At 56.2% G+C, this 57,671-nt stretch carries 51 protein-coding genes, 4 tRNA genes and 1 riboswitch (1 of these 56 running past the window's edge); of the genes, 52 read left to right on the top strand and 3 right to left on the bottom strand.

Going from position 1 to position 57,671, the window contains the following annotated elements; all coding sequences use genetic code 11:
- From polA to ACTQY1_RS03790, 7 genes are all read left to right on the top strand, one after another.
- Nucleotides 1-956, top strand: the 3' end of a protein-coding gene (polA, locus tag ACTQY1_RS03820) for a DNA polymerase I (RefSeq protein WP_441373797.1). Its footprint begins 1,663 nt before the window's first position; the window shows 956 of its 2,619 coding nt (coding positions 1,664-2,619); its start codon lies off the left edge, out of view; it ends in the stop codon at nucleotides 954-956.
- Nucleotides 957-965: 9 nt separating this feature from the next.
- The gene (gene mutM, locus ACTQY1_RS03815) at nucleotides 966-1,787 is read left to right on the top strand and encodes a bifunctional DNA-formamidopyrimidine glycosylase/DNA-(apurinic or apyrimidinic site) lyase (protein ID WP_022486913.1); all 822 of its coding nucleotides are present in this window, start codon (nucleotides 966-968) and stop codon (nucleotides 1,785-1,787) included.
- Between the two features lie 9 nt (nucleotides 1,788-1,796).
- Nucleotides 1,797-2,384 carry a dephospho-CoA kinase gene (gene coaE, locus ACTQY1_RS03810; RefSeq protein ID WP_022486912.1) on the top strand — a complete coding sequence of 196 codons (588 nt, stop codon included), beginning with the start codon at nucleotides 1,797-1,799 and terminating at the stop codon, nucleotides 2,382-2,384.
- A 143-nt stretch (nucleotides 2,385-2,527) separates the two neighbouring features.
- The gene (locus ACTQY1_RS03805) at nucleotides 2,528-3,127 is read left to right on the top strand and encodes a lytic transglycosylase domain-containing protein (protein WP_022486911.1); all 600 of its coding nucleotides are present in this window, start codon (nucleotides 2,528-2,530) and stop codon (nucleotides 3,125-3,127) included.
- Nucleotides 3,128-3,181: 54 nt separating this feature from the next.
- A tRNA-Leu gene (locus ACTQY1_RS03800) sits at nucleotides 3,182-3,268 on the top strand.
- 30 nt (nucleotides 3,269-3,298) lie between these two features.
- Nucleotides 3,299-3,384, top strand: a tRNA-Leu gene (locus ACTQY1_RS03795).
- Nucleotides 3,385-3,435: 51 nt separating this feature from the next.
- Nucleotides 3,436-3,522 (top strand) — tRNA-Leu (locus ACTQY1_RS03790).
- 163 nt (nucleotides 3,523-3,685) lie between these two features.
- Here the strand turns inward: ACTQY1_RS03790 and ACTQY1_RS03785 are convergent.
- The gene (locus tag ACTQY1_RS03785; RefSeq protein ID WP_022486607.1) at nucleotides 3,686-4,678 is read right to left on the bottom strand and encodes a helix-turn-helix transcriptional regulator; all 993 of its coding nucleotides are present in this window, start codon (nucleotides 4,676-4,678) and stop codon (nucleotides 3,686-3,688) included.
- A gap of 179 nt (nucleotides 4,679-4,857) precedes the next feature.
- Here ACTQY1_RS03785 and ACTQY1_RS03780 point away from each other — a divergent pair, with 179 nt between their 5' ends.
- From ACTQY1_RS03780 to ACTQY1_RS03740, 9 genes are all read left to right on the top strand, one after another.
- Nucleotides 4,858-6,258 (top strand): GntP family permease, encoded by a 1,401-nt coding sequence (locus ACTQY1_RS03780; RefSeq protein WP_154487738.1) that lies wholly within the window; start codon nucleotides 4,858-4,860, stop codon nucleotides 6,256-6,258.
- Between the two features lie 625 nt (nucleotides 6,259-6,883).
- The gene (sufC, locus tag ACTQY1_RS03775) at nucleotides 6,884-7,621 is read left to right on the top strand and encodes a Fe-S cluster assembly ATPase SufC (RefSeq protein WP_012937842.1); all 738 of its coding nucleotides are present in this window, start codon (nucleotides 6,884-6,886) and stop codon (nucleotides 7,619-7,621) included.
- A gap of 121 nt (nucleotides 7,622-7,742) precedes the next feature.
- Nucleotides 7,743-9,104 (top strand): Fe-S cluster assembly protein SufB, encoded by a 1,362-nt coding sequence (gene sufB, locus ACTQY1_RS03770; RefSeq protein WP_195839602.1) that lies wholly within the window; start codon nucleotides 7,743-7,745, stop codon nucleotides 9,102-9,104.
- A gap of 16 nt (nucleotides 9,105-9,120) precedes the next feature.
- A complete protein-coding gene (locus tag ACTQY1_RS03765; RefSeq protein ID WP_022488094.1) occupies nucleotides 9,121-10,245 on the top strand; it encodes a SufD family Fe-S cluster assembly protein in 1,125 nt (374 codons plus the stop codon).
- The gene (locus ACTQY1_RS03760) at nucleotides 10,208-11,428 is read left to right on the top strand and encodes an aminotransferase class V-fold PLP-dependent enzyme (protein ID WP_022488095.1); all 1,221 of its coding nucleotides are present in this window, start codon (nucleotides 10,208-10,210) and stop codon (nucleotides 11,426-11,428) included. The genes ACTQY1_RS03765 and ACTQY1_RS03760 overlap by 38 nt, the downstream gene beginning before the upstream one ends.
- Nucleotides 11,429-11,447: 19 nt before the next feature.
- Complete coding sequence (sufU, locus tag ACTQY1_RS03755; RefSeq protein ID WP_022488096.1) at nucleotides 11,448-11,888, top strand: Fe-S cluster assembly sulfur transfer protein SufU; 441 nt, start codon at nucleotides 11,448-11,450, stop codon at nucleotides 11,886-11,888.
- A 309-nt stretch (nucleotides 11,889-12,197) separates the two neighbouring features.
- A complete protein-coding gene (locus ACTQY1_RS03750) occupies nucleotides 12,198-14,270 on the top strand; it encodes a polyribonucleotide nucleotidyltransferase (protein WP_022488097.1) in 2,073 nt (690 codons plus the stop codon).
- 81 nt (nucleotides 14,271-14,351) lie between these two features.
- The gene (locus ACTQY1_RS03745) at nucleotides 14,352-14,834 is read left to right on the top strand and encodes a PTS sugar transporter subunit IIA (protein ID WP_022488098.1); all 483 of its coding nucleotides are present in this window, start codon (nucleotides 14,352-14,354) and stop codon (nucleotides 14,832-14,834) included.
- 13 nt (nucleotides 14,835-14,847) lie between these two features.
- Nucleotides 14,848-15,279 (top strand): zinc-ribbon domain-containing protein, encoded by a 432-nt coding sequence (locus ACTQY1_RS03740; RefSeq protein WP_154487740.1) that lies wholly within the window; start codon nucleotides 14,848-14,850, stop codon nucleotides 15,277-15,279.
- A 59-nt stretch (nucleotides 15,280-15,338) separates the two neighbouring features.
- Here the strand turns inward: ACTQY1_RS03740 and rpmB are convergent, their stop codons facing one another.
- Nucleotides 15,339-15,530, bottom strand: coding sequence for a 50S ribosomal protein L28 (rpmB, locus tag ACTQY1_RS03735; RefSeq protein ID WP_012937850.1), 192 nt, complete (start codon nucleotides 15,528-15,530; stop codon nucleotides 15,339-15,341).
- 119 nt (nucleotides 15,531-15,649) lie between these two features.
- On the opposite strand from rpmB, the gene recG reads away from it, so the two are divergent.
- The 32 genes from recG to rpsI all read left to right on the top strand — a co-directional run bounded on the left by recG (nucleotide 15,650) and on the right by rpsI (nucleotide 49,382).
- Nucleotides 15,650-17,713, top strand: coding sequence for an ATP-dependent DNA helicase RecG (gene recG / locus ACTQY1_RS03730; RefSeq protein WP_022488100.1), 2,064 nt, complete (start codon nucleotides 15,650-15,652; stop codon nucleotides 17,711-17,713).
- A gap of 157 nt (nucleotides 17,714-17,870) precedes the next feature.
- On the top strand, nucleotides 17,871-18,599 hold the full coding sequence (locus ACTQY1_RS03725) for a TVP38/TMEM64 family protein (protein WP_022488101.1): 729 nt from the start codon (nucleotides 17,871-17,873) through the stop codon (nucleotides 18,597-18,599).
- 190 nt (nucleotides 18,600-18,789) lie between these two features.
- Nucleotides 18,790-20,868 (top strand): elongation factor G, encoded by a 2,079-nt coding sequence (gene fusA / locus ACTQY1_RS03720; RefSeq protein ID WP_308664570.1) that lies wholly within the window; start codon nucleotides 18,790-18,792, stop codon nucleotides 20,866-20,868.
- A 90-nt stretch (nucleotides 20,869-20,958) separates the two neighbouring features.
- A complete protein-coding gene (locus tag ACTQY1_RS03715; RefSeq protein WP_441373796.1) occupies nucleotides 20,959-21,810 on the top strand; it encodes a DMT family transporter in 852 nt (283 codons plus the stop codon).
- A gap of 169 nt (nucleotides 21,811-21,979) precedes the next feature.
- Complete coding sequence (locus ACTQY1_RS03710) at nucleotides 21,980-23,374, top strand: ISLre2 family transposase (RefSeq protein WP_308664668.1); 1,395 nt, start codon at nucleotides 21,980-21,982, stop codon at nucleotides 23,372-23,374.
- A gap of 776 nt (nucleotides 23,375-24,150) precedes the next feature.
- Nucleotides 24,151-26,139 carry a transketolase gene (gene tkt / locus ACTQY1_RS03705; RefSeq protein WP_441373795.1) on the top strand — a complete coding sequence of 663 codons (1,989 nt, stop codon included), beginning with the start codon at nucleotides 24,151-24,153 and terminating at the stop codon, nucleotides 26,137-26,139.
- A gap of 57 nt (nucleotides 26,140-26,196) precedes the next feature.
- Complete coding sequence (gene thiD / locus ACTQY1_RS03700) at nucleotides 26,197-27,012, top strand: bifunctional hydroxymethylpyrimidine kinase/phosphomethylpyrimidine kinase (protein ID WP_154487743.1); 816 nt, start codon at nucleotides 26,197-26,199, stop codon at nucleotides 27,010-27,012.
- 6 nt (nucleotides 27,013-27,018) lie between these two features.
- A complete protein-coding gene (thiE, locus tag ACTQY1_RS03695; RefSeq protein WP_022487041.1) occupies nucleotides 27,019-27,651 on the top strand; it encodes a thiamine phosphate synthase in 633 nt (210 codons plus the stop codon).
- A gap of 12 nt (nucleotides 27,652-27,663) precedes the next feature.
- Nucleotides 27,664-28,068, top strand: coding sequence for a hypothetical protein (locus ACTQY1_RS03690; RefSeq protein ID WP_022487040.1), 405 nt, complete (start codon nucleotides 27,664-27,666; stop codon nucleotides 28,066-28,068).
- A 77-nt stretch (nucleotides 28,069-28,145) separates the two neighbouring features.
- Nucleotides 28,146-28,511 (top strand): YlxM family DNA-binding protein, encoded by a 366-nt coding sequence (ylxM, locus tag ACTQY1_RS03685; RefSeq protein WP_022487039.1) that lies wholly within the window; start codon nucleotides 28,146-28,148, stop codon nucleotides 28,509-28,511.
- Nucleotides 28,512-28,513: 2 nt separating this feature from the next.
- A complete protein-coding gene (gene ffh, locus ACTQY1_RS03680; protein WP_441373794.1) occupies nucleotides 28,514-29,860 on the top strand; it encodes a signal recognition particle protein in 1,347 nt (448 codons plus the stop codon).
- 27 nt (nucleotides 29,861-29,887) lie between these two features.
- Nucleotides 29,888-30,160: a 30S ribosomal protein S16 gene (gene rpsP / locus ACTQY1_RS03675; RefSeq protein WP_012937860.1), complete on the top strand. Its 273-nt coding sequence runs from the start codon at nucleotides 29,888-29,890 to the stop codon at nucleotides 30,158-30,160.
- Between the two features lie 11 nt (nucleotides 30,161-30,171).
- Complete coding sequence (locus ACTQY1_RS03670) at nucleotides 30,172-30,399, top strand: KH domain-containing protein (RefSeq protein ID WP_012937861.1); 228 nt, start codon at nucleotides 30,172-30,174, stop codon at nucleotides 30,397-30,399.
- Nucleotides 30,400-30,410: 11 nt separating this feature from the next.
- On the top strand, nucleotides 30,411-30,818 hold the full coding sequence (locus ACTQY1_RS03665; protein WP_441373793.1) for a YlqD family protein: 408 nt from the start codon (nucleotides 30,411-30,413) through the stop codon (nucleotides 30,816-30,818).
- Between the two features lie 4 nt (nucleotides 30,819-30,822).
- Nucleotides 30,823-31,317 carry a ribosome maturation factor RimM gene (gene rimM / locus ACTQY1_RS03660; protein WP_022487036.1) on the top strand — a complete coding sequence of 165 codons (495 nt, stop codon included), beginning with the start codon at nucleotides 30,823-30,825 and terminating at the stop codon, nucleotides 31,315-31,317.
- Nucleotide 31,318: 1 nt separating this feature from the next.
- Nucleotides 31,319-32,089, top strand: a complete 771-nt coding sequence (gene trmD / locus ACTQY1_RS03655) for a tRNA (guanosine(37)-N1)-methyltransferase TrmD (RefSeq protein ID WP_279126921.1) — start codon at nucleotides 31,319-31,321, stop codon at nucleotides 32,087-32,089.
- Between the two features lie 120 nt (nucleotides 32,090-32,209).
- The gene (gene rplS / locus ACTQY1_RS03650) at nucleotides 32,210-32,551 is read left to right on the top strand and encodes a 50S ribosomal protein L19 (protein WP_012937865.1); all 342 of its coding nucleotides are present in this window, start codon (nucleotides 32,210-32,212) and stop codon (nucleotides 32,549-32,551) included.
- Nucleotides 32,552-32,608: 57 nt separating this feature from the next.
- Complete coding sequence (gene lepB / locus ACTQY1_RS03645) at nucleotides 32,609-33,148, top strand: signal peptidase I (RefSeq protein WP_022487034.1); 540 nt, start codon at nucleotides 32,609-32,611, stop codon at nucleotides 33,146-33,148.
- A 173-nt stretch (nucleotides 33,149-33,321) separates the two neighbouring features.
- Nucleotides 33,322-34,209, top strand: coding sequence for a ribosome biogenesis GTPase YlqF (ylqF, locus tag ACTQY1_RS03640; RefSeq protein ID WP_288311099.1), 888 nt, complete (start codon nucleotides 33,322-33,324; stop codon nucleotides 34,207-34,209).
- Between the two features lies 1 nt (nucleotide 34,210).
- Nucleotides 34,211-35,023, top strand: coding sequence for a ribonuclease HII (locus ACTQY1_RS03635; RefSeq protein ID WP_022487032.1), 813 nt, complete (start codon nucleotides 34,211-34,213; stop codon nucleotides 35,021-35,023).
- 98 nt (nucleotides 35,024-35,121) lie between these two features.
- Complete coding sequence (locus tag ACTQY1_RS03630) at nucleotides 35,122-35,478, top strand: YraN family protein (RefSeq protein ID WP_288311100.1); 357 nt, start codon at nucleotides 35,122-35,124, stop codon at nucleotides 35,476-35,478.
- Between the two features lie 137 nt (nucleotides 35,479-35,615).
- Complete coding sequence (locus tag ACTQY1_RS03625; RefSeq protein WP_441373792.1) at nucleotides 35,616-37,139, top strand: YifB family Mg chelatase-like AAA ATPase; 1,524 nt, start codon at nucleotides 35,616-35,618, stop codon at nucleotides 37,137-37,139.
- A gap of 12 nt (nucleotides 37,140-37,151) precedes the next feature.
- Entirely contained in the window at nucleotides 37,152-39,470 is a 2,319-nt protein-coding gene (locus ACTQY1_RS03620; RefSeq protein ID WP_441373791.1) for a prepilin peptidase, read from the top strand.
- Nucleotides 39,463-40,026, top strand: a complete 564-nt coding sequence (locus ACTQY1_RS03615) for a hypothetical protein (protein WP_022487028.1) — start codon at nucleotides 39,463-39,465, stop codon at nucleotides 40,024-40,026. Before ACTQY1_RS03620 ends, ACTQY1_RS03615 begins: the two co-directional genes overlap by 8 nt.
- A gap of 91 nt (nucleotides 40,027-40,117) precedes the next feature.
- Nucleotides 40,118-41,374, top strand: a complete 1,257-nt coding sequence (locus ACTQY1_RS03610) for a pyridoxal phosphate-dependent aminotransferase (protein ID WP_022487027.1) — start codon at nucleotides 40,118-40,120, stop codon at nucleotides 41,372-41,374.
- Between the two features lie 79 nt (nucleotides 41,375-41,453).
- Complete coding sequence (locus ACTQY1_RS03605) at nucleotides 41,454-43,112, top strand: nucleoside kinase (protein WP_022487026.1); 1,659 nt, start codon at nucleotides 41,454-41,456, stop codon at nucleotides 43,110-43,112.
- Between the two features lie 15 nt (nucleotides 43,113-43,127).
- Nucleotides 43,128-44,318: a pyridoxal phosphate-dependent aminotransferase gene (locus ACTQY1_RS03600; RefSeq protein WP_441373790.1), complete on the top strand. Its 1,191-nt coding sequence runs from the start codon at nucleotides 43,128-43,130 to the stop codon at nucleotides 44,316-44,318.
- A 432-nt stretch (nucleotides 44,319-44,750) separates the two neighbouring features.
- Nucleotides 44,751-46,004 carry a DEAD/DEAH box helicase gene (locus ACTQY1_RS03595; RefSeq protein ID WP_022487024.1) on the top strand — a complete coding sequence of 418 codons (1,254 nt, stop codon included), beginning with the start codon at nucleotides 44,751-44,753 and terminating at the stop codon, nucleotides 46,002-46,004.
- 29 nt (nucleotides 46,005-46,033) lie between these two features.
- Entirely contained in the window at nucleotides 46,034-47,500 is a 1,467-nt protein-coding gene (gltX, locus tag ACTQY1_RS03590; protein WP_441373789.1) for a glutamate--tRNA ligase, read from the top strand.
- A gap of 4 nt (nucleotides 47,501-47,504) precedes the next feature.
- Nucleotides 47,505-48,404 carry an ROK family protein gene (locus ACTQY1_RS03585; RefSeq protein ID WP_022487022.1) on the top strand — a complete coding sequence of 300 codons (900 nt, stop codon included), beginning with the start codon at nucleotides 47,505-47,507 and terminating at the stop codon, nucleotides 48,402-48,404.
- Between the two features lie 127 nt (nucleotides 48,405-48,531).
- Nucleotides 48,532-48,969 (top strand): 50S ribosomal protein L13, encoded by a 438-nt coding sequence (rplM, locus tag ACTQY1_RS03580; protein ID WP_022487021.1) that lies wholly within the window; start codon nucleotides 48,532-48,534, stop codon nucleotides 48,967-48,969.
- Between the two features lie 20 nt (nucleotides 48,970-48,989).
- Nucleotides 48,990-49,382, top strand: a complete 393-nt coding sequence (gene rpsI / locus ACTQY1_RS03575) for a 30S ribosomal protein S9 (RefSeq protein ID WP_012937880.1) — start codon at nucleotides 48,990-48,992, stop codon at nucleotides 49,380-49,382.
- Nucleotides 49,383-49,534: 152 nt separating this feature from the next.
- Here the strand turns inward: rpsI and thiC are convergent, their stop codons facing one another.
- The gene (gene thiC / locus ACTQY1_RS03570; protein WP_441373788.1) at nucleotides 49,535-50,842 is read right to left on the bottom strand and encodes a phosphomethylpyrimidine synthase ThiC; all 1,308 of its coding nucleotides are present in this window, start codon (nucleotides 50,840-50,842) and stop codon (nucleotides 49,535-49,537) included.
- 67 nt (nucleotides 50,843-50,909) lie between these two features.
- Nucleotides 50,910-51,006: riboswitch (TPP riboswitch) on the bottom strand.
- Between the two features lie 210 nt (nucleotides 51,007-51,216).
- Here thiC and nifJ point away from each other — a divergent pair.
- The 4 genes from nifJ to ACTQY1_RS03550 all read left to right on the top strand — a co-directional run bounded on the left by nifJ (nucleotide 51,217) and on the right by ACTQY1_RS03550 (nucleotide 57,422).
- Entirely contained in the window at nucleotides 51,217-54,732 is a 3,516-nt protein-coding gene (gene nifJ, locus ACTQY1_RS03565; RefSeq protein ID WP_022488152.1) for a pyruvate:ferredoxin (flavodoxin) oxidoreductase, read from the top strand.
- A 184-nt stretch (nucleotides 54,733-54,916) separates the two neighbouring features.
- Nucleotides 54,917-56,521 (top strand): Na/Pi cotransporter family protein, encoded by a 1,605-nt coding sequence (locus tag ACTQY1_RS03560; RefSeq protein WP_154487753.1) that lies wholly within the window; start codon nucleotides 54,917-54,919, stop codon nucleotides 56,519-56,521.
- Between the two features lie 91 nt (nucleotides 56,522-56,612).
- The gene (locus tag ACTQY1_RS03555; RefSeq protein ID WP_288311111.1) at nucleotides 56,613-57,155 is read left to right on the top strand and encodes a TIGR00730 family Rossman fold protein; all 543 of its coding nucleotides are present in this window, start codon (nucleotides 56,613-56,615) and stop codon (nucleotides 57,153-57,155) included.
- 192 nt (nucleotides 57,156-57,347) lie between these two features.
- Nucleotides 57,348-57,422, top strand: a tRNA-Gly gene (locus ACTQY1_RS03550).
- Nucleotides 57,423-57,671 lie beyond the last annotated feature (249 nt).

The raw sequence follows: 57,671 nt of genomic DNA, 5'->3' as shown, positions 1-57,671 counted from the left end.
CGGTACTGGAAGCTCTCCAGGGGGAACATCCCATCATCGAGACTCTGATCAGATATCGGCAGCTGTCCAAACTCCTGTCTACTTATCTCCTGGGTCTCCATCCCCTGATCAACCCGGCCACCGGCCGGATCCACACCCATTTCAACCAGATGGCCACAGTGACCGGCCGGCTGTCCAGCACGGAACCCAACCTTCAGAACATCCCTACCCGGACAGAAGTGGGGAAACGGATGCGGGAAATGTTCGTGCCCGGGAAAGATTACGATCTGCTCATGAGCTGCGATTATTCCCAGGTGGAACTCCGGGTGATGGCCAGCATTGCCCAGGATGAACTGCTGCTGGATTCCTTCCGTCACGGCCAGGATGTCCATGCCCGGACCGCTTCGGAAATCTTCGGGGTGCCTCTGGACCAGGTGACACCCTACATGCGGAGCAAGGCCAAGACTGTGAATTTCGGGATCATCTACGGGATCAGCGATTTCGGCCTGGCCCGGCAGCTGGGGGTGCCCCGGGGAGAGGCGGCCCAGTATATTGAAAGCTATTTTGCCCGGTACACCGGGGTGAAGGATTATATGGAACGGGAAAAACAGAAGGCTCGGGAAATGGGCCATGTGGAGACCCTGTTCGGACGCCGCCGGTACCTGCCGGACATCAACGCCAAGAATTTCAACCGTCGGAGCTTTGCGGAACGGACTGCCATCAACACTCCCATCCAGGGAACGGCGGCGGACATCATCAAGGTGGCCATGCTGAAAGTAGCGGAAAACCTGAAGAAAGCCCAGGTGAAAAGCCGGGTGCTGCTCCAGGTCCACGACGAACTGGTGTTGGAAGTCACGGAAGAAGAAAAGGACCAGGTGGCCCAAATCGTCAAGGACACCATGGAACACGCGGTGGAACTGGCGGTACCCCTGGTGGCGGATGTAGCCACCGGGAAAAACTGGGCTCAGGCCAAGTAAGGAGGAACCATGCCGGAACTGCCGGAAGTGGAACAGGTACGGATCAGCCTGCTTCCTCATATAACAGGAAAAACCATCGAAAAGGTCCGGGTGGATCTGCCCAAAATGATCCTCCATCCGGATCCGGGAACTTTTGTCCAAAAGCTCCAGGGAGCCCGGTTCACCGGAGTGGAGCGCCGGGGAAAATACCTGCGGCTGGACCTGGAAAAAGGGGACTGGCTGCTGATCCATCTCCGGATGACCGGAGCTTTGCTGGCCCTGCCCAAAACCGCTCCGGAACCGCCCCATACCCGGATGGCTTTTTATCTGTCCGGAGACGAAAACCTGTACTTCAGTGACATCCGTACCTTCGGAGTGGCAGCCCTGGTGGGGGAAGATGAATGGAAGGACAAAGGGTACGAAAGCCTGGGACCGGAGCCTCTGGATCCGGTTCTGACTCCGGAGTATCTCCGGGAAAAGGCACGGGGAAAGACCGCCGTAGTGAAAGCCTTCATCCTGGACCAGACCATTATTGCCGGCCTGGGAAACATCTATGCCGATGAGGCCCTGTTTGCTGCCGGGATCCGCCCCACCCGCCGGGTGAACCGGATGACCCGGAAGGACTGGGAAGCTCTGGCTATGGCCATCAAAGGGGTGATCCGCCAGGGGCTGGAACACCATGGTACCACCTTCCGGAACTACCAGGATGCGGACGGGCACATGGGGGACAACAGCCTGTATCTCCAGGTGTACCATCGGAAGGGCCTGCCCTGCAAACACTGCGGTACCCTGCTGAAGCAGATCAAAGTGGCCGGCCGGGGCAGTGTTTACTGTCCCCGGTGCCAGAAATAAGGAGGAACCATGAAGGTAATCGGACTCACCGGAGGCATTGCTTCCGGGAAGAGCACGGTCAGTGCCTATCTGAAAGAAAAGGGAATCCCGGTGTTCGACGCGGATGCGGCCGCCTGGGAAGTGGAAAAGGCCGGATCCCCCTGTCTCCGGCAACTGGTGGAGGTTTTCGGGCCGGCCATCCTGACGGAGAAAGGGGAATTGGACCGGAAGGAAATGGCCCGGCTGGCCTTCCATGACCCGGCGGTGCTCCGGCAGCTGAATGCCATTGTCCACCGGGCCGTGGAGGAAAAACGGGATGCTTTTCTGGCTGCCCACCGGCAGGACCCCGTGGTGATTTTGGATGCCCCTCTCCTCCTGGAATGCGGCTGGGAAAAGGTGACGGATACCGTATGGCTGGTGTATATTCCGGAAGAGGAGCAGATCCGCCGGGCCATGGCCCGGTCCGGCATGACCCGGGAAGAGGTAAAAGACCGGATCCGGAAGCAGCTGTCCCTGGAAGAAAAACGGAAACAGGCCCAGGTGGTGCTGGACAATCGGGGTACCCTGGAAGATTTGTACCGGCAGGTGGACCGGGAACTGGACCGGCTCTCTCTCTGAGTTTGCCGTAATGTTGCAAAGAACAGTTGAAACACCGCCGGCAGATTTGATATGATAGTAGGAAAAAAGAAATGGACGCCTTCCGGAAGAGCAGGGACTTTTCCGGAAGAGCGCGGAAGATAGATTTATTGTGAGGGATTGTTTTGGAACGGAAGAGAAAGACAAAGCGGCCCGGGTGTCTGCCGGTGGTGCTGGTGTTCCTGCTGCTGATGGTGGCTGGGTATTTTGGCTGGAAGACGGATACTGCCCAGCGGAAGTTCGTCTACAACTGGCCTTATGCCCGGGAAATCCATCTGTACAGCGCCCAGTACCGGGTGGATCCCTTCCTGGCGGTGGCTGTGATCAAAAACGAAAGCAACTTCAAACCGGAGGCACAGTCCAAAGCCGGAGCCATGGGACTTATGCAGATCACCCCGGAAACCGGGGCCTGGATCGCCAAATGCACGGATTTTCCCAATTTCCGGGATTCCATGCTGCTGAAGCCGGAGCTGAACATCAAATTCGGCTGCTGGTACCTGGCGGAACTGGAAAGCGAATTCCACGGCAATGAGGTGCTGATGCTGGCCGCCTACAACGCCGGCCGGGGCACGGTGAAGGAATGGATGAAGGATTATGGATGGGATTATGATTTCAACAATCCTGCCCAGATCCCCTTCAGTGATACCAGGGCCTATGTGCAGAAGGTTTTGAACGACAGGGACAACTACCAAAATTTATATAAAAAAACATTAAAAAACTATTGACGAAGATTCCTGATTGTGGTATTATTTCTTTGTTGCCGATTGAGAAACAGACAAGCGGGCATGGCGGAACTGGCAGACGCGCTAGCTTCAGGAGCTAGTGGGGGCAACCCCGTGGAGGTTCAATTCCTCTTGCCCGCACCAAACTTTTCACCTCAGCAATCACACAACTTTGCGGTTGTGGCGGAAAGGCAGACGCGTCAGCTTGAGGGGCTGGTGAGGGAAACCTCATGCGGGTTCAAGTCCCGCCAACCGCACCAACTTTCCAATACCGGGGGAAAAGCGAGAGGGCTCGACAACAAATTTCATATGCGGGCATGGCGGAACTGGCAGACGCGCTAGCTTCAGGAGCTAGTGGGGGCAACCCCGTGGAGGTTCAATTCCTCTTGCCCGCACCATTCAAAGAATGAGCACACTGTGGAAACAGCGTGCTTTTTTTGTTGTTGCATAACGGGACGGGCGTACCCCGGCCCGCTCTTTCTGTTCAAAGGCAAATGGGGCGCATTTGCCTTCCTTCGGCCGCTGACTGTTGACAAAGAGGGGGCGCCTGGCGCCCCCCCTCTACTTATACACTCCCAAAATCCGCTCCGCTTCCTGGGCCATCTTTTCCCTGACCCATTCCGGCCGGGTGATTTCCACCCCCGGGCCCAGGGCCATGATCCACCCCAGGAACTGGGCACTTACGTCCACCTTTACCGTAAGCCGTACCTGATCTGGTCCATCCGGGACCAGCATGATGTTCTGACCGAACCGGTCGATGAAGATCCCCACTTTCTCATTGTGAATCTTCAGCTCCACTTCCGTTTGTTCTCCGTTGAACATGCCGAAATGCACATCGGTGTATTTGGGGATATCCAGCTGGTCATAGGCTTCCTGTCCTTCCCGGGGCTGGCCTTCCAGCAGTTCCAGGTCCGTGATCTTGTCCACCCGGTAGTGGCGGATTTCCCCGGTTTCCGCATAGTAGGCGGCCAGGTAGTAGTTTTCTTCCGACAGGATCAGCAGCCAGGGGCTGACCTGGAACCAGTTCCCGTTGTTCCGGGGCACCAGCTGCTTTTTGGCATTCCACCGGTTGTAGTGGAACCGGACCTGGACATTGGCATTGATGGCCTGGTTGAGCCGGTCCACAGTCAGGTAAACAGTCTCGTTGGGGGTCTTGACCCGTCCGGCGATCACCACTTGGCACTGGAGACTTTTCCCCTGTTCCCGGCTGGCCAGCCCTTCCAGCTTGCCGATGAGCTTGTGGGACTTTTCGTCGGACAGGAACCGGGCCGCCTGGACGGAATCCACCAGCAGCTTCAGCTCGGGGATCTGGAACCGCCGGTTCCCCAGATGATAGGCGCAGTTCCGTCCGTCGTTGGAACAGATGATGTCCAGGCCGTAATTCCGCAGTTCTTCAAAATCCGTATACAGGGTTTTCCGGTCTGCGTTGACGCCTTTTTCATGGAGCTTTTCCGTGATTTCCTGGAGGGTGAGACTGTGGTCGTCGTCAGTTTCCTTTTCGAAGATTTCCTCCAGATAGAGCATTTTCAGTTTCTGGTTGATCCCTTTGGTCATGGCACATCCTCCCTGGGCTTTTTCTTTTATCATACCCTTTCTGGGCAGAAAAGGGAACAGATAAAAGAAGAAAAGAGAGTGGCCATTAGAAAAAATACCGTTTACATTTTTAGCGAACAGCGTATACTATAAGGCGAGAGGCCGAAATATTCAAAATACTTTGAGGGGATGTGAGGAAATTGACAGGCTTACCGTTGATTTTTGCTTTTGTCATTGCCATTATCGTTATGATCATAGCCATTTCCAAATTCCGCATCCATCCTTTCCTGGCAATCCTGGGAGTTTCCGTGATCTTCGGCCTGATCGGCGGGATTCCTCTGGTGAAGCATGGGAAAGTGCTGGGGATTGCTGATGTGGTCAGTGCCGGATTCGCCGGTACCTTTACCAGCATCGGCATTGTGATCATTATGGGGGCCCTGATCGGCACCATTCTGGAAAAAACAGGGGCGGCCCTGAAAATGGCCGACTGTGTGGTCCGTCTGGTAGGGAAGAACAATACCAGTCTGGCCGTACTGATCATGGGGTGGATCGTATCCATTCCCGTGTTCTGTGACAGCGGGTTCGTCATCCTGAACCCCATCCGGAAGGCGCTGGTCCGCCGGACCCACTGCTCTGCCGTAGCCACCGCCGTGGCCATGTCCATGGGGCTGTATATTTCCCACTGCTTCATTCCGCCCACACCGGGGCCCATTGCAGCCGCCAACACCATTTATGAAGGGATGGGCCTGGAACCCAACCTGATCCTGATTATCGGGCTGGGCACCGCGTCCTCCATCCTGCCCATGATCGCCGCGTACTTCTATGCCAACTACATCGGCACCAAAGTGAAATCCAAGGAAGAACGGGCGGAAAGTGCCGACCCGGCTGAAACCCAGCAGACCTATGAAGACCTGATTAAAAGCTATGGCCAGCTGCCCAGTGCGTTCATGAGCTTTGCTCCCATTGTGGTCCCCATCATCCTCATGGGACTGTCCAGTGCCATGGCCATGGCCGGCACCAAAACGGACGTAATCACCTTCCTGGGGACTCCCATCATCGCCATCAGCGTGGGTGTGCTCCTGGGGATCCTGGTGCTGATGCAGAGCACCATTCCGGACAAAATGAAGGCTTTCTACGATATTACCAATGATACCCTGAAAGTGGTGGGACCCATCCTGTTCATCACCGCCGCCGGCGGGGTGTTGGGCAAGGTCATTGCCTCCACCAGCATGGTGGCCTTCATCAAAGCCAATTCCAACACTCTGGCCAACCTGGGGATTTTCTTCCCCTTCCTGCTGTCCGCCATCCTGAAGACGGCCCAGGGCTCTTCCACTGTGGCCATTACCACCACCGCCGGGATCATGGCGCCCTTGATGGGGACCCTGGGACTGGGTACACCCATGATGGCCGCCATGACGGTTATCGCCATCGGCGCCGGTGCCATGACCGTGTCCCATGCCAATGACTCCTATTTCTGGGTGGTCACCAACTTCGGGGACATGGAGGTCCAGGACGGCTACCGGGCCCAGACCATGGGAACCCTGGTAACCGGTATTGCCGCTATGATCAATGTGTATATTTTGTATCTGATTCTGGGGTAAGCAAAAGGGGCTGTTGCATATGCAACAGCCCCTTTTTGAGGTCTCGGGTCTCCAGTTGTGAGTCTCGGGCCATTGGATAGAACCTGTCCTTCAGCCAGGTTCTTTTGAAGGTACAGAACCAGGGTCGTACTGGATATAGAAACGGATATCTCATCGAGAACGGGTCAGATTTAATACGTTCAAAAATTTGCCTGCAAATTTTTCATTCGGCTCGAGACTAGAGACTCGAGACCGAGCCGCTATGCGGCTCATGAGACCTGGGGTGTTGCACAGAACATGCAACATCCCCTTTTGGTCGCGGGTCGCGACCTGCGACCGGGGGTGTGGATTTTTTCTCACACCCCCTTTTTCTGTTTCACCCGTAACAAAAACCTTTTCAAAAATCACAAAAAAATTCCCCTGTTTGCACTATGATATATTGTGGAACTGGAGAAAATCATTTATAATAGGGAAAGGATTTCAGGTGAATATTTTTTGATTACAGTAGAACCGGAAATCCGATCCCTATTCTTATTTCCCCCGGACCCGTTCCCATGCGCAGGGCAGGGATCCGGAGCGGTAAGATACAGCAAGATACAAATTCAGTACACAGGCGTTGAAGGGCCTGTGGGTAGGAGAGGTTAGTATGAGTGAATTATTACGCGTGGAAGGATTGAAAGTTGCCGTTGAAGGTAAGGAAATCCTGAAAGGCCTGGATCTGGTCATCAACAAAGGCGAAACTCATGTGATCATGGGCTCCAACGGTGCCGGCAAATCCACCCTGTTCAACACCATTATGGGCAACCCCAAATACGTTGTGACCGAAGGCCACATTTATTTTGAAGGCAAGGAAATCACCCACGAACCGGTGAATGAAAGAGCCAAGGCCGGGATCTTCATGGCCTTCCAGGCTCCCATCTCCGTCCAGGGGATCACTGTGGAAAACTTCATCCGCAATGCCAAGGGCACCATTTCCGGGGAAAAACAGCGGATCATGCCCTTCCGGAAAAAACTCCATCAGGAAATGGACGCTCTGTCCATGGACCGGAGCTATGCGGAACGGTATGTGAATGACGGCTTTTCCGGCGGGGAACGGAAGAAAAATGAAATTCTCCAGATGTGCATGCTGGAACCGAAACTGACCCTGCTGGATGAAATCGACTCCGGTCTGGACGTGGATGCGGTACGGATCGTTTCCCAGGCTGTAAACAAGTATCATGACGAAAACAACTCCCTGTTGATCATCACCCACCACAGCGAAATCCTCCAGAAGCTCCATCCGGATGTGGTCCATGTGCTGATCAACGGCCGGATCGTCAAGACCGGCGATGCTTCCCTGATCGGGGAAATCGAAGCCAACGGCTACGACGCTTACAAGAAATAACAGGCGGGTGAGCAGAATGACGGAAGAGAAAAAAGATACGCTGGCCCGGGAAACCGCGGCTGACGAACAGAAACTCCAGAAGGAACGGAAGACCATTGACGCCCTGACGGATTTCAGCAATATGTATGATTTCAAGAAGGACTCCAACCACGAATACAAGACGGAAGCCGGCCTGACTCCTGATGTGGTCCGGGAGATTTCTTCCAAGAAGAATGAACCCAAGTGGATGCTGGATGCCCGTCTGAAATCCCTGGATCTGTACTATCAGATCCCCTACCCGGAATGGGGTCCGGACATCAGCGGCCTGGATATGGCCAACATCGTCACTTACGTACGCCCCAATGCCCGGATGAGTGCCAACTGGAACGATCTGCCGGAAGACATCAAGGACACCTTTGACCGTCTGGGAATCCCGGAAGCGGAAAAGACCTCCCTGGCCGGGGTGGGAGCCCAGTATGACTCCGAAGTGGTGTACCACAGCATCCAGGACGAACTGGTAAAGCAGGGTGTCATCTACACCGACTTCGATACGGCTGTGAAAAAATATGAAGACATTGTCCGGAAGCATTTCATGAAGCTGATTCCTCCCACGGACCACAAGTTCGCCGCCCTCCATGGGGCAGTATGGTCCGGCGGATCCTTTGTGTACGTGCCGGAAGGGGTGGACGTGTCCATTCCCCTCCAGAGCTATTTCCGGCTGAACGCACCGGGAGCCGGTCAGTTCGAACATACCATGATCATTGTGGAAAAGGGCGCCAAGGTCCATTTCATCGAAGGCTGCTCCGCCCCCAAGTACAACGTGGCCAACCTCCACGCCGGGGCGGTGGAACTGTTCATCGGGGATGACGCCACCCTGACCTATTCCACCATTGAAAACTGGTCCAAGAACATGTACAACATGAACACCAAACGGGCCATTGTAGGGAAAAACGGTACCATCAACTGGGTCACCGGGTCCTTCGGGTCCCACACCTCCTGCCTGTACCCCATGAGCATCCTCAACGGGGAAGGGGCCCACTGTGAATTCACCGGGGTCACCTTTGCCGGCAAGGGTCAGTACCTGGACACCGGGTCCAAGGTGGTCCACAATGCTCCCCACACCACCAGCAACATTAACTCCAAGTCCATTTCCAAGGACGGCGGGGTGTGCATCTACCGGGGCAGCGTGGTGATCAACGAATGTGCCGAAGGGTCCAAATCCAACGTAAGCTGCGAATCCCTGATGCTGGATGAACAGTCCCAGTCCGATACCATTCCGGCCATTGTGATCAAGAACGACAATGTGGACCTGGGCCATGAAGCCAAGATCGGCCGGATCTCTGACGAAGCCATCTTCTACCTGATGAGCCGGGGCCTTAGTGAGGACGAAGCCCGGGCCATGCTGGTACGGGGCTTTGTGGACCCTGTTTCCAAGGCCCTGCCTCTGGAATATGCTGTAGAAATGAACAATCTGATCAATCTGGAACTGAAAGGTTCCATGTAAAAGGGAGGCGGAGATTATGACCAAAGAACAATTCAATGAACTTCCGCGTCCCACCTTCCGGTGGATGAAAGTGAACCATCTGGAACTGGATCCCCTGGCGGCCCAGGACCTGAAACCGGTGGAACTGGCGGTGCGCCAGGAAGGGAACGTCCAGGTGGAAACCTATGAGGGAAACCGGCTGCCGGATCTGGGAGATTTCCAGGGAGCCAGCCGGGAAGCCCTGGCAGAAGCCCAAAAAGGCGGCAATGTGAACTGCAGCGTTACGGTGGCCGATGGGGAAGAAGCCTCTGTATGGGTCACCTACACAGTCACCGAGGATGTGCCCCGCCTGGTGGGCCAGCTGAAGATCCAGGCCGGGAAGAACAGCCGTCTCCATGTGTATGAACTGTTTGACGGTGACGGAGAAAACGGGCTGGTGAACCTGCTCCAGTTTGTGGAAGCCGGAGACGGCGCCCAGGTTACCATCAGCAAGGTCCAAATCCATGGGGAGAAGGTCCGGCACATCGACCAGCGGCTGACCCGGGAAGGGAAAGAATCCCAGGTGAAGTTCGTCAGCGCCGAAGTGGGGGGCCATCAGAACCTGGTGTATGTCCGCACGGACCTGGATCATGATGAAGCCCGGTTCAAGAGCGCTTCCATGTATCTGGGCAGCGATGATCAGCTGTTCGACTACTCCTACTGGGTGCCCAACAAGGGCTGCAAGACCGATACGGATATCCTGACCACCGGGGCCCTTATGGGCACCAGCAGGAAATATTTCCGGGGGACCATCGACTTCCTCCGGGGCGGCAAGAAGGCGGTGGGCAACGAATCTGACGTGTGCCTGCTGCTGAACAAAGGCGTCCACTCCATTTCCGTGCCTCTGCTGTTGTGCAAGGAGGACGATGTGGTGGGCAACCATGCTTCCAGTTCCGGCCAGATCGACCAGGACATGCTGTTCTATCTCATGAGCCGGGGCTTCAATGAAGCCGGGGCCCAGCTGATCATCGTGGAAAGCAACATCCGTCCTGTCATCGACCAGCTGGGAGATGAAACACTGGAAAACAAGGCGCTCCAGGCTGTACGGACGAAGATGCAGTTCTGCCACCAGAAAGGAAATTGCCATGATAAATGTACGCAGAGATTTCCCCATCTTGACTAAAGTCCACAATGGACATCCTCTGGTGTACCTGGACAATGCAGCCACCACCCAGAAGCCCTATCAGGTGATCCACGCCATGGTGGATCTGCTGGAACATCACAACGGGAACCCTCACCGGGGGGCCCATGTGCTGTCCATCGAAGCCGGGGAACTGTATGATCAGGCCCGGGAAGCAGTCCGGAAGTTCATCAACGCCAAGCACTTCGAAGAAGTGATCTTTGTGCGGAACTCCACCGAAGGGCTGAACCTGATTGCCCGGAGCTACGGGGAAACCCATCTGAAACCGGGGGATAAAGTGGTGATCCCCATTTCCGAACACCATTCCAACCTGGTGCCCTGGCAGAGAGCCTGCCGGAAGACCGGAGCGGAACTGGTTTACATGTACCTGGATGAAACCGGGCACTTTACGGAAGAGGATCTGGCCAAGATCGATGAACGGACCAAGATTGTTTCCTTTGCTGCGGTGAGCAACGTGCTGGGCATGGTGCGGCCGGTGAAGGAAGTGGTGGAACGGGCCCACAAAGTGGGGGCCATTGCCATTGTGGACGGGGCTCAGTCCACTCCTCACATGAAGACCGATGTCCAGGATCTGGACTGCGACTTTTATGTATTCTCCGGCCACAAGATGCTGGGTTCCACCGGCACCGGTGTGGTGTACGGGAAAAAGGCTCTGCTGGAAGAAATGGAACCTTTCCTGCTGGGTGGGGACATGATCGAATACGTCCAGGAACAGACCACCAGCTTCAATGAACTGCCCTACAAGTTCGAAGCCGGGTCCCAGAACGTGGAAGGAGCCGTGGCCCTCCATGCGGCCATCGACTACCTGGATGACATCGGCATGGATAAGGTGGAAGAACACGAACGGGAGCTGACCGACCGGTGCCTGGCAGGGATGCTGAAAATGCCCCACATCCACATTATCGGCAGCACCGATCCCAAGGAAAAGACAGGGGTGATCTCCTTCACCATCGACGGGGTCCATCCCCACGATGCGGCTACCATCCTGGACAGCTTCGGCATTGCCATCCGCAGCGGCCACCACTGTGCCCAGCCTCTGGGAGCTCATCTCCATGTGGAAGCTTCCAACCGGGTCAGCTTCTATATCTACAATACCCTGGAAGAAGTGGATTACTTCCTGTCCAAACTGCCGGAAGTCCGGAAAGTCATGGGCTTCAAAGATTGATGGAAACAGGTGAATGATAATGGAAGACATGAACCAACTGTACTCTGACATTATTCTGGAGCACAACCAGGACCAGGCCAACAAACATGAGCTGGATCCCCACAATCTCCAGGAACACGGCCACAACCCCAGCTGCGGGGATGACATTACCCTCCAGGCGGATATCCAGGACGGGATCATCAAAGATGCCGCCTACACCGGCCACGGCTGCGCCATCAGCCAGGCCTCCACGGATATCATGATCGACCTGATCCGGGGGAAATCCGTCAAGGAAGCCCTCCGTCTGGTGGATCTGTTCCTGGCCATGATCAAGCGGGAAGAAACCGATGACGGGAAACTGGAAGAACTGGACGACGCCATCGCCCTGAAAAATATCTCCAACATGCCCGCCCGGGTAAAATGCGCCGTCCTGGCCTGGCATACCCTGAAGGATGCTTTGGAGAAGGAAGAGAATAAATAAGGTGCTGTTTCGCAGCACAATGGCCCTGTCAATGGTCAATTGCCAGAGAAAAGAACCCGCCTTGTTGGACGGGTTCTTTTTTATTTGGCAATCCATAGGATATTTGATGAGGAAACAAGTATTCTTTGAAAAGGTTGGTATACCATATTCAAAAATTTGCTTTGGCAAATTTTATCATTTAGCCATTGACAATTGACTGTTGACAATTGACAAAAGAGGGCAAAGCCCTCTTTTTTATAGCTTTTTCCCCGCTGGTGTAGTATAATCTACCCATAATGTCAAGAGTGAAACATAAGGAGGATGCAGAGGATGCATAGTTTTAGCACGGATTTTGGAGGTCGGACCCTTACCATTGAAACGGGGAAGATTGCCAAACAGGCCAATGGCGCTGTTCTGGTCCGCTACGGCGAAACGGCTGTAGTGGTGGCTGTGACGGGTACCGATACCCCCAGGGAAGGGGTGGATTTCTTCCCGCTGACAGTGGATTTCGAAGAAAAGATGTACGCAGTGGGCAAGATCCCCGGCGGGTTCCTGCGGAGAGAAGGGCGGCCGGCAGAAACGGCCATCCTCACGTCCCGGCTCATCGACCGGCCCATTCGGCCTATGTTCCCGGACGGCTACCACAACGATGTACAGATCGTGTGCACGGCAGTTTCCGTGGATCCGGACAATGCCCCGGACATTCCGGCCATGATCGGCGCTTCCTGTGCCCTGTCCATTTCTGATATCCCCTTTGAAGGCCCCATCGCCGGGGTCCGGGTAGGCCTCATCGATGGCCAGTTCATTGTGGAACCCACTGTGGAACAGGCCAAGGTCAGCGAACTGAACCTGGCAGTGGCCGGTACCAAAGACGCCATCCTGATGGTGGAAGCCGGCGCCAAGGAAGTTTCTGAAGAAGTGATGCTGGATGCCATCTGGTTTGCGCACGGCGAAATCAAGAAACTGGTGGAATTCCAGGAAAAGATCCAGGCCGAAGTGGGCAAGCCCAAAATGGACTTCGAAGTCTACACTCCCCCCGCAGAACTGGCCCAGGAAATCGAAGCCTATGGGGAACCCAAGATCCACGATGCCCTGATGGATCCGGACAAGCTGCACCGGGACAAAATGGTCAGCGAAGCCAAGGAGGAAATCCTGGCCCACTTTACGGAACTGTATCCGGACAATGAAATCGATATTGCCCATGTGGTGGCCAAACTGGTGAAACGGGTGTTCCGGCACATCATCACCGTGGACAAGATCCGTCCGGACGGCCGTGCCCTGGATGAAGTCCGTCCCATCAGCTGTGAAGTGGGGCTCCTGGCCCGTCCTCACGGCTGCAGCCTGTTCACCCGGGGACAGACCCAGGTGCTCAACTGCCTGGCCCTGGCTCCGCTCCGGGAAGCCCAGAACCTGGAAACCCTGGCCGGGGACATCCAGAAACGGTACATCCACCATTACAACTTCCCGCCTTACAGTGTGGGCGAAACCAAACCTCTGCGCAGCCCGGGCCGTCGGGAAATCGGTCACGGGGCGCTGGCGGAACGGGCTCTCCTGCCGGTGATTCCTTCGGAAGAGGAATTCCCCTATACCATCCGGCTGGTTTCTGAAGTGCTGGAATCCAACGGTTCTTCCTCCATGGCCAGCACCTGTGCCAGCACCCTGTCCCTGATGGATGCCGGCGTGCCCATTAAAGCTCCGGTATCCGGGGTGGCCATGGGCCTGGTGAAGGAAGGAGAAAACTTCACCATCCTTACCGATATCCAGGGCCTGGAAGACGCCAACGGGGATATGGACTTCAAGGTAGCTGGTACCTCCAAGGGTATCACCGCCATCCAGATGGACATCAAGGTGGACGGCCTGACCAAAGACATCCTCCAGGCGGCCCTGGCCCAGGCCAAGAAAGGCCGTGCCTTCATCCTGGGCAAGATGCTGGAATGCATCTCCGAACCCCGGAAGCAGCTGAAGAAATACGCACCCAAGATCACCACCATTAAGGTGAACCCGGAGAAGATCAAAGACATCATCGGACCTGGGGGCAAGGTGATCAAGAAGATCGTGGAAGATACCGGTGCCCAGATCGACATCAACGATGACGGTACCGTGTACATTGCCGCCGCCGACAGCGCATCCGCCGATGCGGCCATCAAGACCATCCAGGACATCACGGCAGAACCGGAAGTGGGCAAGGTGTACACCGGCAAAGTCACCCGGATCATGAACTTCGGGGCCTTTGTGGAATTCATGCCCGGCCGGGAAGGGCTGGTGCACATTTCCCAGCTGGCCAAGGAACGGGTGGAAAAAGTGGAAGATGTAGTCAGCGTAGGCGACGAAATCGTCGTGAAGCTGGTGGAAATCGACTCCAAAGGACGGCTGAACCTGTCCCGGAAAGCCTGCTTGAAATAAGAAAAAAGGGTGCTGCTGTGCAGCACCCCTTTTTTCATGTTACAATAATATGGTACACACAGGAAACAAGGAGATCATACTATGGGATTGTTTTTCAGAAAGACGAAAGTGACCTTGCTGGCTCCTTTGACCGGGGAACTGGTGTCCCTGGATCAGGTGCCGGACAAGGCTTTTGCCCAGAAAATGCTGGGAGACGGGGTGGCGGTACGGCCGGAAGAAGGACGGCTGGCAGCCCCCTGTGACGGAACCATTTCCTATGTGCCGGATACGGCCCATGCCATTGCCCTCACGGAAGGCCACGGACTGGAAATCCTGCTCCATGTGGGACTCAATACGGTGGCCCAGAATGGGGCGGGCTTCAAGGCCCTGGTTAAAACCGGGGACAAGGTAAAGGCCGGCCAGCCTCTGATCGAATTCGACCGGGAGAAACTGGGAAGCTGCGGCTGCAATCTGACTACCCCCATGGTGATCACCAATGGGGATAAGGTGGGGAAGATGGAAAAGGCACAGTCAGGACCGGTGGCGGCCGGTAAGGACATTGTCCTGACCATTACCCTGAACTGAGGGGGAAGGAACCATGAAAGTAAACGGCAGCGGCGGAAGTTTTGTGGAACAGGTCTACAACCTGGCACCGGCAGTGGCCTGGGAACTGGGGCTTCAGGTATGCCGGGAAATGGAAGTGGAAATCGAAAAACAGGATGATGCCGGGATGCTGCTGAACGGCTCCCTGGTGTCGGAAGAAAAATCCTTCCTGTTCGGGAAACCCAAACGGAAGGAAATCGTTTTTGCCGTACAGCCTTTGGAACAGGGCTGCAATGTAATCGTGGACATCCACAAAAAACGCATGGAAGTGTACAGCCTGAAGCCCCAGAACCGGGAAACGGATAAATTTGTGGCCCTGTTCGAGGAAAAGGCCCAGGCTTACCTGGATCAGCGGATTTGTCCCCAGTGTCATGCAGCGCTGCCCAAAAACGTGGCCTTTTGCCCCTTCTGCGGGGCGAAGCTGTAGAGAGAAACAAAAAAGCTGGCTGCCGAAGCAGTCAGCTTTTTTATGTTGTAACCTATAGCTTAGATGGCGCGGGTTACCTTGCCGGAACGTAAGCAGCGAGTGCACACGTTGATGCTCTTCACTTCACCGTCTACCACCGCTTTAACCTTTTGAACGTTAGGTTTCCAAGAACGTTTTACATGTCTATTGGAATGGCTGACGTTGTTGCCGGACAGCTCACCTTTGTTGCAGATTTCACAGATGCATGCCATGGTCCCACCTCCTTCAAGTTATAAGGCAATGCTTTATTTTTAAAACTCAATGTAGCTATTTTAACACAAATTGGATTATAATTGCAAGTAGAAAACCATGAGAAAAGGAGAAAATGACCATGTGGTGGCAGGAACCTGTAAGCAAACTCAAAGGCATCGGGCCCAAAAAGGCCCTGGAATTCGCAAATATCAACGTAGAGACCATCGGCGACCTGCTGAATCATTTTCCCCGGCAGGGCTGCTATCTGGATTATTCCCACATCCGGACCATCGGAGAACTGACCACCGGTGGGGAAATGCAGCTGTTCCGGGGGACCATCGTCCGGCTGAACAACCGGCGGAGTGCCCGGAACATGAAATACGCCACCATTACCCTGGGGGACGGCACGGGCTTTGCGGAAATCGTCCTGTTCGGGGCACAGACCTACATGACCCGGGTGTACCATACCGGAGATGAGGTGCTGGTCATCGGCAAGGTGAACCTGGGCCGCACCGCCAAAAGTGTCACCAGCGCCAGTCTGTCCCATGTAAAGGATGAAAAGGCGGAGGCCCCCGGCATCCTGCCCACTTATGCCCTGACCGGCAGCCTGACCCAGAACCAGGTCCGGGGGGCGGTGCGCCAGGCTCTGGCCCTGGCCCGGAAGGAACTGCCGGAGTGCCTGCCGGAAAAGATCCTCCAGGCCAAGCATTTCCTGCCCCGGCTGGAAGCCCTGGAGAACATTCACTTTCCCAAAAGTCCGGAACTGCTGGAAAAGGCCCGGCAGCGGCTGATTTTTGAAGAGCTGTTCTTTCTCCAGTGCGGGCTGCTCCATCACCGGGTGGAAATCAAGAAGGACAGCCGGGGCATCAAGATGGCCCGGTCCGGAGAGCTGGTGCAGAAGGTACGGGAAGGTCTGGGCTTTGCGCTTACCGACAGCCAGAAAAAAGCCTGGCAGGAAATCGACGACGACATGCAGAGCCCGGAACCCATGAACCGGCTGGTCCAGGGGGATGTAGGCTCCGGGAAGACGGCCCTGGCCCTTCTGGCCCTGGCCAAAGCAGTGGAAAACGGCTACCAAGGCTGTCTCATGGCTCCTACAGAGATCCTGGCGGAACAGCATTACCAGGAAATGCAGAAGGTGCTGGAACCGGCCGGAATCCGGACGGCCCTTTTGACCGGAGGCCTGACTGCCAAAAAACGCCGTCAGGTGCTGGAAGGCCTGGCAGACGGCTCCATCCAGGCAGTGGTGGGGACCTACGCCCTGATCCAGGACAAGGTGGTGTTCCATTCCCTGGCCCTGGCCATTACGGACGAACAGCACCGGTTCGGGGTGGCCCAGCGGGCCAAACTCCAGGCCAAGAGCCAGTATGCGCCCCATGTGCTGGTGATGACCGCCACCCCGATTCCCCGGACTCTGGCTCTCACCGTGTACGGGGACCTGGACGTGTCCCTGATGAAAGGAATGCCCCCGGGACGGAAACCGGTCCGGACCCTGTGCTACACCGAGGACAAACGGCCGGCAGTGTACCAGGGGATGGTCCATCAGATCCAGGAAGGCCACCAGGCCTATGTGGTGTGCCCCCTGATCGAGGAAAGCGAAGGGGTGGACGCCAAGGCGGCGGAAGAACTCTACGAGGAACTGACTTCCACCTATCTGAAGGGGATCCCCTGCGGGCTCCTCCACGGCCGTCTGAAGCCGGAAGAAAAGGATGCGGTGATGGAAAGTTTCGCCCGGAACGAAACCAAGGTGCTGATCACCACTACGGTGGTGGAAGTGGGGGTGAACGTGCCCAATGCCACACTGATGGTCATCGAGGGAGCGGACCGGTTCGGCCTGGCCCAGATGCACCAGCTCCGGGGCCGGGTAGGACGGGGCAGCGCCCAGTCCTACTGCGTGCTGCTTACCGCTTCCACCAATCCGGTGACCCTGGAACGGCTCCAGATCATGCGCAGCTGCAGCGACGGGTTCCTGCTGGCGGAAAAGGATCTGGAACTCCGGGGGGCCGGCCAGTTCTTCGGCCTGCGCCAGCACGGCCTCAGCGACCTGTACATAGCGGACATCCTCCGGGATACGGATACCCTGGTGGAAGCCCGGAAAGCGGCCCAGTGGGCCATGGGAGACCCGGACACGGCCCAGGAAGTGATCCGCGCCGCTGCCACCACCCAGTTCGACGGACGGTTCGAGAGGATATTCAATGCATAAGGTGGAGCTGCACGTTGCGTGCAGCTCCCCTCGCTGTCAGCGGCCCCCTTCTTTCACCTTTCTTTACATGCAGTTTTCATTTCTGTAACAAGTTCCGGCTATAATAAATAAAATCCACTATTGACCTTTCATTGATTTTGTCATAAGGAGCCGTATCATGGAAGCACCTGTACAATCACAACCGCAATATCCTGCCCAAGACCGCTGTTCGGAACGGACTTTCAAACTTCTGGCTTTTGCCGGGCTGTTGGGGGTCCTGGTCCTGATCCATTTTCTGGACCCCGGATTCTATCACCAGATCGTCCACCTGGCCCGGGGTGGGAACATCCAGGAAACCGTGGACTTTCTCCGCTCCTTCGGCCCCTGGGCCGTAGTCATCAGTTTCCTGCTGGATGTGTTCATCAACGCCGCCGGCTGTCTTCCCTCCATTTTCCTGTCTACGGCCAATGGGGTGGTGTTCGGGCTGCCGGTGGGGATCCTGGTATCCTGGTCCGCGGAAAGCGTGGGGGTGATTCTCAGTTTCCTCATTATGCGGTATTTCCTCCGGTCCACAGCGGAAACCGTCATTGCCAAAAGCAACAATCTCCAGAAACTGGACGAGATGAGCAGTGAAAACGGCCTGGTGGCCATGGCACTGGCACGGACCCTGCCCTATTTCCCTTCCGGGATCCTCACCTGCTTGGGAGCCATCAGCCGGATGAAGTTCCGGGACTATGTGATTGCCACCTTTATCGGGAAACTGCCCTCCACGGCCCTGGAAGTGGTGGTGGGCCACGACATCGTCCATTTCCGCCAGCATATGGACCGGCTGGCCATCCTGGTGACTCTGGTGCTCCTGGTCTACGGAACGCTGCTGTACAGCCGGTACCGGAAACGTCGGGCCTGAGAAAGAGCTGCAGAAGGAATGTGTATCTATCGTTACACATTCCTTTTTCTTTTGGGAGAATTTCAAAAGTTTTCTGTAAAAAGCAGGAAAAAGGCTGTCTTTCCCCGAAAAAGAGTACCATCAGACTTGTTGAGGACCCTGTTTCGGCAGCGGTACCTCCTGCACCATACGGAACAAAGGGGGCTGTACAGTGAAAGAGTATACAGGTGATAAAATCAGAAACGTGGCAATCGTAGGTCATGGAGGCGCAGGCACCACTTCCCTGACGGAAGCTCTGCTCTACCGCAGCGGGGCCATCAGCCGGATGTGCAAGGTGGAAGACGGCCAGACCACTACGGACTTTGAACCGGAAGAAATCAAAAGAGGGGTTTCTGTCAGCGCCACCCTGGCACCGGTGGAATGGCGGGATGTGAAGATCAACTTCATCGATACCCCGGGGTTTGCGGATTTCGTGGCGGAAGTGAAAGGGGCCTTCCGGGCGGTGGACAGCGTGCTGATCGTGGTCAGCGCCACCAGCGGGGTCCAGATCGGGACGGAACAGTGCTGGAAGCTGGCGGAAGAAGCAGGTCTGCCCCGGCTGATCTTCGTGAACAAAATGGATCGGGAAAACGCTGATTACGACAATATCCTGGACAATCTCCGGGCCAAGATCGGGAAACGGATCCTGCCTCTGGAACTGCCTTTGGGCAAGGAAGCGGATTTCTGCGGGGTCATCGACGTGTTCAACCAGAAGGCCTACCGGGGCAACGGCAACGGGGCCGACGAAATCGAGGTCCCTGCTGATCTGAAGGAATGGGTCCAGGATGCCCATGACAAAATGGTGGAAGCGGCGGTCGAAGCCGATGACGAAATCATGGAACGGTATCTGGAAGGGGAAACCATTTCCGATGAAGAAGTGATGAGCTGTCTGGTGAAGGGCATCCGGCAGGGAATCATCTTCCCGGTGCTCTGCGGCTCCGCCTTCAAGAACATCGGCCTGGGCCGGACCCTGTCCGCCATTGTGGACTATACCTTCCCGGCCATCCTGAACGAATACCATGTAACCAACCTGAAAACCGGAGAAGTGGAACGGCGGGATTCCAACGCACCGCTGGCCGCTCTGGTGTTCAAGACCACCTCCGATCCCTTTGTGGGACGGATGAGCTTCATCCGGGTGTTCTCCGGGGTTATCAACGCCGACAGCACTGTGTATAACGCCAGCCGGGATGAAATGGAAAAGGTGGGGGCCATCTGTACCCTCCGGGGCAAGAACCAGATCCCCATGAAGGCCATTACCGCCGGGGATATCGGGGTGATCTCCCGTCTCCAGTTCACCATGACCGGGGATACCCTGAGTGCCAAGGAGGCACCGGTGCAGTTTGCACCCATTGAATACCCTCTGCCCATGTACAGCCGGGCCATCGCTCCCAAAAAGAAAGGGGACGAGGACAAAATTGCGGCGGCTCTGAACAAGCTCATGGACGAAGATCCTACCTTTATCGTCAGCCGGAACCCGGTGACCAAGGAAACTCTGATCAGCGGCATGGGAGACCAGCATCTGGACATCCTGATGGAACGGATGAAACGGAAATTCGGGGTGGAAGCCGTTTTGAAACCGCCCATGGTGGAATACCGGGAAACCATCCGGGGTTCTGCAGAAGTGGAAGGCAAATACAAGAAACAGACCGGGGGCCACGGCCAGTACGGCCATGTGGTCATCAAAATGGAACCTCTGCCTCCGGGAAGCGGTTTTGAGTTCGTGGACAAGATTTTCGGAGGTGCCGTGCCCCGGCAGTACATCCCGGCGGTGGAAAAGGGCATGAAGGAATCCATGGAACACGGGATCCTGGCCGGATATCCGGTGGTGGATCTGAAGATCACCCTGCTGGATGGGTCCTATCATACGGTGGACTCTTCGGAAATGGCCTTCAAAGTGGCTTCCCACATGGCCTTCCAGAAAGCGGCGGAACAGTCCAAGCCTGTGCTGATGGAACCCTATTACAACCTGGATGTGTATTGTGACGAACGGATGACCGGGGACATTATTTCCGACCTGAACAGCAAACGGGGACGGATCCTGGGGATGCAGTCTGCAGAAGACGGCCGGGCTGTGGTAAAGGCCCAGGTGCCCTATGCGGAAATCCTGGATTACGCTGTGGATCTCCGGGCCCTGACCCAGGGGACCGGGACCTTCGAAATGAAGTTTGACCATTACGAAGACGTGCCTCCCAAGATGGCGGACAAGATCATTGCTGAAGCCAGAGCCAAGGCAGAAGCCGCCAAAAAGTAAAAATATGCGTTTACCGGACCTGCCGGCCATTGCCGGAGGTCCGGTTTTTGTGTAAACTGAAAGGGATCGATTGTACAAGGAGGAATGGATGTGACACTGACTACTGAAAAAAAGGGCATCCTGGCTTCCATCCTGGCGGCGGTGTTCTTTACCACCATGGATGTGGGAGCCAAGAAACTGCTCCACCTGGGCACCGGGGAAATCACCTTCTTCCGGGGACTGGTGGGGATGCTGTTCCTGCCCTTTATGGCCCGGATGGAAACCCTGCCGGTGTTTTCCGGGAAGGACCGGGGGCTGCTCCATCTCCGGGGCCTGTTCGGATGTGCCTGCCTGCTGTTCTTTTTTTACTGCCTCAATGGATTGAAACTGGGGGACGCGGAAATCCTCACTCAGCTCTCTGCCTTTTTCATGTGTCTCCTGTCCCCGATTTTCCTCCGGGGCAGTCTCCAGAAGCGGTCGGTGCCCTGGCTGGGGGTGATCGCCTTGGGAGCGGCCATCGTCCTTCAGGTGTGGAATTTCCACTCGTTCAACCTTTATGCCCTGTTTGGAATCCTGTCCGCCTTCTTTGCAGCCAGCGCTTACGTGTGCATCGGGAAGATGACGGAGCGGGGAGGCCACACCCAGACGGAACTGGTGCTGTATTTCCAACTGTACAGCACTCTGGGAGGACTGGTGCTCATGGGTATGGACCGGTGGACCCTGCCGACAGGGGCCGAATGGGGATGGATCCTGGAAATGGCCCTGTCCGCCCTGATGGGGCAGGTGTGTCTCACCTGGGGGTGCACCCACATCCATCCTACTATGGTGAACTTTCTCATGTATACCGGCATCCTGTTCCATATCCTGGCGGGAGCTCTGCTCTGGGGCGAAGTCCTGACTGGGTATTCCTGGGTGGGCGGCAGCCTGATTGTGCTGGGGAGCGTGCTGCTGCTGAGACAGTGAGAAGAAGGGCGGTTGACAGATGACCGTTGACAGTGCTGCTGTCCATGCAGCCCTAGTGTAAAATAGTTCTCGGTAAAATGAATAAACCCTTATAAACTTGCAAAAAGGAAGACCTTCATCATATAGTATAAGTCTCTACACCAACACTATAGATAGGAGAAGGTCTTCCATGGATTTCATTGTATCAGAATTCATCAACCTAATAAAGAGGTGTTCCAACGGGCTGGCTTTGGAAAAAGAGATCTGGCGGCGGGGAATCGAGCTCCAGTGCCGGGCTTTCGCCCAGGCTCTGGAGACTTACGATGCTGAGATGGCCAGGCAGTATGCGGGAAAACAGGAAGTACTGCGGATTGACCGGCGTACTGTGCTTTGCATGTTCGGGACGGTCACATTTTCCCGCCGTCTGGTCCGGCGCGAAGGCGGAAAGCCATTCTATCCTTTGGATAATATCCTGGGTCTGTCACCTTATCAACGGTATTCTCCGTTGCTCCTGTACTCAGTAACCAAAGTGGCAGCCGGCAGCGTCTATCGGGCTGCGACTGAGGCAGTGAATACCCTGACTCCGCTGGATATCAGCCATCAGACAGTAGGCAGGATAGTCAGGACGGTGGGAGACAAGTACGCCCAGCATGAAAAAGCCCAGGCCAATTCGGCTTTCTGCAGCGAGGAATCGTTGGAAAAGCCGAAATACCTGTTCATTGAAGGCGACGGTGTCCTGATGAAGGCACAGCCGAAAGGCAGTGTTGAAATGCACCGGTTCCAGGTGGCGACTGTGGTAAAGCAGATTGGCAAGAGGCGGATCCTGACAGGGTTCCGCGTTTTTGCCGGCTTTGACCGGAAGCATGTGCTGGAGCTGCTGGAGGCCTACCTGGGCAACCATTATGACCTGTCCCAATGTATTGTCTTGAGCAACAGCGATGGAGGCAGCGGGTACACAAAGGATGTGTTCGATGAGCTTGCGGCTGGCAGCCAGCGTCACGAGCATTTCCGGGATCAGTACCATGTGAACGAAAAAATCCGTCAGCGGCTTGGGTGGGTCAGAAAGCGGGGCATGGTGGACCGTCTGCATCACAAGGTTTGGAAACACAATCTGGAAGACGTCCGCTGCTGCCTGGACATGTTGGAAAGAGAAACCAGCAACGCCGACGAGGAAGAGAACGTCAGGAAACTGCGGGCTTACCTGGGGCGGAACTGGGAATACCTGACGTCCCTGGCAATGCGGGAAGGACTGGAAGAGTACCAGAAAGGTCTGGGAACATGTGAGAGCAACCATCGGACGTACACCTGCCAGATGAAGAAGCAGGGCCGGCGCTGGAGCAAAGACGGCGGTCTGGCGATGGTCAAGGTGATCAGTGGTTTGAAGAACGGAGACCTGGAGCAGGCCCTGGCAGGGGACTTGTACGGTATGTTGCTGAAAAACCGGAAAGAGTACCGGAATGCTGTGCGGGAAGCCCTGAAAAAACCGCTCTTTGTCCCTCACGTAGGTGTCCACCAGTGCTGCATTGCCAATTACGGACCCAGCAGCAGTCCCATGGGATATTTGGCCGCAGTACTGAACTGGTGATAAGAACGGTCCCAAAGTCCGCCCTGTGAGGGGCGGGGGACCATCCGCAAGGATGGTGGTGGGGGCATCGGCGACAGCCGATACTTCGCAGGACCGGCAGACAACAATGGAGTGTACGGATAAGAGCAAGGCCTCAGGGTTTGCAGTTTCCGTTGTTGTATCCCTGGAAAGTGTGACCGTACCCCCGCCAAGGTATTCGGTCCTTTCAGGACCTCATGCCCCCACCACCGGGCAAGCCCGGTCCCCCGCCCCTGCAGGGCGGACTTGGTCTCCGGCCTTGCTGGTACTTTGTACGAGTATACATCGATTCTCCGGGAGCCGGGAGGGCAGGCCCAGGAGGAGTCGGCGGGACAACATCGGGTGTTGTCGCTCCTGGGGTGGAGCACGCGGGCGATAGGGTCCGGCTTCCTGGTCCGTAGCCGCTGCCTTTGACCGTTAGGGCAAGGCGATAGGCTGTGAGCCTCCCGACAGGGACGAACGGGTCTGCCCTCCCGGCGGAGAGCCCTCGCGGGTGTAGGGTATAGAAGTTTTTGCCCTCTGGGCGGCCGGGACGGGTTTGCCTGCGGCGAAACCCCTACGTCGTCGACCTCAAAGCAACGATAAAAAATTTTTGACCCCATTTCTGAATAACTATACGGCGATGAAGGATTCACCGAGAACTTGTTGACACATACCATGCAGCAGCACCCCTTGCGTTACCCCCTCAAATGGCCTATAATCAGAATGAATGACTGTGTATACCACTTTTTTACATCCGCTATGGAGGGATTTTTTTCATGCAAAATATTGATACTGAAAGCATCAACACCCTGCGTTTTTTGTCCATCGATGAGGTGCAGGCGGCCAATTCCGGTCACCCGGGCCTTCCTCTGGGAACCGCGCCCCTGATGTACACCATTTGGGACCGGTTCATGAAATACAATCCTGAAAACCCCAACTGGTTCGACCGGGACCGTTTCGTCCTGTCCCCGGGCCACGGCAGCGCCCTGCTCTATGCCATGCTCCATGTGGCCGGCTATGATCTGTCCCTGGAAGATCTGAAGAACTTCCGTCAGTGGGGCAGCAAGACTCCGGGCCATCCGGAATACGGTGTGACCCCCGGGGTGGATGTGTCCACCGGTCCTCTGGGCCACGGCTTTGCCATGGCAGTGGGACTGGCCATGGCGGAAGAAATGATGGCCGCCCGGTACAACAAGGAAGGCTACAAGGTGGTGGACCATTACACCTACGGCATCACCTCCGACGGGGACCAGATGGAAGGGGTGGCTTCTGAGGCCGCTTCTCTGGCCGGTACCCTGGGTCTGGGAAAACTGATCTTCCTCTATGATGACAACAAGATCACCATCGAAGGCAGCACGGACATTGCCTTCCGGGAAGATGTGGGAGCCCGGTTCAAAGCCTATGGCTGGCAGGTGCTGCGGGTGGCTTCTTCTGAAGATGTGGAAGCTTTGGTCAAAGCCATCGAAGCCGCCAAGAAGGAAACCCGGAAACCGTCCCTGATCATCGTGAAGACCCATATCGGCTTCGGCAGCCCCCGGCAGGATATGGCCAGTGCCCACGGGGAACCCCTGGGGGCGGAAAACGTGGCCAAGACCAAGGAAGCCGCCGGCTGGGACGGCAGCCAGTCCTTTGTGGTGCCGGAAGCCGTGAAGAAACATTTTGCGGACAAACTGCCCCAGTGCCGGAAAAACGAAGAAGACTGGAACAAACTGCTGGAAGACTACGGCCGGGCTTATCCGGAACTGGCCCAGGAACTGGCCGACCGGCTGGACGGGAAAATGGATCTGGATGTGAAAGACCTGATGGCTGCCTTCAAGGATACGGACAGTGTGGCCACCCGGGCCGCCTCCGGTTCCGTACTCCAGCTGCTGGCTGACAAGATTCCTGCTCTTACCGGGGGCAGCGCTGACCTGGGGCCCTCCAACAAAACGGAAATGAAGGGCAAAGGCTTCTTCTCCGCCGAAGACCGGACCGGCCGGAACATCCACTTCGGCATCCGGGAACATGCCATGGGCTGCATCGTCAACGGTCTGTGCCTCCATGGCGGTATCCTGCCTTTCGGGGCCACCTTCCTGGTGTTCGCCGACTTCATGCGGCCGGCTGTGCGGATGGCGGCTCTCATGGGCATCGGCAGCGTGTTCGTCTACACCCATGACAGCGTGTTCGTAGGGGAAGACGGGCCCACCCATGAACCCATCGAACAGACCATGAGCCTGCGGCTGATCCCCAACGTATCCGTGTTCCGCCCGGCGGACGCCCTGGAAACGGCTGTGGCCTGGAAAGCCGCCTGCGAAAACCGGAAGCAGCCCACCTGCCTGCTGCTCACCCGTCAGGGTCTGCCGGTGCTCCATGGGTATGAAAAGACCATTGCCAAGGGTGCGGCCAAAGGGGCCTATGTGCTGAGCCTCTCCGCCAAAGACAAGGTGAAGGCTGTGATCATTGCCACCGGCAGTGAAGTCCATCTGGCTCTGGATGCCCAGAAAGCCCTGGAAGAAAAAGGCATTGGGGTCAATGTGGTGTCCATGCCCAGCTGGGATGTGTTCGAACAGCAGAGCAGTGCCTACAAGAAGAAAGTCCTGCCCAAGGATGTGCCTGCCATCGCCCTGGAAGCCGGAGTACGCACCGGCTGGGCCCGGTACACCGGCAGCGAGGACAGAGTCCTGGGCATCGACCGGTTCGGTGCTTCCGCTCCCGGCAAGACCGTCTACAAGGAATTCGGCTTCACCGTGGACCATGTGGTGGAAATGGTGAAGAAACTGAAGTGATTGGATGAAAAAGGCTGTCGCTCAGGCGGCAGCCTTTTTCAGAAAGAAGGAGAAAACATGTTCCATCTGTTGACCATTGCCGGGTCGGATTCTTCCGGCGGAGCCGGCATCCAGGCTGACCTGAAGACTTTTGCCGCTCATGGCTGCTACGGCATGAGCGTGATCACTGCCGTGACTGCCCAGAACACCACCGGGGTCACCGCCATCCAGAACATCGACCCGGAAGTGGTGGAAGCCCAGATCGATGCCGTATTCCAGGATATCCGGGTGGACGGGGTCAAGGTAGGGATGGTGTCCAATTCCGCTTTGATCCGGGCCATTGCCCGGAAAATGGAGGAGTACGCTCCCAAAGTGCTGGTGGTGGATCCGGTGATGGTGGCCACTTCCGGCAGCTATCTCCTGGAAAAAGAGGCCCGGAAGGACCTTCAGGAAAAACTGCTGCCTCTGGCCACCCTGATCACTCCCAACATGCAGGAAGGAGAAGTATTGTCCGGCCTTTCCATCCGCAGCCAGGATGACATGGAAAAGGCCGCGGCGGTGATCTGCCAGAAAGGGGCCAGGGCCGTGCTGCTGAAAGGCGGCCATCTGGCGGATACGGCCGATGACTACCTTCTGTATCCCGGGGAAGGGGACTGGCTGAAGGGAAAATGGTTCCCGGGCCAGCGGTTCGACAACCCCAATACCCATGGCACCGGCTGCAGCCTGTCTTCTGCCCTGGCCGCGGAACTGGCCGCCGGTCAGCCACTTCCGGAAGCCGTGGAAAAGGCCAAGGCCTATGTGGCCCTGGGCATCCAGAACGGTCTGGCGGTGGGCAAGGGCCACGGGCCCATCCACCATTTCGTGGATCTGTACCGGCATGCCGGCTGGGAGTGATGCATCATGAAAAAATTTGATCTGAGCCTGTACCTGGTCACTGACCGGAACTGTCTCCAGGGCAGGGATTTTTATGAAGCGGTGGAGGAAGCCCTCCGGGCCGGGGTGACCCTGCTCCAGCTCCGGGAAAAGCATCTGGGCCTGGAAGACCTGGTGGCGGAAGGGAAAAAGGTAAAGGCCCTGTGCCGGAAGTACCAGGTGCCCTTCCTGGTGGACGACAATGTGGAAGCGGCCAAAATCCTGGAAGCAGACGGTGTCCATCTGGGCCAGGAAGACGAGGCCATCCAGAAGGCCCGGGCGGCTCTGGGGCCGGACGCCATCATCGGCATTTCCGCTCACAATCTGGAGGAAGCCCTGGAAGCCCAGGCCCAGGGGGCCGATTACCTGGGAGTGGGGGCCCTGTATCCCACCGGGAGCAAAAAGGATGCCTCCCTGCTGCCTGCCGGGATGCTGGAAAAAATCGTCCAGGCGGTCCGAATCCCGGTTGCAGGCATCGGAGGCATCCAGGAAGACCGGATGGAGGAAGTACTGGACCAGGGTGCCGCCGGCTGTGCCATGATCAGCGCCATTCTGGGAGCTCCTGACATCACCGCTGCCGTCAGCCGGATGAAGGCCCTAATCCAGGCCCGGCAGCAGTGACGGGAGGCAGCCATGGCAAGCGACCTGAAAACGGAAAAACTGGGGAAGAAGCTCCTGTCCCGGTTCACCCGGCAGCTGACGGACCAGGTGTTCCTGTTCCTCCAGCAGGACCCGGAGCTTTATGAGGAATACCAGGCCCTGGTCCGGGACAGCAGCCCCAACGGTGTGAATTCCGTCCTGGGCCGGATGATCACCGAAGCCTATGATCTGGTGAACCTGAACAAGGAAACCCATCCTCAGTCCCCTCTTTTGAAAAAATACACCCGCCATGCAGTCCGGTGGGAAAAGGAGGACCTGGAAGTCCAGAAAAAAGTCCTTTACGGGGACCGGGACCTGTTTACGCCCCAGCCGGCCAAATCCGGTGAGGAACGGAAAGCCCCCAAAAAGAAGGGACCGGACCAGGAAAGTCTCTTCTGAGAAAAAAACTTTGCCTGTCAAGGAAAAATCCTTGACAGGTTTTTCTCTTTATAGTACAATAGCACCCGGTGATATTCATGCAGGATGAAGGCTTTGAAAAAAGGATTCGGTTCGGTCAGCTCTATGCCATCTACGGCGGGCTGCTCACGGAGAAACAGCAGAAAATCATGGAAGAGTATTTCTACGATGACCTGTCATTGGGAGAAATCGCGGAAAATACCCAGACCAGCCGTCAGGCGGTCTATGATCTGCTGCGGCGTGTGGAACAGACCCTGGAAAAGTACGAAAACAGACTTCACCTGCTGCACCAGGATCAGGAACGGCAGTTCAAGCTCCGGGGAGCGGTAAAACTCCTGGAAGCCTGCCGGATCAGTGACAGCACCGATCCCCGTTTGGGGAAGGTGGAAGATATCCTGAAAAGCATCATTGACGAAAGCAGGTAACTATGGCTTTTGAAATCCTAACCGACAAACTGACGGCAGCCATCCAGAAGCTCCGGGGACAGAAGACGGTTTCCGAACAGGATCTGAAAGAGACCCTCCGGGAAGTCCGGCTGGCCCTGCTGGATGCGGATGTGAACTTCAAGGTCGTCAAAGAATTTACCGCCAAGATCAAGGAGCGGGCCATGGGGCAGCAGGTTGACCCCAATCTCACTCCAGGCCAATATATTGTGAAAATCGTCCATGAGGAGCTCATCGAGCTCCTGGGGGGCACCCAGAGCAAGCTGAACCAGGCGGCCAATCCGCCTACGGTAATCATGCTGGTGGGGCTCCAGGGCGCCGGCAAGACCACCACTCTGGGCAAGCTGGCCAACTACCTGCGGAAAAACGGGAAGAAGCCGCTGATGGTGGCCGGGGACGTGTACCGTCCTGCCGCCATTACCCAGCTGGAAGTCATCGGCAAACAGCTGGATATGCCGGTGTTCTCTCTGGGAGACCAGGTTTCTCCGGTGGAAATCGCCAAAGAATCCCTGAAGCGGGCCAATGCCCTCCTGTGCGATACCGTGCTCATCGATACCGCCGGCCGTCTCCATGTGGACGAGACCCTGATGAATGAGCTGAAAGACATGAAAGCCGCGGTCCATCCGGACGAAATCTTGCTGGTGGTGGATGCCATGACCGGCCAGGACGCCGTTACGGTGGCCGATTCCTTCAACAAAGCCCTGGGCATTACAGGGCTGATTGTGACCAAGCTGGACGGCGACGCCCGTGGGGGCGCCGTACTCAGCGTCAAGGCAGTGACCAACTGCCCGGTGAAGTTTGTGGGGATGGGAGAAAAACTGGATGCCCTCCAGCCCTTCTATCCTGACCGTATGGCTTCCCGGATCCTGGGCATGGGGGACGTGCTCTCCCTGATCGAAAAGGCTCAGGAAGCCATCGATGTGGATTCGGCTAAAAAAATGGCGGAATCTCTGAAGAAGAATGAATTCACCCTGGACATGTTCCTGGACCAGATGAAACAGGTCAAGAAACTGGGGTCCCTGGAATCCATTCTCAGCATGATCCCCGGCATGGGTAAATTTGCCAAGCAGCTGGAAGGGGTGGATCTGGACGGCAAGGAAGTCCGCCGGCTGGAAGCCATCATCTATTCCATGACGCCTCAGGAGCGGCAGAATCCCCGGATCATCAACGGGTCCCGGCGCAAGCGCATTGCAGCCGGCTGCGGCCAGCGGGTCCAGGATGTGAACCGGCTGCTGAAGCAGTTCGAAGAGAGCAAGAAGCTCATGAAGACCATGCAGGGTATGAACAAGTATGCACGGAAAGGCAGATTCAAACTGCCTTTCATGCAATAAAACCAATCTGGTAAGGAGGTGAATGTTGTGGCAGTTAAAATCCGTCTGAAACGTATGGGTGCCAAAAAGAGCCCCTTCTATCGTATCGTCGTTGCTGACGAACGGGCTCCCCGTGACGGCCGTTTCATCGAAACCGTAGGTACCTACGATTCCACTGTTGATCCCGCCGTGGTTACCATCGACGAAGAAAAAGCTCTGTCCTGGATGAAAAAGGGCGCACAGCCGACTGATACGGTTCGTTCCATGTTCAGCAAACAGGGTCTGATGGCGAAACTGGCTGGCGAAAAAGCAGCCAAATAAGGAGGATGACTATGAAAGAGATAGTTGAAGTGATTGCTAAGGCTATCGTGAATAATCCCTCCGAGGTCCAGGTGGAGGAAGAAAGGACCGGATCTTCCGTGATCCTGAAACTCCACGTGGCGCCTGAAGATATGGGTAAAGTGATCGGCAAACAAGGCCGCATTGCCAAGGCCATCCGTCTGGTGATGAAAGCAGCTGCTACCCGCGAAAACGTGAAAGTCATCGTTGATATCGACTAAAGGTGGTTACCATGGATAAAATGATCGTTCGGGTGCCTGTAGTCATCAAGGCCAAGGTCACTGAAGACCTGAAAGCCAAGATCATTGCAGATATGAAGCGTCAGGTCCAGGCGGCAGAACTGGATTTCGAACAGTTCCAGTTCAATGCCAAGCGGGCGCTGAATGAACAGTCCGCTGCCGGTCCGGAGGCTGTCCGGGGGCTCCAGGAGCAGATCCAGTATGAAAAGACCCAGCGGGGCCATGCTCTCCAGGAACTGAAAGACAAGCTGGAACGGGCTGAAAACCTGGAAATCGGCAGTGAAGTCGGTCATGGTACACTGGAACGTTCTGTAGAAATCGCTGTAGGCAGCGACCTGGAAGCCCTTATGGGGGCGGAAATCGTCGTGGAAGACGGCAAAGTCGTCGGCTTCAGAGAATAAGCCTATGGAACAGCATATCGTGATTGGCAAAATTGTCGCCCCGCATGGCGTGCGGGGCGAATTTCGCATTATGCCGCAGACGGATCATCCGGAGCGGTACGCCAAAATGAAGAAGATCACCCTGGACAACGGCCGGGACTACACGGTCCAAAGCCTCCGTCAGCACAAGAATGTGTACCTGATGAAGGTGGAGGGCATTGAGACCATGAACGATGCGGAGACCCTCCGGGGCCGGACCATCGTCCTGCGGCCGGAAGAACTGCCTCCTCTGCCGGAAGGCCAGTTCTATGTCCGGGACATCATCGGCTTTGCCGCCGTGACTCCGGAAGGGGAAACGGTGGGGATGCTGAAGGATGTGATCAGCCCCGGTTCCACCGATGTGTTCGTCATTGCTCCGCCCCAGGGGGAAGATATCCTGGTAGCGGCCATTGCGGACAATATCCGGAACATCGACTGGGAAAAGAAGCAGATCACTGTGGTGCTGCCGGAGTGGATCTGAGATGAAATTCGTATTTGTCACTCTTTTCCCGGAGATGATCCGGAGCGCCTGCAGCTGGAGCATCCTGGGCCGGGCGGCTCAGGAAGGGCTCCTGTCCGTGGACTGTGTGGATCCCCGGGACTATGCCACCGACCGGCACCGGAGCGTGGACGATACCACCTGCGGCGGCGGAGCAGGGATGGTGCTGAAGCCCCAGACTTATCTGGCGGCCCTGGAACGGGCCCGGGAGCTGGCACCGGGAGCCCTGGTGGCGGCCCTGACACCGGTGGGAGAATCCCTCCGGCAGGAACGGGTGTGTGAACTGGCCCGGAGCGGGCAGGATCTGATCCTGCTCTGCGGCCATTATGAAGGCTTTGACGAACGGATCCTGGAGGAAGCTGATCTCCGGCTTTCCATCGGGGATTTTGTGCTGACCGGAGGAGAACTGCCGGCCCTGTGCATCATGGATGCAGTGGCCCGGTTCATTCCCGGGGTGCTGGGCAAGCAGGTAAGCGCCGAGGAAGATTCCTTCCATGACAGCCTGCTGGAATACCCCCAGTACACCCGTCCGGTGGAGTACAGGGGCAAAGCCGTGCCGGAAGTCCTGCTTTCCGGCGACCACGGTAAAATCGGCCAGTGGCGGAGAAAGGAGAGCCTGCGGGCCACCTTCCTCCACCGCCCGGAACTGCTGCGGACCATGCAGTGGCAGAAGGGGGACGGGAGACTGTTCCTGGCCATGGAAGAAGAAGAAAAAGAGAAGTCCCGGACGGCCGGGAAAAGCAGGGAATCCTGACTTTTTCGGTTGCACCGGGAGCCGGCTGTATGGTATAATACAGCGTATGCATTAACGGGCGGTCCGCTGTTAGCACGTGGCTAGACATGAACGTCTTGGATTCTGAGGAGGAAATTAATAATGAACGTTATTGAAGCAATTGAAAAGGAACAGCTGCGTTCCGACATTCCCGAATTCCGTCCTGGCGATACCCTGAAGGTATATGTGAAGGTTGTGGAAGGCACCCGTGAACGGGTTCAGCTGTTTGAAGGCGTATGCATTGCCCGGAGCGGTTCCGGTGCCCGGGAAATGTTCACTGTTCGCCGCGTTGCTTCCGGCGTTGGTGTGGAAAGAATGTTCCCTGTCCATTCCCCGCGTCTGGAAAAAATCGTTGTATCCCACAGAGGTGTGGTACGCAGAGCAAAACTGTACTATCTGCGTAAACTGACCGGTAAAGCCGCTCGTATCAGAGAACGTCGGTAATCGGATCAATGAGGCAGTTGCTCCGGCAACTGCCTTTTTTATTGCAAAGGAGAAGGCATGAGCGAAGAAAAGAAATCCGGCTCCTGGCAGGATACGGTCAGTGACTGGCTGATTTCCATCATTGTGGCCGTGGTGCTGGCTTTTGGGATCCGTACCTTCCTGGTGGAACCCTATATGGTCTCTGGACCTTCCATGATGAACACCCTCCAGGACCAGGAACGGCTGCTGGTGAACAAGCTGGTCTATTACACCCGCCAGCCCAAACGGGGAGAAATCATCGTGTTCAAGTATCCCAGTGACACCCGGCGGGACTTCATCAAACGGGTCATCGCCGTGGGCGGGGACACCATCGAGATCCGGGACGGGAAGACCTATGTGAACGGGGAAGCCCTGGATGAAAGCTATATCCGGGAACCCTTCCACACCAACCTGCCCAAGACCACCGTCCCTGCCGGCCATATCTTTGTTATGGGGGACAACCGGAACAACTCCGAAGACAGCCGGTTCCGGGATGTGGGCTTTGTGGATCTGAGCCTGGTGAAAGGCAAAGCCAGCCTGATCTTCTGGCCCCTGGGACAGATACGGGCACTGCCTTGAAAAAAAGGGGCTGTGAAAAAATGAAAGATCATTTTTTCACAGCCCCTTTACTGCACCAAATTCCCGTTAATGCCCCGCTTTTTCCACAATTCGCTTCTGAATGGGAAGCATGGTATAATGGGGCCTATGCATATTGACAGGCGTTGCCTGTTTGGATAAGAAAGGATGTACCCATGGAAAATACAATCGGCGGAAAGAAATTCCATATCCAGTGGTTCCCCGGCCATATGACCAAGGCCAAACGGATGATGGAAGCCAACCTGAAACTGGTGGATGTGGTGGTGGAACTGCTGGACGCCAGGATTCCCCGGTCCAGTGCCAACCCCATGCTCCAGCAGCTGATCGGCAGCAAGCAGAAAATCGTGGTGCTGAACAAGACGGACATGGCAGATCCGGACCGGACCCGGGACTGGCTGGCCTATTTTAAGAAGCACAGCTTTACGGCCCTGGAGGTGGACTGTCAGAAAGGCAAGGGAGTCAAGGCCCTGGTGAATGCCATCCAGAAAGCCGGAGAACCCACCCTGGAAAAATGGCGGAAAAAGGGCGTACGGAACCGGTCCATCCGGGTGATGATCGTAGGAATCCCCAATGTGGGGAAATCCACCCTGATCAACCGGCTGCTGGGGAAGAACAAAGCCGCAGCCCAGAACAAGCCGGGGGTGACCCGGGGGCCTCAGTGGGTGATCCTGGGGAAGGGGCTGGAACTGCTGGATACCCCCGGTGTCCTGTGGCCCAAATTCGACAATCCGGAAACCGGGTTCTGCCTGGCGGTGACCGGTGCCATCCGGGAAGAGGTCTTTGATCAGGAAACCGCCGTCCATATCCTGGTCCAACGGCTGATGAAGCTGTATCCCCAGGAATTGTCCGCCAGTTACCGGATCGAACTGACACCGGAAGATACCGTGGAAGCGGCGGAGGAAAAAATCGCCCGGGCCCGGGGCTGCCTGAAAGCCGGCGGAGTCTTGGATATGAACAAAACAATCCAGATGATTCTCCGTGACTTCAAGGCCGGGAAACTGGGATCCTTCTCCCTGGAAGCCGCTCCCCGGGACGAGGCCTGACATGGAAAAAAAAGAGAGCATCCAGGTAATCCGGGAACAGCTGAAACTGGGGCCGGAAGAAGCAGAACTGGAACGCTGGCGGAAGGATGGGCGGACCGGTGTCCGGAAACTGCTGGAAGCCTATGACCGGAAACAGGCAGCCCGGAAACTGGAACGGGAACGGCTGGAACGGCTCCAGGATCTGGAACGGGAATTTTGGGAACGGGGTATGGATCAGGTGGCCGGCTGCGACGAAGCGGGCCGGGGGCCGCTGGCCGGACCTTTGGTGACGGCGGCAGTGATCCTGCCTCACGGAATCTGGCTGCCCGGTCTTACCGATTCCAAAAAGGTCACTCCTGCCCGGCGGGAAACCCTGTATGGAGAGATCCTGGAACAGGCGGTTAGCGTTACCGTCAGCATCCTGGGACCCAGGGAAATCGATCGGCTGAACATCTACCAGGCGGCCAAAACCGCCATGACCCTGTGTCTGACCCATATGAAGGTGCACCCTCAGGGGGCCATTACCGATGCCATGCCCCTGGAAATCCCGGGGATCCCTGTGGAGGATATGGTTCGGGGGGACAGCAAAAGTGCAGCGGTGGCGGCCGCTTCCATCATCGCCAAGGTCACAAGGGACCATATCATGGAAGACCTGGACCGGGACTATCCCCAGTACGGATTTGCCAAACACAAGGGATACGGTACGGCCCGGCACATCCAGGCCATCCTGGACTGCGGCCCCAGCCCCTGGCACCGGAGAAGCTTCGAACCCCTGAAGTCCATGGATCTGAAAGAACCCGCCGTCAGTGAAAACAAACTGCTGAAGTTGAAATAGGGGGCTGTTGCCAGGGCAACAGCCCGGTCAGCGGTCAGCTGTCAACGGCTTAAGGAAGTCAGCAAAGCTGACATTGAACAAAAAAGGAGGGAATCAGTATGGTCCACCAACGCCGCCGGTTCGGGAACTGGGGGGAGGAGGCGGCCGTCCGCTATCTGGAAAAACAGGGATATGAGATCCTGGACCGGAACTACCGGAGCAGTTGGGGAGAAATCGACATCATTGCCCGGCACTGGGGAGTGCTGGCCTTTGTGGAAGTAAAGACCCGGCACAGTCTGAAATTCGGCCGCCCTGCCGCCGCCGTGACCCGGGACAAACAGATCCGCCTCCGGAAAACCGCCTGGTGCTACCTGCGGGAGAATCCGGTGCTCCGGTACCGGAGCCGGTTCGATATTATCGAGATCCTGGATCTGTATGGGAAAATTTCTCTGAATCATTTGAAGAATTGCTTTTAAATATAAAATCTGTCAATGGTCAACTGCCGATGGATGCCAGCGTGGCTGGCTTTGGATGAAGAAATCGGTGGTTTCTCCAATCACGGCAAACGACACACGATGAACGACTCACGATACACGACAAAGGAGCTGATTCCATGTACGCACGGACCTGGGGGGAGACCACCCGCGGGATCAACGGAGAAATGGTTACAGTGGAGGTGGATGTGACCAACGGCATGCCTGCCTTTGAAATGGTGGGGCTGCCGGATACGGCAGTGAAGGAGGCACGGGAGCGGGTGAAGGCTGCGGTGAAGAATTCCGGCTTCCGGTTCCCGGACACCCACATAACTGTGAACCTGGCTCCGGCGGACTTGAAAAAGGATGGGGCCGGACTGGATCTGCCCATTGCCCTGGGGGTGCTGGCTGCCAAGAAGTATGTGAAACTGCCGGACCCCATGCCTGTGTTCGCCGGAGAGCTGGCCTTGGACGGATCCCTGCGCCCGGTGAACGGGATCCTGCCCATGATCCTCCGGGCCCGGGACGAAGGGCTGCCGGCCATTTTCATCCCTTCCGGCAACGCTACCGAAGGGGAACTGGTGGACGGGATCCAGGTGTATACCGCGGACAACCTGGGGCAGATCGTGGACCATTTCCAGGGAAAGCAGCCTCTGGAGCCTCTGGCCAAAAAGGTGTTGGAACTGGAGAAACCCCTGGAGGATACCGTGGACTTTGCAGATGTCCAGGGCCAGAAAGTGGCCAAGCGGGCCCTGGAGATCGCTGCGGCGGGAGGCCACAATGTGCTGATGGTGGGGGCTCCCGGAGCCGGGAAGACCATGCTGGCCCGGCGGCTGCCTTCCATCCTGCCGCCCATGACCGAGGAAGAAGCCCTGGAAGTGACCAAGATCTACAGCATCTCCGGCCTTTTGAAAGGCCACCACGGCATTATGGTGGAACGGCCTTTCCGGAGCCCCCACCACACGGTTTCCCAGTCGGCACTCATCGGAGGGGGCAGCATCCCCCATCCCGGAGAGGTGACCCTCAGCCATCACGGAGTCCTGTTTCTGGACGAGCTGCCGGAATTTTCCCGGAGCGCCCTGGAAGTGCTCCGGCAGCCCCTGGAAGACGGGATGGTCACCATCAGCCGAGTCCAGGCCTCTCTCACCTATCCCGCCCGGTTCATCCTGGTGGCGGCCCAGAATCCCTGTCCCTGCGGGTTCTGGGGAGAAGAGGACAACCTTCACCAGTGCACCTGCCGGCCCGGGGACATCGCCCGGTATCAGAAGAAGATTTCCGGGCCCCTCCTGGACCGGATCGACATCCAGATCCACGTGCCCCGGCTCCAGTACCAGGAAATGAAAAGCAGAAAGAAGGGGGAAAGCTCCGCGGCCATCCGGGAACGGGTGGTGGCAGCCCGTCAGGTCCAGCGGGAACGGCTGAAAGGGACCCACCTGTTCTGCAACGCCAGTATGGGCCGGCGGGAGGTCAAGGCCTTCTGTCCTCTGACACCTCAGGCGGAAGCCCTGCTGGAAAAATATTTCGTCAGCCTGGGCCTCAGTGCCCGGAGCCATGACCGGATCATCAAAGTGGCCCGGACCATTGCGGATCTGGCCGGCAGTGAGGACATCACGGCGCTCCATCTGGGCGAAGCCATCCAGCTGCGGACCAGCATCCAGGGATAGGAGGGCGGAACCATGATTTCTCTTCCATGGCTGTCTTTGCTCATTTCCTTTTTCTGGTTCGCCCTGGGCTCCTGTCTGGGCAGCTTCCTGAATCTGTGTGCCAACCGGCTCCGGCGGGAAGAATCCATTATCTGGGGCCGGTCCCATTGTGACAGCTGCGGCCATATCCTGGGGCCGGGAGAACTGATCCCTCTGGTCAGTTATCTGCGCCAGAAGGGAAAATGCCGGCACTGCGGCAAAGAACTGACCGTATCCCTGTTCTGGCGGGAAGCGGAAGCCGGAGCCCTGTTCCTGCTCCTTTCCCGGATGCCCGGGCCTCCGGCGGTACTGGCTCTGAGGCTGGCTTGTGTGAGCCTACTGCTCCTTATGGCTTGGACGGACAGGGACGAAATGCAGCTGTACGAAGTTTTTTTCCTTCCCCTGGTACTGTTGTTCCTGCTTCTCCACGGACTGACGGACGGAGATTTTTTGTCTCCTCTGACAGGGGCCGGACTGCTGGGGGGACTGCTCCAGCTGATCCACTGGCGGTATCCCCAGGGCATGGGAGCCGGGGATCCCAAACTGGCAGCGGTGATGGGTCTGTGGCTGGGACCCTGGACAGGGCTCCAGGGCCTTTTCCTGGCTGCCGGCCTTGCTTTTGTTTCCGTCTGTCTGTTTGCCTTTAATCCGGAAAACAACGGATGGGACAAGGCACCAGTACAGGTGCCCCTGGCTCCCTATTTCGTCCTGGCCGGACTGCTGCTCCGGTTCCGTTCTGTCTTTGGGCTGATGGAACCGGACAGGATGCTGCTGTGTGTCCTTGGGCTTGCAGGACCGGGGCTGGAAGAAGGAAAAGCCCGGCTGGGCCAGGCTGCAGGGTGGCTCCGGCGCCGGCTGTCTCCCTGGCCCCGGCAGCTGCTGGGTGTTCAAATCAGCGGAGACCGGGTGACTCTGGTTCAGGTCCGGAAAAAGAAGAAAGCCTGGGAAGTGGAACGGTACCAGGAACTGGCCTGGCCGGAACGGATCCGGCTGGCCCTGTACCGGCAGCAGGGGGAGGAACCGGCCCTGTGGCTCCAGGAAGTCTGTGCCAAACGGGGGGTTACAGCCCAATCTATCCTGTGGCTCCTGGGGCCGGATCTGTTGGAATTCCGGAATCTGTCCCTGCCCGGTCTGTCCCGGAAGGAACAGATCCAGGCGGCATCCTGGGAGATCCTACAGCAGATCCCCTATCCCCCGGGTTCTTTTGCCCTGGGGACGGAACCCTGTCCGGACCGGAAGGAAGAAATCCTGGCGGGAGCCGTGCCCCTGGCCCTGCTGGATACCGTAGGGGTCATCAGCCGGCAGCTGGATTGGGAAATCCTGCAGGTGGAAGGGGCTCCGGCGGCCTGGGGATGGTGGCTGGAAAAAGAGGAGGCGGGATTTCTCCTGATCCTGGGAGAAGAAGGCCTCCAGGGGGCCTGGTATGCCCGGGGCCGTCTCCTGGCCTGTCGGAACCTGCCGGGATCCGGTCGGGGAGAACCTTTCCGGGACCAGCGGGACGAGGCGGTGGAAACCCTGTGGGAACATCTGTCTCCCGGGGTCCGGGACCGGTTCCAGGACGGGCCGTCCGGTCTGTATCTGGCCGGCGGTACGGAACAGGAACAGGCTGCCTGGCTGGAATTCTTCCGGCAGCAGTGGGAATGCCCTGCTCAGGTCCTGGAACTGGAACCCCGCTTCCAATGGGCTCCCTATTATGAAGAGAAAAAGCAGGCGGTTCTTACAGCTGGCCTGTGGGGTGTTTTGGGAGGGATCCTGGGGGCCGGACGGGAGAGTGGTTTCTGCTTTTCCCTGTTCCGGCAGGGAACGGGAAGGCTGTCCCGGATCTCCTGGTCGGCCCTGGGAAAGAAACTGGCGGCGGTTTCCCTGATCCTTTGTCTATGGCTGGCCGGATGCCTTTTCCTGGCCCGGAAGGAACAGGAACGGTGCATCTTACAGCTGCAGCAGGTCTCCGGCTGGGAAACCTTCTGGCAGGCACAGCAGCAGCGGCGGAAACAGCTGGCCCGGCAGCAGAAAGAAAAAAAGCAGCGGATCCGGCAGCAGGTGAACTGGGGGGATTTCCTGACTCTCCTGGGGAACCAGGTGCCGTCAGACTGCTGGCTTACCCGGGTGGAACAGCAGAAGGAGGGAAAGGTCCTGCATCTGGAAGGCCGGAGCCTGAAAAGGAATGGGGCTCTCCAGCTGGTAAAACGCCTCCAGCAGCGGCCGGAAGTGATCCAGGTGAAACTGGACCGGCTGGAACAGGAAGAAAGGGAATCAGATCTGACCGGTTTTGCCCTCCAGATCCGTCTGAAAGAGGAGGAAACTCATGGATGAAAAGAAACCGCTGGTTTCCCGGCTCCGGGAGGATCCGTTCCAGGGAGCCCTGCTAGGCCTGGGCGTACTGTGCCTGTGGACCTGGCTGGTGCTCCCTCTGGGCCGGGAACTGCTGACTGTGAAAAGACAGAATGAGGTCCGGAAGGAGAAACTGGAGCAGCTGGCCCTTTTTGCAGCCCGGTGGGATCCGGAACAGGAGGCCCGGGAAAAAAGTCTGCTGGAACAGGGAAAACGGGAGAATCCCTCCCTGCCTCCGGAAGCCTGGCTGGGGGCCCTGGAAGCTGCCGCTGCCCGGAACGGGCTCCAGGTGATCCGACTGGCTCCCCTGACTCCGAAAGGAAAAAAGGATCCGGCTGGCCTGGAAGCGGAACTGGAAGGCTCCTATCCCCGGCTGGTGACTTTTTTCCGCTGGTGGGAAGCCCGGTATCCCGGGGTGTGGACCCGGGAGGGGCGGCTGGAGGCCCGGGAAAAAGGGGAAAAAGTGCTGTTTCACGGAAAATTCATAACAGGCCCTGTGAAAAGTTCCAAATCGGGAGAAATACACACTTCTTATTGACCGATTTCGTTAATAATGAGATAATAGAATGTACAACGATTATTCTCGTTTTAAAAACGTTCGCTTTTTACTGAGGGGAGGACCTATTATTATGATGAACAGCTGTGTTGCACCACATGCCCAGAAGAAGACCAAGCCGTCCAAGGACCGTATTTTTGGAGCCAGCGAAGCGGCCCAGAAACGGATCAGCGAAATCGGCGCAGATGCGGTGATCAATGCCACCATCGGCTGCATCCTGGACAATGATGAAAACTTTGTGGTGCTGCCCACAGTCAGCAAAGTATACCGGAGCCTGAAAGACGCGGAATATTTTAAATATGCCCCCATCATGGGCCTGCCGGAATATCTGGAACTGGTTCAGAACGCCTGCTTCAGCCAGTCCCGTCCGGAAGGGTTTACGGCAGCCATTGCCACCGCCGGAGGCACCGGGGCCATCCATCATGCTGTCTGGAATTATGCGGAAGCCGGAGATACCGTTCTGACCTCTGCCTGGTACTGGGGAGCCTACAACCAGATCTGCGAGGATATGGACCGTCACCTGGCCACTTATCCCATGACCACCCCGGAACACAAGTTCAACCTGGCCGGCTGTGAAGCCAAAGTCCGGGAAATCCTGGCCCAACAGGACCGGATCCTGCTGATTATCAATACTCCGGCCCACAATCCCACCGGGTTCAGCCTGACTCCGGAAGACATTGAAAATGTGGTGAAGATGCTGGAAGCCGCCATTGCCGGTACCGACAAAACCGCCGCTCTGTGCCTGGATGTGGCTTACATCGACTATGCCGGGGAACGGGAAGAAGTCCGGAAAATCTTCCGGAAGCTGTCCAACCTGCCCAAAAACATCTTTGGCCTGATCGCCTACAGCCTGTCCAAGAGTTTCACCATGTACGGCCAGCGCTGCGGAGCTCTTATCGGGGTCACCAGTGATGAAAAACAGATCCTGGAATTCATCAACGCCAACAAATACACCAGCCGGGCCTGCTGGTCCAACTGCAACCGGGGTGCCATGGATACCCTGGACACCATCTACAGTGATCCGGAACTGCTGGAAACCATCCAGAAGGAACGGGCCCATTACTACAGCATGATCCAGGAACGGGGAGACATCTTTACGGATGAAGCCAAAAAGTGCGGCCTGAAGATGCTGCCCTACATTTCCGGTTTCTTCCTGTCCATTCCCGCCAAGGATCCGGAAGCGGTCTGCGACCGGCTCCATGAAGACAATATTTTCTGCGTGCCTCTGGCAGCCGGGGTCCGGGTAGCCGTATGCGGAGTGCCCAAGCATAAAGTCTACGGCATGGCAGCCAAAATCAAAGCAGCCATGGACGAAGTGGGAGAAGACTAAAAAACAAAAGGAGCCGGAAAGCAGCACAGGCAGCCTGCGGGCTGACAGATCCAGAAAACAGAAAAGGGGAGCGGAACAGATGCAGATTACAGGACCAGACGGAAAACCAAAAGCATTTCAGGACGGGACGCCTCTCGGAGTCATCGCCCAATCCTACAAACAGCTCTACAGCAGTCCCGTGGCGCTGGGGGTGGTGAACGGCCAGCCCCAGCCGCTGCAGCTGTGTCCTCAGGACGGGGATCATGTGACCTTCTATCCCCTGGACAGTGAGCAGGGATACCGGTCCTACATTGCCACCTTCCAGTTTGCCCTGATTGCCGCCATGAACCGGAGACGGCCGGAAATCCAGCTGGAAGTGGAAAACACCTTTGGTCATGGCCTTTTCTGTTCGGTCAAGAACAAGATCTTCCTGAGCAAATATGATCTGGAAGATGTGACCCACTGCATGGAAGAGATGATCCGGGATCAGGAACCGGTCCAGATCCGGCAGCTGAGCCGGGATGAAGCCCGGTCCTATGTGAAGCCCCAGTTCTTCCAGGATGAGGCTCCTTTGCTGGATGCCCTGCCGGAGGATTACCGGATCAACCTTTACGGGGTGGGGGACCGGTTTGCCTATTCGGTGATGCCCCTGCTGCCCAATCTGGGCTGCCTGAAGGCCTTTGAACTGGTGTGGATGGGGTCCGGGATCCTGCTCCGGTACGGCCGCCAGGACCAGCTGGACCGTCTGGAACCCTATGTGGAACGGAAAAAGCTGGCGGCAGTCTATGCCCAGTCGGAAAAAATGGGCCAGGTGATGCACTGTCCTACGGTGGCAGCCCTGAACCAGTACATCCGGGAAGGGAACAGCCGGGGCATCATCCAGATGTGCGAAGCCTACCATGAAAAATCCATTGCCCGGATCGCTGATGAAATCGACGCGGATGGACGGAATGTACGGCTGGTGCTGATCGCCGGCCCCTCTTCCTCCGGGAAGACCACCTTTTCCCAGCGGCTGGCAGTGCAGATGCGGGTGAACGGCCTGCGGCCCATTCCCATTTCCCTGGACAATTATTTCAAGGAGCGGGAGCAGACCCCTCGTCTGCCGGATGGCAGCTACGATTTTGAATCCATTGAAGCCCTGGATACAGAATTGTTCAATGAGCATATGGAACGGCTGCTCCGGGACGAAACCGTGGAAATCCCTTACTTCAATTTCAAGACCGGCCACCGGGAATATCGGGGCCAGAAGGTGTATCTGGGGGATGACGGAGTCCTGGTAGTGGAAGGCATCCATGGGATGAACGAGAAGCTTTCCGCCCGGGTCCGGCGCAGGAACAAGCTGAAGATCTACATCAGCGCCCTGACGCCTCTTTCTTTTGATGATTACAACCGGATTCCCACCACCGATATGCGGCTGCTCCGCCGGATGGTCCGGGATTCCCAGTTCCGCTCCCATGATGCCCGCCAGACTATCCAGAACTGGCACAAGGTGCGTCAGGGAGAAGAACGGAACATTTTTCCCTTCAGCGAAGAAGCGGACATTATGTTCAATACCACCCTCATTTATGAGCTGGCCGTATTCAAAAAATATGCCTGCCCCCTGCTGGAACAGATTCCCCGGGATGCAGCAGAATATCCGGTTGCCCGCAATTTCCTGGATATGCTGCAGATCGTAGAATCCATAGACGACAAGGCCATTCCCAACAACTCCATTATCCGGGAATTCATTGGCCATTCGATTTTTGGAGATTTACTGTAAGGAGGAACAAGAACCATGCACATTTCCCAACGGACGCTGCACATTCCCACATCCCCCATCCGGAAACTGGCGCCTATTGCCAACCGGGTGGAAAAGACCAAAAAGATCTATCATCTGAATATCGGACAGCCGGATATCCCCACCCCGGAAAGTTTCTTTGAAGGGGTGGCCTCCTACCATCCCAAAGTGGTGGCCTATGGAAAATCCCAGGGGGATGCCAAACTGCTGAAAGCCATCCAGGGATATTATGAATCCTGGGATATGGACTATGCCCTGGACGATATTTTTGTCACCAACGGGGGCAGTGAAGCCATTTCCTTTGCCATTATGACCACCTGTGACCCGGGGGACAATGTGCTCATGTTCGAGCCCTTCTACGCCAACTACAAGAGCTTTACCGGGGCCTACAATGTGGAAATCAACGGGGTTCCCACCTCTCCGGACACCGGCTACCATCTGCCGGATCAGGAAACTGTGGAAAAATACATCAATGACAAGACCCGGGCCATCCTGATTTCCAACCCGGGGAATCCCACCGGGGTAATCTACACCCGGGAAGAAATGGACATGCTGTCCCGGATCGTCCGGAAATATGATCTGGCTCTCATTGCCGATGAAGTGTACCGGGAATTCGTCTATGATGGACAATACACCAGCTTCGGACGGCTCCGGGAACTGGATGACAACCTGGTGCTCATCGATTCCGTCTCCAAACGGTACAGCGCCTGCGGCGCCCGGAGCGGCTGCGTGATCACCCGGAACAAGGCTCTCCAGCAGGAACTGCTGAAATGCTGCCAGGCCCGGCTTTCCTGTCCGGAGATTGTGCAGCTGGGAGCTGCGGCTCTGTACACCACCCCCAAATCTTACTGGGAAGATGTGAAGAAAGAATATACCAAACGCAGGGATACCATCAAAGGATTCCTGGCCCAGATGCCCGGGGTGATTGCCTCTGATCCCAAAGGGGCCTTCTATGTCATGGTGAAAATGCCCATCGACGATACGGAAAAATTTGCCAAGTGGCTGTTGGAAGACTTTGACATCGACGGGGAAACTGTGATGATCACCCCGGGCAACGGGTTCTATGCTTCTGATGTAACCAGAGGACAGGACGAAGCCCGTCTGGCCTACGTACTGAACGTAAAAGACCTGGAAAAAGCCATGCACATCCTGGCAGAAGGATTGAAGCAGTATCCGGGGAGAAAATAAAAAAAACCGCTGCCCAGGCAGCGGTTCTTTTTTTATTTGCAAATGGAATCGATCCAGGCAAACAATTCTTCCAGATCGTAGTCTCCCGCGTGGCCTTTGCCCCAGGCGGTTGACGGATTTTCCCTCCAGATAGGCGGAAGGAATGAAAATGTTCATCTTTTCATAGTCTGCATTTTTGGGATGGGATACATACACCAGATCCCGCCAGGCATAGTAGGAAACCTGCCGGGCTTTGAGATGTCAGCGTTGTTCGATACAGCAGCAGGCCAGATTTGCTTATTGCGGGCCAAGCTGATAGCTGACTTCTGATAGACCCACAAGATACGGTCTGATTTCTTCTTACTCGCCGCCCCATCCCCCTTTTTCCTTCCCTTCCTCCGGTTTTTACGCTATAATAAAGGGTACGATTGAAAAATGAGAGGAGATGATTCCATGGCGGCAGGTTTTGCCCAGCTGAAAGTGGACGAGGCGATGGTGGAGAAGCTCCATCGGACGGGGAAGGACATCCCCACCCCTGTACAGGAGCGTGCCATCCCGGCCCTTCTGAACGGCCGGGACGTAATCGCCCGTGCCCAGACCGGGGTAGGGAAGACACTGTCCTTTGTGATCCCCCTGTTTGATAAAGTGGACCCGAAGAAGGAATTTGTCCAGGCCCTGATCCTTTCCCCCACCCGGGAACTGGCTCAGCAGACGGCCGGGGAAATCCGGAAACTGGACGGGGATACGGGAATCCATACCCTGACGGTCAGCGGCGGACGGGATTTTGAAGAGGAAAAACGGAAAATCGGGCACAGGGCCCAGGTGCTGGTGGGAACTCCCGGCCGGCTGCTGGATCACCTGCGGAAGGGGAACACCAGCCTGGGCGGGGTGAAATACCTGGTGCTGGACGAAGTGGATGAAATGCTCCGCCAGGGCTTCGGGGAGGATATCGAAACCCTCCTGAGCCTGATGCCCCAGCCCCACCAGACCATGATGTGTTCCGCCACATTGGATGAGGAAGTCCGGAAACTGGGCCGGCAGCTGACCACCAATCCCCTGGTCATCGACATTGCCCCCAGGGAAGCCACTGCTTCCACTATCCATCAGATCTGCATCAAGGTCAGCGAAGACCACAAGGCAGAGGCCCTGGCTTCCCTGATCCGCCGGTACAACCCCTTCCTGATGCTGGTGTTCTGCTGCAGCAAGGAACGGGCCATCGAACTCAGCGACTGGCTCTATGGGGAAGGTTTCAATGTGGATGTGCTCCACGGGGACATGTCCCAGACCAAGCGGCGCCAGGTGATGGAAAACTTCCGGAAGGCCAAGCTCCAGATCCTGGTGGCCAGCGACATTGCCGCCCGGGGCCTGGATGTGGAAGGTATCACCCAGGTGGTGAACTACGACATTCCCCACGATCCGGACTGGTATGTCCACCGGATCGGACGGACGGGCCGGGCCGGCAGCGAAGGCACGGCCATCACCTTCTATACGGCGGATGAGACCCGCTGGCTCCAGAACCTGGAGAAGAAGCTGAACATCACCCTGGAACGGCAGAATCTGGCCGGGGAGAAGGTCCGCCGGACGGTGAAGCCGGTGCGTCCCAAGAAGAAACGGGTGCCCAAACGGGGCAAAAGCGCTGTAGGTCCCAACAAACGGGGAACCAAATATGCGGAAGCGTCCCGGAAACAGAAACCCAAAGAAAAATAATCAATCATTGAAATGGAGAGGTGCTAACCATGAGTGAAGTACGTGTACGTTTTGCTCCCAGTCCCACTGGGTATCTGCACATCGGCGGGGCCCGGACGGCTCTGTTCAACTGGCTGTTTGCCCGGAGCCAGGGGGGGAAGATGGTCCTGCGGATCGAAGATACCGACCGGGACCGGCTGAAGGAAGATTCCGTCTCCCAGATCATTACCAGCCTGAAATGGCTGGGCCTGGACTGGGATGAAGGACCGGAAGTGGGCGGGGACCATGGCCCCTACTACCAGTCTGAACGGCTGGACCTGTACCGGAAATACTGCCAGCAGCTGGTGGATGAGGGCAAGGCCTACTACTGCTTCTGCTCCGCCGCCGATCTGGAAGCCCAGCGGGAAGAACAGCGGAAGAAAAAGCAGCCTTTCCATTATGCAGGCACCTGCCGGGACCTGGATCCGGCGGAAGCCAAGAAACGGGTGGAAGCGGGAGAAGCCCATTCCATCCGGATCAAACTGCCCAAAGAAGGCACCATCACCGTCCATGACATGATCCACGGGGACGTGACCTTCAACTGGAACCAGTTCGATGATTTCGTCATTATGAAAACCAACGGGATCCCCACCTACAACTTTGCCGTAGTGGTGGACGACCATCTCATGGGCATGACCCATGTGCTCCGGGCGGAAGAACACCTGACCAATACCCCGAAACAGCTGGTAATCTACGATGCCCTGGGCTGGAGGGCACCGGAATTCGGCCATATGCCCATGATCCTGGCACCGGACCGGAGCAAACTGAGCAAACGGCATGGAGCCACCTCTGTGGAAGAATTCCGGGACAAAGGGTACCTGCCGGAAGCCATTATCAACTACTTGACCCTGCTGGGCTGGGCACCCGGCAATGACCAGGAAATCTTCACCTTGGAAGACACGGTGAAAGCTTTTGACTTCAGCAAAATGTCCAAAAAGGCTGCCGTATACGATGTGAAAAAGCTCACCTGGCTCAACGGACAGTATCTGTCCGACCTGCCTCTGCGGAAAATCGCCGATGCCGCCGTGCCTTTCTTCAAGAAAGCCGGACTCATCGATGACAGCTATCTGCCGGCTCATCAGGAATACTTCGACCACCTGGTGGATGTGGTCCGGGTGCGGGTAAAGACCCTGGAAGAACTGGCGGATGGTGCCAGCTATTTCTTCAAGGATTTTGACAGCTACGATCCCAAAGGCGTGGCCAAGTCCTTCAAGCCGGAAGCCGCTGACCTGCTCCAGAAAGCCCATGATGCCCTGGCAGCCCTGCCGGTGTTCGATCTGAAGACTACGGAGGAATGCTACAACAAGCTGGCGGAAGAACTGGGCCTGTCCCTGGGCAAAGTGATCCATCCCACCCGTCTGGCCCTGACCGGCCGGACCTTCAGCCCGGGCATGTTCGACGTGATGGTGCTCCTGGGCCGGGAAAAGACCCTGGAACGGCTGGAAAAAGCCATCGCCTTCATCAAGACACAGGGCTGAACCCATGGATAAATACATCTGCCTGGATATTGGGGGCACCGCTATCAAATACGGCCTGGCAGACAGCAGAGGGAGACTGTTCAACAAGGACAGTCTCCCCAATGTTATTGCCAAAGACGGAGTGGACGCCTTCCTGGACCAGGTGCTGGGGCTGATCGGCTCCTACCAGAAATACTTCAAGATCCAGGGGGCCGCCATTTCCATGGCTGGCATGATCAATCCCCAGACCGGGGAAGTGCTCCATGCGGCTCCGCATTTTCCCGGGCTCACCGGCACCAATCTGGTCCAACTGGTATCCCGGAAGCTCCAGCTGCCCTGCCGGGTGGAAAATGACGTGAACTCTGCAGCCCTGGGGGAATACTGGCTGGGGAACGGCCGGGGAGCCAAAAGCCTGTTCTGCATCACCATCGGCACCGGCATCGGGGGCGCCTTTGTACTGGACGGCAAACTCTGGCCCGGGAATTCCTTCACTGCCGGGGAAGTGGGACAGGCCAAACTGGGTGGCCGGAACCACTGGGAGGACGCCGCTTCCGTCACTGCCCTGGTCCAGAAAGCCGCCCGGCTGAAAGGAGTGGATCCGGAAACCCTCAACGGAAAGATCCTCTGTGAAATGGTCCGCCACGGGGACAAACCTCTTCACAGGCTGCTCCGGGAAACCGTCCACCAGTGGGCCACAGGCATTGCGGCCATCTGCTACATGATGAATCCCCAGCGGGTAATCCTGGGGGGCGGCATCATGGCCCAGCAGGACCTGCTGGAACCCATGCTCCAGGACAGCCTGAAAAAGGAACTGCTGCCGGTGGTACTGGACAAGACCACCGTGGCCTTTGCGGGCCTGGGCAATGATGCAGGGCTGATCGGCGCCCTGTACAACTTCCTGGCCAGAGAAAAGAAAAGAAGTTGACATTAGCTGTAATATACTGTACAATATTACGGTATCACTTTGAGCATGCGCCGTTAGCCCCGGCCCGTACCCAAAGACTCATCACTGGATACAGTTCAAGATTGAGTTTTTATTAGGAGGAATAAGGATGAAAACATACATGGCCACCCCGGCTACCATTGAACGCAAATGGTATGTAGTGGATGCCGCTGACAAGACTCTGGGCCGTCTGGCTGCAGAAGTTGCCAAAGTGCTCCGCGGTAAAAATAAACCGACTTTTACCCCGCATATGGATACCGGTGATCACGTGATCATCATCAACGCTGCTCAGGTGAAACTGACCGGCAAAAAACTGGTGCAGAAGGTTTACTTCCGTCATTCCGGGTATCTGGGCGGCGACAAATACACCAAAGCAGGGGATATGCTGAAGAACAACCCTGTAAGAATGGTGGAACTGGCTGTTCGGGGTATGGTTCCCCACAACCGTCTGGGCAATCAGATCATCAAGAAACTGCATGTATACGCTGGTTCTGAACATCCTCATGCTGCACAAAAGCCTGAAGTTCTGACCATCGATATTCGCTAAGAGGAGAGGAGAACTAGAAAATGGCAAAAGTTACGTATGATGCAACTGGCAGCCGCAAAAGCTCCGTTGCCCGTGTTCGCCTTGTTCCGGGCGAAGGCAAAATCGTTGTAAACGGCCGTGAACTGAGTGAATACTTCGGCCTGAAGACCCTGGAACTGGTTGTTCGGCAGCCGCTGGACACCACCGAAACCCTGGGCAAATATGATGTACTGGCCAACGTTGTTGGCGGCGGCATCTCCGGCCAGGCTGGCGCAATCCGTCATGGTATTGCCCGCGCCCTGCTGAAAGTTGACGCTGATTTCCGTCCTCTGCTGAAGAAAGCCGGTCTCCTGACCCGCGATCCTCGGGAAAAGGAACGCCGCAAGTACGGTCTGAAAAAAGCAAGAAAGGCTTCCCAGTTCTCCAAACGGTAATTTTCCGTTCCGGATCATGGAAACCTCAAACGAGGGTGTTGCACATTCTGTGCAATACCCTCGTTTTTTGCATATCCAACGAATCCTTTCCTTCAGCCATTGACAATTGACCATTGACATAAAAAAACAGGGGCCATCCAGGCCCCTGTTTTTTATTTGCTCTTCTTCGCCTTGACTTCGTCCATGTATTCGTTCATGATCTTCACGGCGCAGTAGTCTCCGCACATGGAGCAGTATTCTTCGCTGCTCTTGTTCTTGGCAGACCGGATGGCTCTGGCTTTTTCCGGATCGATGGCCAGGCTCAGTTGTTTGTCCCAATCCAGGACTTTCCTGGCTTTGGCCATGGCCAGGTCCTGGGCTACCGCAGAGGGCAGGCCTTTGGCCACGTCGGCGGCATGGCCGGCAATCCGGGCGGCTACCACCCCTTCCCGGACGTCGTTGATGTCCGGCAGGCCCAGGTGTTCGGCCGGAGTCACATAGCACAGGAAGTTGGCGCCGGTAAAGGCGGCCAGGGTACCGCCGATGGCGGAAGTGATGTGGTCGTAGCCGGGAGCGATATCGGTGACCAGGGGCCCCAGCACATAGAAGGGAGCACCGTGGCAGATCCGTTTCTGGAGCTGCATGTTGGTGGCGATCTGGTTGTAGGGAACATGTCCCGGGCCTTCCACCATCACCTGTACCCCTTTGGCCCAGGCACGCTGGGTCAGTTCGCCCAGGTTCAGCAGTTCCTGGATCTGGGTCCGGTCGGTGGCGTCTGCCAGGCAGCCGGGCCGGCAGCCGTCGCCCAGGCTGATGGTTACATCATATTTGGCGCAGATGTCCAGGATTTCATCGTAGAATTCGTAGAAGGGATTTTCCTTCTCGTTGTGGAGCATCCAGCCGGACAGGAAAGAGCCGCCCCGGCTGACAATGTCCATTTCCCGGCCTTCGTTGATCAGGTTGTGGAGGCATTGGCGGGTGAGGCCGCAGTGCATGGTCATGAAGTCAGCCCCGTCCTTGGCCTGCTGTTCCACTACGGTGAAAATGTCGTTCTTGTCCATTTCCGTCACTTTGCCATGGGCCTTGATGGCCTGGACCGTGGCCTGATAAATGGGTACGGTGCCCACCATGACGGTGGAATGTTCAATGATGGCCTTCCGGGAGGCGTCGATGTTGTTGCCGGTGGACAGATCCATCACCGCATCAGCTCCGGCGTCGATGGCTGCTTTCAGTTTGTCCAGTTCCGGAGCGGGATCCGGAAAAGCGGAAGAAGTCCCGATGTTGGCGTTCACCTTGGTGGAAAGGCCTTCGCCCACACCCCGGGGAACCAGGTTCTTGTGGTTGATGTTGGCAGGGATGCAGATGGTGCCTTTGGCCACTCCGTCCCGGATGAATTCCGGGGTGACTCCTTCCTGGCGGGCCACTTCCGCCATCTGGTCAGTGATTTTACCCTGCAGCGCAGCTTGTCTTTGGGTCAGCATAAAACAAATCCTCCTTCATGGATACAAAAAGGGCCGCTTTCCTGACATAAAAGGAAAGCGGCCCGACAAAACAGCCTCACCACTTTCCTTCGGCGGTATTAACCGCATCAGGTTCAAAGGGTCGACCGTCAGGTCTCTCAGCGATAGCGCCCCTAGTGATGCTTCAACTTTAACAAAAAATGGAAAAGAATGCAACAGGAAAAATTCAAATTGCCACCTTCTGAGTAGTTAGACAATTCGCAATAAATTGTCTACAAATAAGAAAAAATTTATTTGAGATTCTGTTCATTTTGATATATAATTATAGGCGACTAGGGGGACTATGGAAGTCTTACTATCGTAGTCAGTATCTCTTAGAAAGAGGGGCTATTTAAATGAAAAAAATGAAGACAATGGATGGCAACACCGCGGCCGCATATGCTTCTTATGCGTTTACGGAAGTTGCAGCGATCTACCCGATCACTCCTTCTTCTCCTATGGCAGAAGCAAGTGATGAATGGGCTTCTCATGGCAAGAAGAACATTTTCGATCGCCCGGTACAGATCATGGAAATGCAGTCTGAAGCAGGTGCTGCCGGTGCTGTGCACGGCTCTCTGGCTTCCGGTGCTCTGACCACGACCTACACCGCATCCCAGGGGTTGCTGCTGATGATCCCGAACATGTACAAAATCGCTGGCGAACTGCTGCCCGCCGTATTCGACGTTGCAGCCAGAGCTTTGGCTACCAGCTCTCTGAACATCTTCGGTGACCACAGTGACGTTATGGCCTGCCGTCAGACCGGCTTTGCCATGCTGGCAGAAAGCGGCGTTCAGGAAGTTATGGACCTGACCGCAGTTGCTCACCTGTCCGCCATCAAAGGCCATGTGCCTTTCCTGAACTTCTTCGATGGGTTCCGTACTTCTCACGAAATCCAGAAGATCGAACTGCTGGACTATGATGAACTGAAAAAACTGGTTGACTACGATGAACTGAAGAAATTCCGTGAAAATGCGCTGAACCCGGATCATCCTGTAATCCGTGGTACCAACCAAAACCCGGATATCTACTTCCAGACCCGTGAAGCTGTAAACAAATACTACGAAGCCCTGCCGGAAATCGTAGAAGATTACATGAACAAGATCAGCAAGCTGACCGGCCGTGACTACAAGCTGTTCAACTACACCGGTGCTCCCGATGCTGAAAACGTTGTAGTAATCATGGGCTCCGGCGCTCAGACCGTGGAAGAAGTTGCCAAGATCCTGAACGCTCAGGGCGAAAAAGTCGGCGTGCTGAACGTACATCTGTATCGTCCGTTCTCCGCCAAACATTTCTTCCAGGCCATGCCTGCAACCGTAAAACGGATTGCTGTTCTGGACCGGACCAAGGAAGCTGGCTCCAACGGCGAACCTCTGTACCTGGATGTCCGGGACATCTACTACAACAAGGCTGACCGTCCTCTGATCATCGGCGGCCGTTACGGCATGGGTTCCAAGGAATTCTATCCTGGCGATGCTCTGGCTGTGTTCGACAACCTGAAGGCTGCTGAACCCAAAGACCACTTCACCGTAGGCATTGTGGATGATGTGACCAACACCTCCCTGCCGAAGGAAAAGACCCTGGACATCACCCCGAAAGGCACCATCTCCTGCAAGTTCTGGGGCCTGGGTTCCGATGGTACCGTTGGTGCCAACAAGAGCGCCATCAAGATCATCGGCGACAAGACCGACATGTACGCACAGGGCTACTTCGCTTACGACTCCAAGAAGTCCGGCGGTATCACCGTATCCCACCTGCGTTTCGGTCATACTCCGATCCATATGCCGTTCCTGATCAACTTCGCTGACTATGTTGCTGTACACAATCCTTCTTATGTACATCGTTACAACGTAGCCTCCGGCCTGAAAAAAGGCGGCGTGTTCCTGCTGAACTGCCCCTGGAACGCTGAAGAACTGGACAAGGAACTGCCTGGCCAGCTGAAACGCTACCTGGCAACCAACGACATTCAGTTCTACACCATTGACGCTGTGAAGATCGCTTCTGAAATCGGTCTGGGCGGCCGTATCAACATGATCATGCAGGCTGCATTCTTCAAACTGACCGGCGTAATCCCTGTGGATGATGCTGTGAAGTATCTGAAGGAATCCATTGTTACTTCCTATGGCAAGAAAGGCCAGAAGGTCGTTGACATGAACAATGCCGCTGTTGATCAGGGTGTCAATGCCATCAACAAAGTGGAAATCCCCGCTGCATGGGCTGATGCAAAAGACGAAGACCTGTACAAGAAGACTGGCAACGCCTTCGTTGACAACATCATGATCCCCATGAACGAACAGGAAGGCGACAAGCTGCCGGTCAGCGCTCTGATGGGCCAGGCCGATGGTACCTTCCCCTCCGGTACTGCTGCTTATGAAAAACGCGGTATCGCCATCAACGTTCCTGAATGGAACATTGAAAACTGCATCCAGTGCAACCAGTGCGCCATCATGTGCCCGCACGCTGCCATCCGTCCGTTCCTGCTGACTGACGAAGAAGTGAAGAACGCTCCGGAAGGCCTGAAGACCAAACCGGCTCTGGGTGCAAAAGGCCTGAACTTCTGCATCACCGTGAGCCCCATGGACTGCCAGGGTTGCTCCAACTGCGTGGATGCCTGCCCGGGCATGAAAGGCAACAAGGCTCTGGCCATGAAACCTTTCGCTACTCAGGAAGGCCGCGCTCCTATCTGGGATTATGTGGTGAACAAGGTTGCTCCGAAAGCCAACCCGATGACCACTGCTACTGTAAAGGGCTCTCAGTTCGAACAGCCCCTGCTGGAATTCTCCGGTGCCTGCGCTGGCTGCGGCGAAACCCCGTATGCCAAACTGGTTACCCAGCTGGTTGGTGACCGCATGATGATCGCCAACGCTACCGGCTGCTCCTCCATTTGGGCTGCTGCTGCTCCTTCCATGCCTTACACCACCAACCACAAGGGCCATGGTCCTGCCTGGGCCAACTCCCTGTTCGAAGACAACGCTGAATACGGTCTGGGTATGTACCTGGGCGTAAAGGCTGTCCGGGATCGTCTGGTTGACGAAATGAAGGCTGCTGAAGCTGTTGCTTCCGCTGACCTGAAGGCTGCCATGGAAGACTGGATTGCCAACAAGGACGAAGGCGAAGGCTCTCGTGCCCGTGCTGAAAAACTGGTTGAACTGCTGGAAGCTGAAAAAGCCGGCAAACCGGAACTGGAAGCTCTGTACGAAAACAAACAGTTCTTCGTGAAACGTTCTCAGTGGATCTTCGGCGGCGACGGCTGGTCCTATGATATCGGTTACGGCGGACTGGACCATGTACTGGCATCCGGCGACGATGTAAACGTAATGGTATTCGATACCGAAGTTTACTCCAACACCGGCGGACAGTCCTCCAAGTCCACTCCTGAAGCTGCTGTTGCTCAGTTTGCCGCTTCCGGTAAACGGACCAAGAAGAAGGATCTGGGCATGATGGCCATGACCTATGGCTATGTATACGTAGCTCAGATCAACCTGGGCGCTGACAAGAACCAGGCTCTGAAGGCCATCCGGGAAGCTGAAGCTTACCATGGTCCTTCCCTGATCATCTGCTACAGCCCCTGCATCAACCACGGCATCAAGAGAGGCATGAACCACTCCTTCCTGGAAGCCAAGGCTGCTGTTGACTGCGGTTACTGGAGCTGCTTCCGGTACAACCCGACTCTGAAGGCTGAAGGCAAGAAGTCCTTCTTCTTGGACAGCACCAAGACTCCGAACTTCGATGAATTCGAAAACTTCCTGAAGGGCGAAGTACGGTATGCATCCCTGGCCAAAGGGTTCCCTGACATTGCAGAAGATCTGTATGCCAAGACCAAGAAAGACGCTGAAGAACGTCTGGCCGGCTATGTAAAACTGGACGCTGAATAAGTCTCGATTCTTCAAAATCTCCTGTCACGAAAGTGACAGGAGATTTTTTTTAATAATGTTCAGAATGTTGCATATTTCCATTATGAACTGGTGTAAACAGGAGATATGTGGTAAAATTTAGTCATATCGCTATTCCACCAATCTATAAGTACAATTGAAAACGCAAACTGCGGAGGAGATTATTTTGGTTCAGCTATTCTTGTTTTTAGGCGGCATTTCTCTTTTCCTGTACGGTATGCAGCTGATGGGCGACGGCCTGCAGCAGGCGGCTGGGGCCAAGCTCCAGAAAATCCTGGGGCAGCTGACAAAGAAGACCATCTACGGGGTGGCTCTGGGGGCCGGGGTTACGGCAGTACTCCAGTCTTCCAGTGCCACCACGGTTATGACCGTGGGGCTGGTCAACGCAGGACTGATGAACCTGGAACAGGCCTTCGGCATCGTCATGGGGGCCAACATCGGGACCACCATGACCGCACAGCTCATTGCCTTCAATCTGACCGACTACATCACCCTGATCATTGCCATTGGCTTTGTGATGCAGATCATCTGCAAAAAACGGACCCTGAAGAACCTGGGTTCCGTGCTCCTGGGCTTTGGTATCCTGATGCTGGGCATGAGCATGATGAGCAATTCCGTCATTCCCCTGCGCCAGGATCCCCGGATCGTGGATATCCTGGGAAGATTCTCCACCCATCCCATTATGGGGCTCCTTACCGGTCTGGGCATGACCCTGGTAATCCAGTCCTCCTCCGCAACCATCGGTATCCTGATGGCTATGGCCAGCCAGGGACTGATCCCTCTGGAAGGGGCCATTCCCGTAATCCTGGGTGATAACATCGGTACCTGTATCACCGCTGTCATCGCCACCCTCCAAAGCGGTCTCAACGCCAAGCGGGTAGCCTGTTCCCATGTCATGTTCAATCTGTGCGGCAGTATCATTGCTCTGCTTCTGCTGCCCTTCTTCATTTCTTTTGTAAAGGATATTTCTCCGGCTGGGAATATCGGCCGACAGATCGCCAACGCCCACACTACCTTCAACGTGGTGAACACCTGTATTTTCCTGCCTCTGGCACCATATTTCACCCGGTTCATCAAAAAGATCATGCCTGGGGAAGACAATGATATTTCCTATCAGCCCAAGTATCTGGACAAGAACGTGCTGAACACTCCGGCGGTCGCTCTGGGACTGGCTACTAAGGAAGTGGTCCGGATGGGGGACCTGGCTCTGGAAAATATCCGGAAATCCTTTACCTGTGTGGATAACTACAATAAAAAGGACGTGGAATTCGTTCTGGAACATGAACCGGTCATCGACAGCCTGGAAGAGGCCATTACCGTGTATCTCACCAAGATGAGCGAAAAGAACATGACCAAGGAAATGTCCAACCTGCACACCGGTCTGATCCATGCCTGCAACGATATTGAACGGATCGGGGATCATGCGGAAATCATCGCCAAACGGGTCCGGAACATGAGAGAAGACGGAACCACCTTCTCACCGGAAGCCAACCGGGAAATGAAGGAGCTGGAAGTGCTGGTGGTAGCCGCTGCCACCAAGGCCATCAAGGCCCTGGAAACCAATGACAAAGATCTGGCCCGGGAATCCCTGGATTTCTCCCATCAGGTGAAGCTGAAACAGAAAGCCATGCGGAAGAGCCATGTGGAACGGCTGAACGAAGGGGTCTGCACCCCGGAAACCGGTTTTGTGATGCTGGAACTGCTGATCAACATGAAACGGGTCAGCGACCACAGCAAGAATATTTCTCAGCTTGTACTGGGGGATTTCTGAGAATTGATTGTCAATGGTCAATTGTCAATGGCCGATGGCTGAAGGATAGGAGCTGCATGGAGCAGCTCCTTTTTTATGAAAAGGAGAGGAAATGAACATCACTGTTTATCTGGGAGCCAATCCGGGGAACCGTCCGGAATATGCCCGTTATGCGTATGAACTGGGACAATGGATTGCCGGTCATGGCCATACTTTGATCTACGGAGGCAGCCGTACCGGACTTATGGGGAAACTGGCCGACGGCGCTCTGGAGCAGGGCGGACGGGTGATCGGGGTGGAACCCCGGTTCTTTATGGAAAAAGAACTCCAGCATCAGGGACTGACAGAACTGATCGTCACCGAAAACATGGCCCAGCGAAAAAAGAAGATGCTGGAACTGGGGGACCTGTTCCTGGCCTTCCCGGGCGGCATCGGGACCCTGGAAGAAATCAGCGAAATCATGAGCCTGAACAAATTGGACATGGTGCCCAAACCTTTTGCCTTTTTGGACTACGAAGGCTACTGGCAGCCCATGAAGGCCCTCCTGGACCGGATGGCGGAAGAAGGGTTTGTGTGGAAAGAATGGGTGGAAAGAGTTCCGTTCATCAGGGATCTGGAAGAACTGGAACGGTACTGCAACGGAATGAAACAGTGAAAATCAGCTCCAAGGGATTCCTGCCGACTTACACGGTACCGCAGGGCGCACGCCGGGCGGCCCGCCGGCCCTGGTCAGCCGGGTCGTCGACTTACACGGTACCGTAGGGGCCGCACGCCGGGCGGCCCGCAAAAAGGTTCTTTCCCTTGACATAAGCTAAATACTGTAATATACTATACAAGTAATCCATTTGCGGAAGTAGCTCAGTGGTAGAGCATCACCTTGCCAAGGTGGGGGTCGCGAGTTCGAATCTCGTTTTCCGCTCCATACGGAATCAAAGGGCTGTTGCTGAGGCAACGGCCCTTGTTTTGTTTCAGGCCGGCAGAAAGCCGGCTTCCTTCGGCTGGAGACTGGTGACTGCCTCTGGTCAGAAAATCCACCTTGCCGTCTTGCCTTTCCCGTATCTTTAGGTTCTATAATAAATGTTGGGGTCTTGTGGACACTCCTGTTCACAAGACCCCTTGTCTTACGATAAAATAAAGACATATCTAAGCTACATTTCACCTCAACCACCAC

The sequence above is a fragment of the Acidaminococcus sp. HCP3S3_G9_1 genome, assembly GCF_052122455.1.
In the GTDB taxonomy this organism is placed as follows: Bacteria; Bacillota; Negativicutes; order Acidaminococcales; family Acidaminococcaceae; genus Acidaminococcus.
This window is presented reverse-complemented; position numbering and strand designations above follow the sequence as displayed.

Bases quoted from the DNA above. Each gene is read 5' to 3' on its own strand.
- ACTQY1_RS03620 (WP_441373791.1), top strand. From the start codon at position 37,152: ATGATTTCTCTTCCATGGCTGTCTTTGCTCATTTCCTTTTTCTGGTTC.
- ACTQY1_RS03710 (WP_308664668.1), top strand. From the start codon at position 21,980: ATGGATTTCATTGTATCAGAATTCATCAACCTAATAAAGAGGTGTTCC.
- tkt (WP_441373795.1), top strand. From the start codon at position 24,151: ATGCAAAATATTGATACTGAAAGCATCAACACCCTGCGTTTTTTGTCC.
- ACTQY1_RS03760 (WP_022488095.1), top strand. From the start codon at position 10,208: ATGATAAATGTACGCAGAGATTTCCCCATCTTGACTAAAGTCCACAAT.
- thiE (WP_022487041.1), top strand. From the start codon at position 27,019: ATGAAAAAATTTGATCTGAGCCTGTACCTGGTCACTGACCGGAACTGT.
- ffh (WP_441373794.1), top strand. From the start codon at position 28,514: ATGGCTTTTGAAATCCTAACCGACAAACTGACGGCAGCCATCCAGAAG.
- ACTQY1_RS03610 (WP_022487027.1), top strand. From the start codon at position 40,118: ATGATGAACAGCTGTGTTGCACCACATGCCCAGAAGAAGACCAAGCCG.
- gltX (WP_441373789.1), top strand. From the start codon at position 46,034: ATGAGTGAAGTACGTGTACGTTTTGCTCCCAGTCCCACTGGGTATCTG.
- recG (WP_022488100.1), top strand. From the start codon at position 15,650: ATGTGGTGGCAGGAACCTGTAAGCAAACTCAAAGGCATCGGGCCCAAA.
- mutM (WP_022486913.1), top strand. From the start codon at position 966: ATGCCGGAACTGCCGGAAGTGGAACAGGTACGGATCAGCCTGCTTCCT.
- ACTQY1_RS03670 (WP_012937861.1), top strand. From the start codon at position 30,172: ATGAAAGAGATAGTTGAAGTGATTGCTAAGGCTATCGTGAATAATCCC.
- ACTQY1_RS03745 (WP_022488098.1), top strand. From the start codon at position 14,352: ATGGGATTGTTTTTCAGAAAGACGAAAGTGACCTTGCTGGCTCCTTTG.
- ACTQY1_RS03765 (WP_022488094.1), top strand. From the start codon at position 9,121: ATGACCAAAGAACAATTCAATGAACTTCCGCGTCCCACCTTCCGGTGG.
- thiC (WP_441373788.1), bottom strand. From the start codon at position 50,842: ATGCTGACCCAAAGACAAGCTGCGCTGCAGGGTAAAATCACTGACCAG.
- ACTQY1_RS03555 (WP_288311111.1), top strand. From the start codon at position 56,613: ATGAACATCACTGTTTATCTGGGAGCCAATCCGGGGAACCGTCCGGAA.
- ACTQY1_RS03630 (WP_288311100.1), top strand. From the start codon at position 35,122: ATGGTCCACCAACGCCGCCGGTTCGGGAACTGGGGGGAGGAGGCGGCC.
- ACTQY1_RS03625 (WP_441373792.1), top strand. From the start codon at position 35,616: ATGTACGCACGGACCTGGGGGGAGACCACCCGCGGGATCAACGGAGAA.
- nifJ (WP_022488152.1), top strand. From the start codon at position 51,217: ATGAAAAAAATGAAGACAATGGATGGCAACACCGCGGCCGCATATGCT.
- ACTQY1_RS03635 (WP_022487032.1), top strand. From the start codon at position 34,211: ATGGAAAAAAAAGAGAGCATCCAGGTAATCCGGGAACAGCTGAAACTG.
- ACTQY1_RS03690 (WP_022487040.1), top strand. From the start codon at position 27,664: ATGGCAAGCGACCTGAAAACGGAAAAACTGGGGAAGAAGCTCCTGTCC.
- rpmB (WP_012937850.1), bottom strand. From the start codon at position 15,530: ATGGCATGCATCTGTGAAATCTGCAACAAAGGTGAGCTGTCCGGCAAC.
- ACTQY1_RS03615 (WP_022487028.1), top strand. From the start codon at position 39,463: ATGGATGAAAAGAAACCGCTGGTTTCCCGGCTCCGGGAGGATCCGTTC.
- ACTQY1_RS03740 (WP_154487740.1), top strand. From the start codon at position 14,848: ATGAAAGTAAACGGCAGCGGCGGAAGTTTTGTGGAACAGGTCTACAAC.
- sufU (WP_022488096.1), top strand. From the start codon at position 11,448: ATGGAAGACATGAACCAACTGTACTCTGACATTATTCTGGAGCACAAC.
- thiD (WP_154487743.1), top strand. From the start codon at position 26,197: ATGTTCCATCTGTTGACCATTGCCGGGTCGGATTCTTCCGGCGGAGCC.
- ACTQY1_RS03600 (WP_441373790.1), top strand. From the start codon at position 43,128: ATGCACATTTCCCAACGGACGCTGCACATTCCCACATCCCCCATCCGG.
- ACTQY1_RS03750 (WP_022488097.1), top strand. From the start codon at position 12,198: ATGCATAGTTTTAGCACGGATTTTGGAGGTCGGACCCTTACCATTGAA.
- rplS (WP_012937865.1), top strand. From the start codon at position 32,210: ATGAACGTTATTGAAGCAATTGAAAAGGAACAGCTGCGTTCCGACATT.
- ACTQY1_RS03785 (WP_022486607.1), bottom strand. From the start codon at position 4,678: ATGACCAAAGGGATCAACCAGAAACTGAAAATGCTCTATCTGGAGGAA.
- rimM (WP_022487036.1), top strand. From the start codon at position 30,823: ATGGAACAGCATATCGTGATTGGCAAAATTGTCGCCCCGCATGGCGTG.
- ylqF (WP_288311099.1), top strand. From the start codon at position 33,322: ATGGAAAATACAATCGGCGGAAAGAAATTCCATATCCAGTGGTTCCCC.
- lepB (WP_022487034.1), top strand. From the start codon at position 32,609: ATGAGCGAAGAAAAGAAATCCGGCTCCTGGCAGGATACGGTCAGTGAC.
- ACTQY1_RS03585 (WP_022487022.1), top strand. From the start codon at position 47,505: ATGGATAAATACATCTGCCTGGATATTGGGGGCACCGCTATCAAATAC.
- rplM (WP_022487021.1), top strand. From the start codon at position 48,532: ATGAAAACATACATGGCCACCCCGGCTACCATTGAACGCAAATGGTAT.
- sufB (WP_195839602.1), top strand. From the start codon at position 7,743: ATGTATGATTTCAAGAAGGACTCCAACCACGAATACAAGACGGAAGCC.
- trmD (WP_279126921.1), top strand. From the start codon at position 31,319: ATGAAATTCGTATTTGTCACTCTTTTCCCGGAGATGATCCGGAGCGCC.
- ylxM (WP_022487039.1), top strand. From the start codon at position 28,146: ATGCAGGATGAAGGCTTTGAAAAAAGGATTCGGTTCGGTCAGCTCTAT.
- ACTQY1_RS03665 (WP_441373793.1), top strand. From the start codon at position 30,411: ATGGATAAAATGATCGTTCGGGTGCCTGTAGTCATCAAGGCCAAGGTC.
- ACTQY1_RS03605 (WP_022487026.1), top strand. From the start codon at position 41,454: ATGCAGATTACAGGACCAGACGGAAAACCAAAAGCATTTCAGGACGGG.
- rpsI (WP_012937880.1), top strand. From the start codon at position 48,990: ATGGCAAAAGTTACGTATGATGCAACTGGCAGCCGCAAAAGCTCCGTT.
- ACTQY1_RS03725 (WP_022488101.1), top strand. From the start codon at position 17,871: ATGGAAGCACCTGTACAATCACAACCGCAATATCCTGCCCAAGACCGC.
- coaE (WP_022486912.1), top strand. From the start codon at position 1,797: ATGAAGGTAATCGGACTCACCGGAGGCATTGCTTCCGGGAAGAGCACG.
- ACTQY1_RS03595 (WP_022487024.1), top strand. From the start codon at position 44,751: ATGGCGGCAGGTTTTGCCCAGCTGAAAGTGGACGAGGCGATGGTGGAG.
- sufC (WP_012937842.1), top strand. From the start codon at position 6,884: ATGAGTGAATTATTACGCGTGGAAGGATTGAAAGTTGCCGTTGAAGGT.